This window comes from Pseudomonas sp. HMWF032 (assembly GCF_003060885.1).
GTDB lineage: Bacteria > Pseudomonadota > Gammaproteobacteria > Pseudomonadales > Pseudomonadaceae > Aquipseudomonas.
Genome location: NZ_QAIG01000008.1, coordinates 323,600 through 381,270, shown reverse-complemented (window position 1 = coordinate 381,270; position 57,671 = coordinate 323,600). Strand labels below are relative to the sequence as shown.

The window sequence follows — 57,671 nt, the reverse complement described above, 5'->3', positions numbered from 1 at the left end:
ATGCGACGAAACGGGGAAGTCGCGATCTTATAAGCAAACGCCGATCAGGCGCAAATTGCCTGCATGAGCCCGTTGAGCGGGGCAGTCGCCGAGACGTAGCTATCGGTCGACCTGATGCTGTGCAATTCACGCAGCGAACCCTGCTGGTGCAGTCTCCGAACTGTCGCCATAGTCATGCTTTGCGGTGCTGCGTACATCGAATCAAAACAAGAGGCTCGGCCATGACCAAAACCCTTCATCATCGTGCATGCCATTTGTGCGAAGCCATCTGTGGCCTGAGCATTGAAACCGAAGTGCAGGACGACGGTTCCACGCAGATCCGTTCGATCAAGGGCGATGCTCTGGACAGTTTCAGTCGCGGCCATATATGTCCCAAGGCCGTAGCCTTACAGGACATTCAGAATGATCCTGACCGCTTGCGTCAGCCGATGCGCCGGGTGGGGGATGAATGGCAGGCCATTGGCTGGGAGGACGCTTTCGTGCTGGTGGCCGAGCGTTTGAGTGCGATTCAGGCCGAGCATGGGCAGAACGCCGTAGCGGTGTATCAGGGCAACCCCAGTGTGCACAACTACGGCCTGATGACCCACAGCAACTACTTCCTTGGCCTGCTGAAAACCCGTAACCGTTATTCGGCTACCTCGGTTGATCAGCTGCCGCATCACTTGACCAGCCACCTGATGTACGGCCATGGCTTGCTGATTCCGATTCCAGATATCGATCACACCGACTTTATGTTGATCCTCGGCGGCAACCCGCTGGCATCCAACGGCAGCATCATGACCGTGCCGGATGTGGAAAAGCGCCTGAAGGCTATCCAGAAACGCGGTGGCAAACTGGTGGTAGTGGATCCACGGCGCAGCGAAACCGCCGCGATTGCCGACCAGCATGTGTTCGTTCGTCCGGGGCAGGACGCTGCCCTGCTGTTTGGCCTGCTCAATACCCTGTTCGAAGAAAACCTCGGCCGCGCCAGTCACCTGGCCGTTGATGGCCTGGATGACGTGCGTCAGGCGATTGCCGGTTTCACCGCCGAAAGCATGAGCGCCCAATGCGGCGTGCCGGCGCCAACGATTCGCCAGTTGGCGCGCGACTTTGCCGCTGCCGAATCGGCGGTGTGTTACGGGCGCATGGGTGTCTCCACTCAGGCGTTTGGTACGCTGTGTCAGTGGCTGGTGCAGCTGATCAATCTGGTCACCGGCAATCTGGATCGCGTCGGCGGTGTGCTCTGCACCGAACCCGCATTGGACCTGGTGGCTTCAACCTCTGGCGGGCACTTCAATCGCTGGCAGAGCCGGGTGTCCGGCTTGCCGGAGTACGGCGGTGAGTTGCCGGTGTCGGCCCTGGCCGAGGAGATGCTCACGGCCGGCGAAGGGCAGGTACGCGCGCTGGTGACGGTAGCCGGTAACCCGGTGCTGTCCACGCCCAATGGCCGGCAGCTGGAGCAGGCGCTCGATGGTCTGGAATTCATGCTCAGCATCGACTTCTACATCAATGAAACCACCCGTTATGCCGACCTGATCCTGCCGCCGACTGGGCCGCTGGAGCATGATCACTACGACACCACGTTTAATATGTTCGCGGTGCGCAATGTCACTCGCTTCAATGAAGCTGTGCTGGCCAAACCTGTAGGCGCGCTGCATGACTGGGAACTCTTCGTCGGTCTGGCCAAAGCCTTTGCCGCCAAAACGGGCGTGGAGCTGAAACCGACCATGGCCCCCGAGCAGATGATCGACATGGGGCTGCGGTTTGGTAGTTACGGCGACAAGTCAGAACATAAACTGTCGTTGGTTGCACTGCGTGAGCACCCGCATGGGCTCGACCTAGGGGCGCTTAAACCCAACCTGAGCGGTCGTCTGAAAACCGCCAATAAGCAGATTCAAGCGGCACCTGCGGTGATCATGGCTGATCTGCAGCGCTTTGCCGCGCAGCCAGCTGCCAAGGCGGATGAGCTGCTGCTAATTGGTCGCCGGCATGTGCGCAGTAATAATTCCTGGATGCATAACTACCACCGCTTGGTTAAAGGTAAGCCGCGCCATCAGCTGCTGATGCACCCAGCGGACTTGAGTCAGCGCGGGCTCACCGATGGCCAATTGGTGCGCGTGCGTTCGCGGATCGGGGTCATCGAAGTGGAAGTGGCTGCCAGTGAGGACATGATGGCCGGTGTGGTCAGCCTGCCACATGGTTGGGGGCATGCCCGGCCAGGCGTAAAGATGGCGATTGCCAGCGAGCAACCGGGGGCCAGCGCCAATGACCTGACTGATGAGCGGCAGCTCGATGCCCTGTCCGGCAATGCGGCGTTGAACGGCGTTCCGGTACAGGTTGAGGCTGCTTGACCGGCTGACATTCGGCGCAAGGAATGTGGCAGGGAAGGCCGAGCATTGCGCTCGGCTTTTCGCTACAATGCCGCCACCGTGCCGACCCGTGAGTCGGGAAGTTAAGTCCTGAGGTGCCCAATGGATATCATCGAAACTATCAAAGAACAGATCGGTAATAACACCGTTCTGCTGTACATGAAAGGCTCGCCGAACGCTCCGCAGTGCGGCTTTTCCTCCAAGGCAGCGCAGGTTGTGATGGCCTGTGGCGAAAAATTCGCTTATGTCGACATTCTGCAGAACCCGGAAATTCGCGCCAATCTGCCGAAGTATGCCAACTGGCCAACGTTCCCGCAGCTGTGGGTCGGTGGTGAACTGGTCGGCGGCAGTGACATCCTGGTGGAAATGTTCCAGAAGGGTGAGCTGCAAACCCTGATCAAGGACGCTGTGCAGAAAGCCGACGCCTAAATCGGTCGTGCATAAACAACAAACCCCGCCAAGTGCGGGGTTTGTTGTTTATGGCGTAAGCGTTTGGCTTATTCGTCCATCTGCGACTGCAGGTAGTTCTGCAGGCCCACGGCTTCAATCAGGCTGAGCTGGGTTTCCAGCCAGTCGATGTGGTCTTCCTCGGAGCAGAGGATTTCTTCAAGCAGTTCGCGGCTGGCGTAGTCGCCGATGCTTTCGCAGTAGGCAATCGCTGCTTTCAGATCAATGTGCGCCTTGTGTTCGATCTTCAGGTCGCACTCAAGCATTTCCTTGGTGTTTTCACCGATCAGGATTTTGCCGAGGTCTTGCAGGTTGGGCAGGCCTTCAAGGAACAGGATGCGCTTAATCAGCTTGTCCGCGTGCTTCATCTCATCGATGGACTCGTGATACTCGTGCTCGCCGAGTTTTTTCAGGCCCCAGTCTTCGTACATGCGCGCGTGCAGGAAGTACTGGTTGATCGCGACCAGCTCGTTACCGAGGATCTTGTTCAGATGCTGGATGACTTTCTTGTCGCCTTTCATGTCTGCGTCTGCCTTGCAAGGGAGTTGGCTTTAAATTCTGGGCTGATGATTTTCGACTGTCAAACCTAAGTATTTGAATTCAAAGCGAAAATTAATATAAATACGAATGTTTAAGTTATGCATTTGGGCGCTAAGGTATTGAATTTAAGGCATAAAAAAACCGGACACGTGGTCCGGCTCTCTTTGTGCGCGATGTGCTAGTCAATCATGCCGCAACAAAATTTGCTGGGTAAGCACGTGCTGCCTGACTGCTCTGGACTTCGCTGAGGGTTTCACGCACTACCTGTTTGGCCAGGCAAGCACACTTGCCGCACTGGCTGGCGACACCCAGGGTGGCCCGCACGTCACGGTAGCTGCAGCAGCCTTCGTAAATGGCTTCGCGAATCTGACCGTCAGTTACACCTTCACAGAGACAGACGTACATGATTGATGCTCGTGGCTGGGTGGTGAGATGCGAAAGATACTAATGTTAATGAGAATGCTTGTCAAAGCTGAATGTGATTGTCTGATGAATGGTGTCTGTGTACGTGAGGGGCGTTGGGGTTGCTGAACTGTTCTGAGTCGTGTGACTGATCCTCGCTTAGCGGTTTATCTGTGGCGCTTGCATCTCCCATGCGCACGGTTCGGCGTGATGGCGGCAGGCTGAAGGTTGCCGCTCTGTTTGCCAGTAGGCGGAAAGGCTTTGCCGCTTTCCCTCGGATTTACCTGCAGTATCCGATTAAGTGATTGAAATATTTGAATAAAATTTAGTGGCACAAGCTTTGCTTATGGTCTTGCACGGAAAACAGCAACGCCATCAGGCAAAGGTTTCTGACCATGAGCATCAGTTTTGACCGGGCACTCGGCATTCATGAACAGGCTCTCGGCTTTCGCGCCCAGCGTGCCGAAGTGCTGGCCAACAACATCGCCAACGCGGATACGCCGCATTACAAGGCGCGCGATCTTGAGTTCGCCAGTGTGCTGGCTGAGCAAAGCGCCAAAAGTCAGCGTGGTCAGATCAGCTTGAACCGTACCAACAGCCAGCATATTCCTGCTGAGGGGCTGGTGTCGGCCGATGCCAGTCTGGCTTACCGCACGCCGCTGCATCCTTCAATTGACCAGAACACGGTCGACCTGCAACTGGAACAATCCAATTACGCTGAAAACTCGGTGCAGTTCCAGGCCAGCTTTACCTTCCTCAACAGTAAGTTCAAAGGGCTGGTCAATGCCCTTCGCGGCGAATAACAGGAGCCTGATGCCATGTCACTTGCCAGTGTTTTCAATATCGCCGGGATGGGAATGAGCGCGCAGAGCACTCGTCTCAATACCATTTCCAGCAACATTGCCAATGCCGAGACGGTCTCCTCAAGCATTGATCAGACCTATCGCGCCCGCCATCCGGTATTTGCCACGGTTTTTGAGTCTGCCCAGGGCGGCGACCGCGGCTCGCTGTTTGCTGATCAGGATAATGCCGGGGTTGGGGTTCAGGTGCTGGGGGTGGTTGAAGATCAGAGCAGCCTGATGCCGCGTTATGAGCCCAATCATCCCTCGGCAGATGAAAAAGGCTACGTGTACTACCCCAATGTCAACGTGGTGGAGGAGATGGCCGACATGATTTCTGCCAGCCGGGCCTTCCAGACCAACACTGAAATGATGAACACCGCCAAGCAGATGATGCAGCGCGTACTGACCCTGGGTCAGTAAGCCCGTGAATAAAAGGAGCACATACCCATGAGTACGGTTGGCGATGTGAGTGCTTCGGCGCTCGATAAGTACCAGATCAAGAATGAAACCAAGACCAACAAGGAGCTGGGCAAGAATGAGTTCCTTAACTTGTTGGTGGCGCAGTTGAACAACCAGAACCCTCTTGAGCCGCAAGGCAATGGTGAGTTTATCGCTCAGCTGGCCCAGTTCAGTCAGGTGGAGGGTATTGAAAAGCTCAATACCAGCATGAGTTCGCTGCTCAGTGGTTATCAGTCTTCGCAGGCCCTGCAGGCGTCATCCCTGGTCGGGCGCAAGGTCATCGTTCCCAGTGAAAAGGCGGTTGTGGATACCAGCCAAAGCTTCAAGGCCAGTCTGGTGCTGCCAGCAACCAGCAGTAACGTCTATGTCAACGTTTATGACAGTGCGGGTGCTGCGGTCAGTCGAGTCAATCTGGGGCAGCAGGCGGCTGGAAATGTCAGCTTTATATGGGATGGCAAGGATGCGAGTGGCAAGGTGTTGCCGCCGGGTACCTACAAATTTGAAGCGCAGGCCACTTACGCCGATGGCACCAAGGGCCTTTACACCATGTTGCCGGCCAACGTTGACAGCGTCACGTTGGGGGGCAAGGAACTGATGCTTAATCTGGCCGGGCTGGGAGCTGTTCCGCTCTCCAAGGTCCAGGTCATCGGCCAGTAATTCAGCGAATTTAATGGCCGGGAGTTCCGGCAAAGGAGATATCCATGTCCTTCAATATCGGTTTGAGTGGGCTGCGTGCGGCAACCAGTGATCTCAATGTGACGGGCAACAATATTGCCAACGCGGGCACGGCGGGCTTCAAACAGTCACGTGCCGAATTTGCCGATGTATATGCGGCCTCTGTATTGGGTACAGGCTCAAACCCGCAGGGTAGCGGCGTTTTGCTGGCTAACGTTTCGCAACTGTTTAACCAGGGCAATATCAACTACACGCAGAACGCCCTGGATCTGGCGATCAACGGCAATGGTTTCTTCCAAACCAGCAACAATGGTGATGTCAGCTACACCCGTGCCGGTTACTTCGGTACGGATCGTGATGGCTTCATGGTCAACAATTTCGGTTACCGCCTGCAGGGCTATACGGTGGATGCGGCCGGTAACCTGCAAAACGGTATTGTCGGCGATTTGCAGATTGAAACAGCGAGCCAGGAACCGCGGGCGACTGAGAGTCTGGAGCAGGTCTACAACCTGAACTCCACCAATTTGGTACCGACCACCGTGCCGTTTAACCCGGCAGACCCCACGTCGTATAACTCGTCGACTTCGACCAATATCTATGACAGTCAGGGTAACGCCCACGTATTCACCCAGTATTTCCTCAAAACGGGGCCTAATACCTGGAACATGAACGTGCTGATTGATGGGCGCAACCCAACCAACCCGACGCTTACGACGCCATCGACAGTGCCTTTGACCTACACCGCGTCGGGTCAACTGAATGTGCCGGCCCTGATTGCCTCTACGCCGACAGGTTTTACCGTGGATGCCAATGGCGTGATCCAGTTGAGCACCTGGGTGCCGGCGGCGCCTAACACGGCTGTACCGCCGGTGTGGGGGCCCAACGGTGCGAGCGCCAGTGCCACTGGTATTGGCATCGATATTCGCAAGTCGACACAGTTTGCCAGCAGTTTTGCGGTTAACCGGGTGAGTCAGGACGGTTATACGACGGGCCAGCTTTCCGGCTTGGAAATTGACGACACCGGGGTGATCTTCGCGCGCTACACCAATGGCCAGTCGAAGGTGCAAGGGCAGGTGGTGTTGGCCAACTTTGCCAACGTGCAAGGATTGACGCCGGTGGGCAAGACCGCCTGGGTGCAGTCATTCGAATCGGGTGAGCCGGTACGAGGCACGCCGCGCAGTGGCACTCTGGGGGCATTGCAATCGGGGGCTCTGGAGGACTCCAACGTGGAGTTGTCGGATCAGTTGGTCAACCTGATCGTTGCTCAGCGTAACTACCAGGCCAACGCCAAGACCATTGAAACCAACAGTGCGGTCACCCAGACCATCATTAACCTGCGCTGATAGGTGTATAGGTCTGTCATGAGCGGCAAAAGCACGCCGCTTTGACGCTGAGAGGGCTCCTGATGGAGCCCTTTCTTTTTTTAAAAGCTTTATTAATCAGTAGCTTGTGGTTTTTTTCGAATGCTGGCACAGCCATTGCTTTATCACCTGCATAGAGCAGCGGGCGGTAAGCCCAACTCGGAGAATAACCATGGACAAGATGCTGTACGTCTCCATGACGGGGGCCCACAACAACACCCTGGCCCAGCGAGCCCACGCCAACAACCTGGCAAACATTTCCACCAGCGGTTTTCGACGGGATTTTGAACAGGCCCGCTCAATGCCGATTTTTGGTGACAGTTATCCGGCACGCGCTTATGCCATGAGCGAGCGTCCGGGGACCGACTTTACGCCAGGCTCCTTGCAGGAGACGGGGCGTGATCTCGATGTGGCTGTGGGTGGTAAAGGCTGGCTGGCGGTTCAGGCACCCGATGGCGGTGAAGCCTACGTCCGCACTGCCAGTCTGAATGTCGATGCATTGGGCATGTTGCGCACCGGCAATGGTTTGCCGGTGATGGGCAATGCCGGGCCGATTGCCGTGCCGCCTGAGCAGAAAATCGAGATTGGCAAGGATGGCACCATCAGTATTCGTGCGCTTGGTGAGGCGCCCAGTGTACTGGCCGAGGTGGACCGTCTGAAGCTGGTGAACCCGGATTTGAAGCAGATGGAGAAGGGCACCGATGGCCTGATTCGCTTCAAGGGGCAAGAGCCGGTGCTGGCTGATGCGACCATGGAAATCACCTCTGGATTTCTTGAATCGAGCAACGTCAATGCGGTGGAAGAGATGACTGCGATTCTCTCCCTGTCCCGTCAATTCGAACTGCAAGTCAAGATGATGCGCACCGCCGAAGACAATTCGGCGGCTATGGCTCGCGTCTTGCAAATGACCTAATTATCAGCACGCGGCGCCGTTAAAACGACGCCCGAGGAGAATCGATATGCTTCCGGCACTGTGGGTCAGCAAGACCGGTCTGTCCGCTCAGGACATGAACCTGACCACCATTTCCAACAACCTGGCCAACGTTTCGACCACCGGCTTCAAACGCGATCGCGCCGAATTCGAAGATCTGCTGTACCAGATCCGTCGCCAGCCGGGCGGTCAGTCCAGTCAGGACAGTCAGCTGCCATCGGGTCTGCAGTTGGGTACCGGGGTGCGCGTGGTCGGCACGCAGAAGATTTTCACCGCTGGCAGCTTACAGACCACCGAGCAGCCTCTGGACCTGGCCATCAACGGACGTGGTTTCTTCCAGATTCTGTTGCCTGACGGCACGGTGTCCTACACCCGCGATGGTAGTTTCCACCTCAATTCCGATGGCCAGATGGTGACCTCCAATGGCTACGCCCTGGAGCCGGCCATTGTCCTGCCCAATGAGGTGCGTAGCTTTACCGTTGGTGAAGACGGCACCGTTTCGGTGACCACCACCGGTAACCCGCAGCCTCAGGTGGTGGGCAACTTGCAGACGGCGGACTTTATCAACCCGGCGGGTCTGGAAGCGATCGGCAACAACCTGTTTCTGGAAACCGCATCCAGCGGTGCGCCGCAAGTCGGCACCCCAGGCCTCAACGGTTTGGGTACCACGCTGCAGAACACCCTGGAAAACTCCAACGTCAGTGTTGTCGAAGAGTTGGTGAACATGATCACCACGCAGCGCGCCTACGAGATGAACTCCAAGGTCATTTCTACCGCTGACCAGATGCTCGGCTTTATTTCGCAAAATCTTTGATAGGTAAAGCGGGTTAGTCGCTCAGCGACAGGCTCGGCTTTGGATACGGCAAGGAATCGCTTGAACGGGTACTGGTGGCTCAGGTTGTACACCATCCCAGGCAACGCATGAGGTAATAGAGATGAACCGGCTGATAATCATAAGTGCACTGCTTGGCCCACTGGCCTTGAGCGGCTGTATGGCACCTGCAGCCAAGCCGGATGATCCCTATTACGCTCCGGTGATGCCGCGTACGCCGCTTCCGGCTGCGCAGAACAACGGTTCGATCTACCAGGCTGGTTTCGAAAACGGCCTGTTCGGTGATCGCAAGGCCTATCGGGTGGGCGACATCATCACCATCACCCTGAACGAGCGCACCCAGGCGAGCAAGAACACCAGCAGTAAGATCAGCAAGGACAGTTCTGCCAACCTGGGCGTGCCTAATCTGTTTGGCATGACGGTAGCGCCAAAGAATCCGCTGGCCTCTATTGGTGCTCTGGGTATGACCAACGACACCCTGGGCCTGGATGCCAGTTTTGATGCGACCCGCTCAGCGGATGGTTCCGGTCAGGCCGGACAGAGCAACAGCCTGAATGGTTCGATTACCGTATCGGTGGCCGAGGTCATGCCCAACGGCATTCTGCTGGTGCGTGGCGAGAAGTGGATGACCCTCAATACCGGCGATGAGCTGGTGCGGATTGCCGGCCTGGTGCGGGCCGATGACATCGCCACCGACAACACGGTGTCTTCGACCCGGATTGCCGATGCGCGTATCACCTACTCGGGTACCGGCGCATTTGCCGATGCCTCACAGCCGGGCTGGATGAGCCGGTTCTTTCTTAGCCCAATGTGGCCATTCTGAAGGTGGTCAACATGATGCTTAACAAATACCTGTGCGCCGCTTTTGCCTTGTTGCTGGCCACTGTTGCCCAGGCCGAGCGGCTCAAGGACCTGGCCAGCATTCAGGGCGTGCGCAGTAACCAACTGATCGGTTACGGCCTGGTGGTGGGGCTCAATGGCAGTGGTGACCAGACCACGCAGACGCCGTTCACCGTACAAACCTTCAACAACATGATGGCGCAGTTCGGCATCAAGGTGCCGCAGGGCGGCAACGTACAGCTGAAGAACGTGGCAGCCGTCTCGGTGCATGCGGACCTGCCACCCTTCGCCAAACCCGGACAAACCATCGATATCACCATTTCCTCGATTGGTAACGCCAAGAGCCTGCGTGGCGGCAGCTTGCTGATGACCCCGCTCAAGGGCATTGATGGCAATGTCTACGCCATTGCCCAGGGCAATCTGGTGGTGGGTGGTTTTGATGCCGGCGGTGCGGACGGTTCGCGGATCACGGTCAACGTGCCTTCGGCAGGTCGTATTCCGGGCGGGGCAACCGTTGAACGACCGGTGCCAAGTGGTTTCGATCAAGGCAACAGCCTGACCCTCAATCTCAATCGGCCAGACTTCACCACCGCCAAGAACATCGTCGATCACATTAATGAGTTGCTCGGCCCAGGCGTTGCGCAGGCTCTTGATGGCGGTTCGGTCCGGGTGAGTGCCCCGCTCGATCCGGGGCAGCGTGTTGATTACCTGTCGATTCTGGAAAATCTTGAAGTCGAGATCGGCCAGGCCGTTGCCAAGGTCATCATCAACTCGCGCACCGGCACCATTGTCATTGGCCAGAACGTGCGTGTGCAACCAGCTGCGGTTACCCACGGCAGTCTGACGGTGACCATTACCGAAGACCCCATCGTCAGCCAGCCAGACCCCTTGTCGGGTGGGCAAACCGCTGTTGTTCCGCGCTCGAAGGTCAATGCGGATGAAGAAGCCAAGCCGATGTTCAAGTTTGGTCCTGGGACCACGCTGGATGAAATCGTGCGTGCGGTAAATCAGGTGGGCGCATCGCCTTCCGACCTTATGGCCATCCTGGAGGCGCTGAAACAAGCTGGCGCGCTGCAGGCTGATTTGATCGTGATTTAAGGGAGCGCACGCTATGGACTCTCGTCTTTCAGCCGGTTTGCTCGGCGGCACCGCCAACGTCGACACGGGCGCGTACAACGATCTCAATCGCCTTAATCAGTTCAAGGTCGGCGGCGACAGCGAAAAGAACATCAAGAAGGTGGCTCAGGAGTTCGAGTCACTGTTTCTCAATGAAATGCTCAAGGCCATGCGCTCGGCCAACGAAGTGTTCGGTGAAGGCAACTTCATGAACAGCAACGAGAGCAAAACCTACCAGGACATGCACGACCAGCAACTGTCGGTTACCCTGTCCAATCACCAGAATGGCCTCGGCCTTGCCGATGTGCTGGTGCGGCAGATGTCGAAGATGAAGGATGCCAGCAGCCGACCGAATCCTTTTGCTCAGGTCAATGAACCCGTGCCGAGTGCTCCTAGCAAGCCCATGGCCAAGCTTGAGAGTGGCCGTGATGATGTGGCGCTGATCAATCAGCGCCGTCTGGCCTTGCCCGGCAAACTGACGGATCGCCTGCTGGCGGGCATTGTGCCTTCCGCCACGGCCGCCGAAGGGCAGGCGCTGGCGCAGAATGACTGGATTCCTGCCAAGTCCTTTGCGGCACCCACAGACAGCGCGCTGGCGCTCAATGGCGCGGATGCCATCACCGGTCGGCGTATTGCTCAGCCACCGCTGGCCCCGGGCAAGGCGGCTTTTGGCTCCAAGGATGAGTTTATTGCGGCCATGTTGCCGATGGCCGAGAAGGCCGCCGACAAGATTGGCGTCGACCCTCGTTATCTGGTGGCCCAGGCCGCACTGGAAACGGGCTGGGGCAAGTCGATCATTCGTCAGCAGGATGGCAGCAGCAGTCACAACCTGTTTGGTATCAAAACCCATGACAGCTGGGACGGTGAGTCGGCGCGTGTCTTGACCACAGAGTTCCAGGGCGGCAAGGCGGTTAAAGAAGCCGCGTCCTTTCGCGCCTATGAGTCCTATGCGCACAGCTTCGAAGACTATGTGAGTTTCCTGCAGGGCAATGGCCGCTACGAGAAAGCCCTGGCCGTGACGGATAAGCCCGAGCAGTTCGCGCGTGAGCTGCAGAAAGCCGGTTATGCCACCGATCCGCAGTATGCCCGCAAGATTGCTCAAATCGCGCGGCAGATGCAGACCTATCAAACAGTTGCGGCAGTCAGTACGCCGTCCATCAGCGGATGATGAATCATGGCTGACTTACTCAATATTGGCCTTTCGGGTCTGGCTGCCAACAAGACGGCACTGTCGGTTACCGGTCACAACATCACCAACGTCAACACCCCCGGCTTTTCACGGCAAGAGTCGGTGCAGGCTACGCGCACTCCGCAATTCAGTGGCGCAGGCTACATTGGCTCGGGCACCACGTTGGTGGATGTGCGGCGTATCTATAACGAGTTTCTGACGACGCAGGTGCGCAGCAGCACGGCGCTCAACAGTGATGTGCAGTCTTACCTGAGTCAGATTAACCAGCTCGACTCCTTGCTGGCAGGCAGTACCACGGGTGTCAGCCCGGCGCTGAAAAAGGTCTTTGCTGCCCTGCAGACGGCCGCCGAAGACCCCGCCAATATTCCAGCCCGGCAACTGGCATTGTCCGAGGCCGAAGGGTTGGCCAAACGCTTTAATACGGTCTATGACCGTCTCTACGAGCAGAACGCTTTTATCAACAAGCAGTTGTCGGCGGTGACTGACCAGGTCAATCAGCTGGCGACCTCGATTGCCGGTTACAACGATGCGATTGCCGTGGCTGCAGCGAACGGCAAAGAGCCCAATGACCTGCTTGATGCCCGTGAGGAAGCGGTACGCAAGCTGGCAACTTTTATTGGCGTGACAGTGGTTGAGCAGGATAACAACAGTTACAACCTGTTCATCGGTTCCGGCCAGCCGCTGGTTGTGGGTAGTCAGGCCTCGCGGCTGGACGTGGTGCCGGGCTTGTCGGACCCGCTACGCAGCGAAGTTGAGTTTGTCAGTGGTAACTCACGCCAGGGCATCACCTCGCTGATCACCGGTGGTGAGATGGGTGGTCTGATTCGTTACCGCGAAGATGTACTGGATACCACGCTCAACGCGGTTGGGCGTCTGGCGCTGTCCGTGACTGACCAGGTCAACCGCCAGTTGGGGCAGGGGCTGGACCTTAACGGGCAATTCGGCAATGGCCTGTTTCGTGATCTGAACGACACTACGCTGATCGGGCAGCGCAGCCTGGCCCGGCTGGGCAACAGCAACAGTACAGCCAACCTCAATGTTTTTATCCGAGACACCACTCAGCTGACCACCAGTGACTATGAGGTGGAGTTCACCAGCGCGACGAATTACACCGTACGCCGGATCAGTGACGGCACCGGTTTCGGTCCGTTCGATATCACGGTCGTTCCGGCGCCCGAGTTTGATGGTGTGTCGCTGAGTGTGGCCAGCGGGACCTTCGCGGCCGGCGACCGCTTTCGTATTATGCCTACCCGCAATGCCGGTCAGGATATTCGTGCCGACATGAAACGGCCTGAAGAGCTGGCGTTTGCTGCACCCCTCAAGGCTCAGACCAGCCCGGCCAACAAGGGCACCGGGGTGATCACTCAGCCGACGTTGGTCACTGCAATAAACATCTATGACCCTGTCGCGCAAAGCAATCTGGAAACCAGCCTGCGCAATGCGCCGCCGCTGCGCATTGTGATGGGTGCCGGTGGCGGTGCGACGCAGAACTACAGTGTGGTCGATATCAACGGCAACACCATTGATACCGGTGTCATCGTGCCGGGACAAAACAACAAGCTGACCATCACCGTGCCCGCGACTGCCGGGCCGCCCGCCGTACCTGTGCCGTTTGACTATGAAGTGTCGATCAGTGGTCGGCCGCAGGCCGGTGACAACTTCTCGGTGTCGTTTAACACCAACGGCGTTTCGGATAACCGCAACGCCCTGAAGTTGATCGATCTGCAGAATCGCACCACGATTGGTATCAACCCGTTGGCGCCAACCACCACCGGCTCCAGTTTTACCGATGCCTATGGTGACCTGGTTGAGCGTGTGGGCACCTTGACCAGTCAGTCCCGTGTTGATGGCGAAGCCACCAACGCTATTCTCAAGCAGGCCACCGATAACCGCGACTCGGTTTCGGCGGTCAACCTGGATGAAGAGGCGGCCAAGCTGATTCAGTTCGAGCAGTACTACCAGGCCTCGGCGCAGATCATTCAAGTTGCCCGTAACCTGTTCGATACTCTGATTAATGCGTTCTGAGGCGCGGTTTGGCGTGCTGAGAGAACCTTGAGGTTAGCTTTATGGTCATGCGCATTTCTTCGATCCAGGCGTTCAATAACGGTGTTAATGGTCTTGGGCGCAACTATTCCAATGTGATCCGCACGCAAGAGCAGATCAGCAGCGGTAATCGCATCCTGACGCCGGCCGACGATCCGGTGGCCTCCGTGCGCCTGCTGCAGCTTGAGCAGCAGCAAGCCGTGCTGGGGCAGTACAAGGAAAACCTCACTGCCGCGAAAAATAGCCTGACCCAGGAGGAAACCACGATCAACTCAGTGGTGACCGTGCTGCAACGGATCCGTGAGTTGGCCGTTCAATCCGGGGGCGGCGCGCTGTCGGCCGAAGACCGTAAATCCCTGGCCAAGGAGTTGAGCGAGCGTGAAGGCGAATTGCTGAACCTGATGAACAGTCGCAACGCCCGTGGCGAGTACCTGTTCAGTGGTTTTATCGGCAAGACCGAGCCGTTCCTGCGTAACCCCGACGGCACTTACTCCTACCAGGGTGACGAAGGGCAGCGCAGCTTGCAGGTGGCGACATCCAGTAATGTGGCCATCAACGACAACGGCAAGCGCCTGTTCGAGGATGTCAGCAATGCCAACCGGGTGTTGAAAACCCTGGGCATCAATAACCCAGCGCTGCCGACACCGCCGTTGCCAGCCACCAACATTCCGGCCCTGCCTGCGGCAGATCAGCGGATGTTCATGTCACCCGGACTGGTGCAGGACAGTCAGGCGTTCAATGCCAGCTTCCGCACGGGCGAGCCGTATTCGATGGCGTTTGTCAGCGGCAAGGAATTTCGCATCTATGACAACACCGGTGCTGATGTCACCTCAGAGGTGCCAGGCGGTGGTTTGATTGATCCGCTGGTCAATAGCGGCAATACCATCAACTTTCGCGGTATGCGGTTTCAGCTGGATGTGGTGCTGAAGCCCGGCGACAACCCCCTGGATCTCGATAATCTGCTGGCCGATACCGCAACCCCGGGTGCGCCGGGGATCAACACCCACACCTTTACCCTGCGGTCGTCACCGACCGAGTTTGCCGTAAATCGCTCATCGACCAACAATTCGGCGGCGATTGTTGCGCCGTCTGGTATCAGCAACCAGGCGACTTTTGACAGCCAGTTTCCGACCTCGGGGGTTGTCCTGCGGTTTACCAACGCCACCAACTACGAGGTTTATGCGCAGCCTGTCGGCCCTGGAAGCCCCGTGCTTGCAACCGGCACAGCTGCGGGTCCTTACCCCTCTACCTTTACTGTCTTCGGTGCTGACTTCACGGTCTCTGCGCCGGCTGCGGCGGGTGGCGGCGATGAATTTGGCGTGCAGCCGCAGTTTCAGGAACAACGCAGTATTCTGAACACGATCAGCCGCCTGCGTCAGGCGCTTGAGTCGGCCCCTTCTTCTGCGGCCGGCAATCTGGGTGTGCGCGATGAAGTCGCCATTGCCTTGACCAACCTCGACAATGGTTTGGGCAAGGTCCTGGAGGTGCAGACCGAGATTGGCGCCCGGATGAACCTGATCGAAACCACCCAGATCGATAACGAGGACGTCACGTTGGTAAACAAGTCTGTCCAGGCCGATCTGCGCGAGCTGGACTACGCCGAGGCGCTTTCGCGTCTGTCCTTCCAGACGGTGGTGCTGGAGGCGGCACAGCAGAGCTATGTGAAGATTGCCGGGCTGAATTTGTTTAACCGTCTGTAATCAGGTCAGCCGCCGCGCTCTGGACGGAATGTTCTGCCGCTGTACTACCCTGCATGAATGCTTGGCTGGTTATTTGCATTAGCCGGAGAAGCGTGGACATTCGCGTCAGAATCCATTTCTCCTGGTAACAGTAAGGCTAGGCATGAATAAGGGCACAGAGCGCCGCGTGGCGTTTTCCAGCAAGGCACGAACGCTTGATGGCCTTAGAGGCCTTCTGAGCTGTGCCAGTCTGTTGTCTCAGCATGTGTTCTCGGTGGGTGAATGGCGACAGGCGCCGGATAGTTGCCTTAGACGGATTATTGACGCGGGCTGGGCCTCTATGGCGGTGCGGAGCTCAAGCGTGCGTGAAGACGCCGCTAATGCGTCAGCAGCCGGTCAGTTCGAGTCCTGTTTGGCTGTGGCGCCTGCCGGCTTGCAGGACGCCATCTATGCGGTCATTGCCTCCATGGGAGGCGAGCACGCCAGCGCTGCCGACGAAGTTTTCGTCCAGCCCATGCTTGAAAATGTCAGGACTGCCGGTGTGGCGTTCGGTGTGGAGCCGAGTTCGGCCGCGCCGTATTTCGTCATTAATTACGACTCCAGCAGTGGCCGTACTGACAGCGTGACGTCAGGCGATTCCAATGAGCTGCATAACTTTTATGCACACCACAGTGCCGAGCAAATTCCGCAACCGCTGCAGCCGGTAGTGGCCATGTTGCGTGAGCTTCAGTGCCTGTTCGGGAGCACTGCGCTGGATGTTGAGTTCGCTGTCGATGCACAGGGCATCTTGTATTTGCTGCAAGTGCGTCCGCTCGTGCTTCAGGTGCCTGAAGTCGATGTGGCGACGCACACCCAGCTAGTGTCGCTGATCCGTGAGCGAATCCGTATCGGCCAGCGGCCACAGCTGTTTCTGCATGGCGAGCGTACGGTCTACGGCGTGATGCCGGATTGGAATCCTGCGGAAATTATTGGTGTACGTCCTAAGCCGCTGGCGCTGTCGCTGTACCGTGAATTGGTCACGGACATGATTTGGGCTTACCAGCGCAATAATTACGGTTACCGTAATTTGCGCAGCTTTCCGTTGATGCTGCATTTTCACGGGCTGCCTTATATCGATGTTCGTGTGAGCTTCAACTCGTTCGTGCCGCGCGATCTGGATGGAGCCTTGGCCGACAAGCTGGTCAATTACTACATCGAGCGGCTGGTGTCGGCGCCCAGCCTGCATGACAAGGTTGAGTTTGAAATCGTTTTCTCCTGCTACACGCTCGATCTGCCGCAGCGCCTTGAGCGCCTACGGGAGGCCGGGTTCAGTGAGGCGGAGTGCGCACAGCTGGCCGCTAGCCTGCGTGAGTTGACCAATCGCATCGTTGATAACAACACCGGGCTGTGGCGTTCTGACGAGGCCAAGCTGAAGGTCTTGCTGGCGCGCCGGGAAGAAATCCTCAGCGCCGACACTGATCCGGTGTCTCGCATCTACTGGCTGCTGGAAGATTGCAGTCGCTATGGCACCCTGCCATTCGCGGGTTTGGCCCGGGCAGGCTTTATTGCGGTGCAGCTGCTGCGCTCACTGGTTGCGGTGGGGGTGCTGGATGTTGAGGATTACAACGCTTTCCTCAATGGGCTGAATACGGTCAGTGGGCAGATGACGCGGGACTGGCAACAACTGGATCGCACCACATTCCTCAGTCGATACGGGCATTTGCGTCCGGGCACTTACGACATCCTCTCGCCGCGTTACGACGAGGCGCCTGAGCTCTATTTCGATTGGCAATCAAGCGGCCAGGAAACGGCGCATCAGAGTACGCCACGTTTTGCACTGTCGCTGGAGCAGATGCGTTCAATCAGTCGTCTGCTGGCTGAGCACGGGCTTGCCCATGACGTGGTTGGACTGTTCGACTTTCTCCAGGCCGGGATCGAGTTGCGTGAGTACGCCAAGTTCGTGTTCACCCGCAACCTTTCCGATGCACTGTCCCTATTTCGCGACTTTGGACGCAGCCTCGGCTTCAGTGAGGATGACATGGCATTCGCCAATATTCAGGTGATCAAGGAATTGCACGCTGCCAGTGCAGATCCTCACGAGTTGCTGGCAAGCAGCATTGCTGATGGTCGTCGCCGTTACGCGGAGACCTGCCAATTGATGCTGCCGCCGCTGATCACTGCGCCTGAGGATGCCTTGGTCTTTCACCTGCCGCAGAGTGAGCCTAATTTCATTACCCATGGCCAGGCCACTGGCAACGTAGTTTCGCATCATCAGCGTGATGAGCTCGTTGGTGCCATTGTCATGATTCCCAGTGCCGATCCGGGGTTTGATTGGCTGTTTTCGCACCGCATTGCCGGTTTTGTTACGGCCTATGGTGGTGTCAATTCGCACATGGCCATCCGTGCCAACGAGCTAGGTCTTCCGGCCGTGATCGGCGCCGGTGAGGCGCTCTACAACCGATGGGTGGTCGCGCGCGTCTTGAAGCTCGATTGTGCTGCGCGCCGTGTGGACATTCTGCGATGAAACCGGTGCTGCTCAGCCAGCGAGTTGAGTGCTTGCCTGCGCGTGGCGAGCGTCGTGACGCGCTTGACCAGCGGTTGGTGCACTGGTTGGCCGAGATGGGTGTGTTGGCAGTGCCTGTACCCAATAATCCTGCGCTGGTGGCGCACTATTGGGCGCAGGTTAAACCGGTGGCTGTTGTACTGTCCGGAGGCAATGATCTGGCCTGTTTGGGAGGCGATGCCCCCGAGCGCGATGCGACCGAGCTTGCACTGGTCAATCAGGCCCTGGCAGAGGGCTTACCGCTTTTGGGGCTGTGCCGGGGTATGCAGTTTCTGATCCGTTATTTCGGCGGCGAGCTGCAAGCGATTGAGGGGCATGTGGGTACGCGTCATCAGCTACAGATCGGCAACGCCTGGCATGATGTGAACAGTTACCATGGCTGGGGGGCTTATGCATTGCCTGATCCCCTGTGCGCCCTGGCGTATGCCGAAGATGGCTGTGTGGAAGCCATGCGTCACTCGAGCCTGCCGGTGCTTGGCCTGATGTGGCATCCGGAGCGTGAAACACCTTACAACCCGCAGGATGTCGCCCGGGTAAGCGATTTTCTGATGCAGCGCAGGTATATGGAATGAGAGGGCGCGGTTAAATGCGAGGTTTGATCCTGGCTGCTGGTCGAGGCAGTCGAATGAAAGCGCTGACCGACCATCAGCCCAAGTGTTTTGCCGTCCTGCATGGCCGGCGTTTGCTTGATTGGCAAGTGTCAGCATTACACGGCGCGGGTATTGAACACGTCGCTCTGGTGCGTGGGTATTGTGGTGAGGCTTTTGACCTTGATCTGCACTATCTGGAGAACCCGTTGTGGGCTAGCAGCAACATGGTGCGCACGCTGCTGGCGGCTGACGAATGGCTGTCTGGCGACGATTGCATCGTCAGTTACAGCGATATTGTCTACACCGCCAATACGGTGATGTCGCTCGCCGCTAACCCTGCGGCGCTGGCCATCGCCTATGACCCCAACTGGTTAACCTTATGGTCGCAGCGCTTCACTGATCCGCTGGCCGATGCGGAAAGTTTTTCCCTTGATCAGCAAGGTGACTTGGCGACGATTGGGGAGCGTTGCACATCCGTCGCGCAGATACAGGGCCAGTACATGGGCTTGCTGAAATTTACTCCGGCCGCCTGGGCACGCATCAGGCAATGGTTGTTGAGCCTGGAGGCGAGCGACGTTGATCGGCTGGATATGACGACTCTGCTGCGGCGGCTGTTGGCCACGGGCGAGCGTATAGCCGTGTCGCCAGTGGTGGGCCCCTGGGGCGAAGTGGACGCCTGTGAGGACCTTGAGCTCTATCACCGCCTGCTATCAGCCCAGGCCCTGGCCGGTGGCCCCCAATGAGCCGCGTGATCTGGATTACCGGATTGTCCGGTGCCGGCAAAAGTACGCTGGCGCGCGCGCTGACTGAACACCTGCGTGAGGGCGGGGATGCCGTCGTATTGCTGGACGGAGATGAGCTGCGCGAAGTGTTTGGGGCTGTAGCCAATAGTCAGGCCAATCACGGTCGTGAAGGGCGTCTTGGCTTGGCCATGCAATATGCGCATTTATGCCAGGTACTGGCCCGGCAGGGGCTCACTGTAGTCATCGCGACCATTTCGCTGTTCCGTGAAGTGCATGCCTGGAACCGTGAGCATCTGCCCGGTTATCGCGAGGTCTACTTGAAGGTACCGCTTGATGAGCTTCGTCGTCGCGATCCTAAAGGCCTTTACCAACGTTTCGATGCAGGTGAGATTCGGCATGTGGCCGGTCTGGATCTGCCTATCGATGAACCGCTGAGCGCAGATCTGATACTGGATTATCAGCCCGGCCTGTCGGTTGATCTCATGCTCCAAGCCCTTGTGAAACTAGCCGAACAAGAGATGCCAAGATGAAAACAGAATGGGACTATACCTCGCTCGCTGATGCCTATCTCAAGCGACCGGACTACGCGGATGCGGCAATTGATGCCATGTTGGCAATCGCCGGTTTAACGCAGGGGCGCATCTGCGATGTGGGTGCCGGTGTCGCGCATTTGACGCTGATGCTTGCCGCCCGCCAGTTTCAGGTGACGGCCGTTGAACCCAACGATGCGATGCGTGCCAATGGCATCAAACGCACCGCCAGCTTTGCCAACGTCAATTGGTTTGAAGGCACCGGCGAGCAGACCGGACAGCAGGATGGCCAGTTTGACATGGTCACTTTCGGTAGCTCGTTCAATGTGTGCGACCGCCCCAAGGCACTGCTGGAAACCGTGCGCATCCTCAAACCTGCTGGCTGGTTCGCGTGCATGTGGAACCATCGTCGTCTGGACGATCCGATCCAGAACGAAATCGAAAACATCATCAAGGCCGAGGTGTCAGGCTACGGCTATGGCACCCGCCGTGAAGACCAGACGGCCATCATCGATGGCAGCGGTCTGTTCGGCCCGGTGGTGCATCTGGATGCCAATGTGATGCATGAACAGTCCATCGAAGAGTGCGTTGAGGCATGGCGCTCTCACGCCACCCTGCAGCGTCAGGCTGGCGATCGTTTCTTGGCGGTGGTTGATGCCATTGAGCACTACCTTGCCAGCCTCAAGACTTCGCATATCCAGATCCCGTATTCGACTAACGTGTGGGTGGCTCAGCGTCGCTGAGCTACCAGTAGGTAACCCTATGCTGCCGATCAACGACCTGCACCGTCACAACCAGCCGTTGCTTGATGACTTGCAACGCGCAATGGAACGAGTCTTGCGGCGTGGTTACTACATCCTGGGGCCGGAAGGTCAGGCCTTTGAGCATGCGTTTGCCAACTATCTCGAGGTCGTGGATGCCGTGGCTGTGGGTAACGGTACCGATGCCCTGGAGTTGGCACTGCGCGCCCTGAAAGTTGGCCCTGGCGATGAGGTGATTACGGTCGCGAACGCTGGTATGTATGCCAGCAGTGCTATTCGGGCCGTGGGGGCAGAGCCGCGTTATGTGGACATCGAACCGGTGCACCTATTGATGGATGTCTCATTGGTTGCGCAGCTGATCGGGCCGCGTACGCGTGCAGTCATTGCCACTCACCTTTATGGTCGAATGGCGGATGTAGGGCGTTTGCGTGCGTTGTGTGATGGTGCCGGTATCGCGCTGATCGAAGATTGTGCTCAGGCCCATGGCGCTCGGCGTGATGGGCGAGCAGCCGGTGCCTGGGGGCACCTTTCAACGTTCAGTTTCTATCCAACCAAAAACCTGGGTGCGCTCGGCGATGGTGGCCTTGTTTCCGGTACGGATCATGAGGCCTTGGGCCGCGTGCGTCAGCTGCGTCAGTATGGCTGGGGCAGCAAGTATCAGGTGGTTGTTGGCGGCGGCCGCAATAGTCGTCTTGATGAGTTGCAAGCGGCCGTTCTCCTGGAGAAGTTGCCTCATCTAGACCGCTGGAATGAGCAGCGCAGGGACGTTGCCCGGGCATACCGCGCAGGGCTATCCAATCTCGGTTGGGTGTTGCCGGGTGAGCCTCATGACGATGATGTGTGCCATCTCTTTGTCGTGCAGCTGACGGCGCGTGATGAGGTACGCAAACGCCTCGCCGAGGCTGGTGTCGGCAGTGATGTTCATTACCCCATTGCGGATCATCTGCAGGGCGGTGGACAGGCTGAGGCCGTGTCTTTGCCTGTAACCGTAGCTGTTACGCCGCGCTTGATGAGCCTGCCATGTTTCCCCGAGCTGACTGAAACCGAGATATCGACAGTCATTGCTGCATGTCAGCAGGCTGTAAAAGGAGTCGCCTAATGAGTGGCTTTATGGTGCATCCTCAAGGGCTTTGTGAAACCGCTCATGTGGGCGAGGGAACTCGGATATGGGCGTTTTCCCATGTGTTACCGGGCGCCAGCCTGGGGCGTGACTGCAATATCTGTGACCATGTGTTCATCGAAAATGATGTTGTCCTTGGTGATCGCGTCACGGTTAAGTGTGGCGTACAGCTGTGGGACGGTTTGCGTATCGAGGACGATGTATTTATCGGTCCGAATGCCACTTTCACCAACGATCGCTTTCCTCGCAGCAAGCAATATCCCGAGCGGTTTTTGGCGACTAAGGTCGAACGAGGGGCGTCGATCGGGGCAAACGCCACCGTCCTTCCGGGGTTGACCATTGGCCGCTATGCCATGGTGGGTGCTGGCGCTGTGGTGACTCATTCAGTGCCGCCCTATGCAATTGTGGTAGGTAATCCTGCCCGCATCGTGGGGTATTCCACTACGGTTCCAGCGCAGGCGGATGCTGTGGCACCGACTCAGACTGATCAGCGATACGCGTCGCGCGTGAGTGGGGTCGTGCTCCAGCATTTCGCTCTTCATGAGGACATGCGTGGTGCATTAACCGTGGGTAGTTTTTCCAGTGAGATTCCTTTCGAACCGAAGCGCTACTTCATGGTGTTCAACGTTCCCAGCAAAGATGTACGAGGCGAACATGCACATAAAGTGTGTGAGCAGTTCTTGATTTGTACTCAGGGCACTGTTCGCGTGATGGCGGATGACGGCCATGCGCGAGAGGAGTTCCTCTTGGATAAAAACAATAAAGGGTTGTATCTGCCTGCCGGTATTTGGGCCAGCCAATATGCATATAGTGCGGACGCTGTTTTGCTGGTTTTTGCATCACACGATTACGACTCGCAGGACTACCTGCGCGATTACAGCGAGTTTCTGAACTGGATCGGTTCGCAGGGAGTGGGTGAATGAATCGAGAAGTTATCTGCTATTGCCTCCATACCTCGCACGTTCTCAACCTGGGGGGCATTCCAGAGCTGTTAGCCAAGCAGGGTTGGCGAGTGCGCTGTTACAACGCGTTTGCCCAAGCCGCGTTCCCTGGCGAGCTGCAAAAAGGCGTCGAATATCATTTTGAAACGTCCCAGCAGCAACTTGCTGCTGAGCAGGCAGATTTGTATTTGACGCCTCTTGTTGGGCAGTCCAGTCATTTCCCGCGTGGCGCCAAGCGGGTGCACTTTCTGGTGTCTCTTACCAGTTTGGAAGGTGTGTACGACGAGTCCATGTTCGATCACTTCGATGCGATTGTCTGTGCGGGTCGCCACCACATGGAAGAGTTTGCTGCGTTAGGTCAGCGCCGCGGCTGGGGTGGCAAGGTGCTGTTGCCAGTGGGGTATCCCAAGCTGGATGGCCAGCGTTGTGCCTTGGCGGCATCCAGCGATCATCCGCGCGAGGGGGCTACTACGGTGGTGTTTGCACCTACGCATGCCTATTACGTGAATCAGAGCTATTCGGTGCTGGGGCGCTATGGCGAACAGCTGATTGAAAAGGTCCTGGGCGCAGGCATGAGGCTGATTTTCAGGCCGCATATGGAATCCTGGCGGGATCAGGATAAACCGGTGGTCGAGCATATTGTGGCGCGTTTCTCAGGCGTTGAAGGGTTTGAGCTGGACCGTTCGGCCAACTACTTCTCCAGCTATGCACGCAGCGACATGATGTTGACTGATGTTTCGGGTACTGGCTTCACCTTTGCTTTCACATTTGGCCGTCCTGCTCTGTTTTTTGCGCCGCAGGCTGAGGTGGAAGAGGGCAAAAGCGGTATCCAGTTCGAATGCCGGGACAACATTGGTTTAGTCGTGCGCGACGTTGATCATTTGGTTGAACGACTCCAGTTGACCAAGCGCCATGAGCAGTTTTTGCAAGTGCGAATTGAAGAGTTGCGGGATTACCTGTTGTTCAATCCAATGACCAGCGAGCGCTATTTCGTTGAGCATGTCGACGCCCTGGTGAATGGGCGTTATCCATCCGATTGGCGGGTGGTCTGATGCGAGGGGGCTGTGTGACCAATATTCGACCCGATGTCACGGTCGCCGTGATGTCCTACAACAACAGTGCCTACATCGCGCAGACGATAGAGTCAGTGCTGGCCCAAGAGGGTGTCAGCCTGGAGCTGTTTGTATTTGATGACTGTTCGACAGATCAGACTCTCGATGTGCTGCAACGCTACACGAGTGATGCGCGTTTTTCATATGAGGTTAATCCGAACAACCTCGGCATGATGGGTAACTACAACCGCTGTTTGCGAGCGGGTACAGGGCGTTTCGTCGTTGTCCTGGGTTCGGATGATCTTCTTTACCCTGGTCATTTAGCAAACCAGGTGGCGGCTTTGGAGTTACATCCGGAGTCCGACCTGGTCTACACCCAGTGCCAGTGGATTGATGAAACAGGTGCGGCGACTCAACAGCCAGTCCACCCCGGGCATCGCCTTTGTTCGTATTTTGGTCGACGTGATGAAGTTGTCGACCTGCTGAGTTTCGATAACTACATCACCCCATCTGCCGTTATGTTCCGACGTGCTGTTTTTGCGCATGTGCAACTTGTTGATGGGAATGTGCACCGCCCTGATCTGGTGGCGGGGGATTGGGAACTCTGGACGCGGATCGCTCGGCATAATCCAGACTTTGTATTTCTGCGCCAGCGCACTGTCGGCTACCGCGTGCACGGCGGGCAAATTTCCCAGAGTTTCTACTCGTCCTCAAAACCGTTGTTAGAACATACGGAGATTCTGGAGCTCAACCTGGCTTGCCCTGAGGTTTTGCCGCGTTTACGGGCAAAAGCCAGTCTGATATGGGATCTCTATCAGCGCCGGCAGAGCCAGTATTCTCAAGAGGTGAGGGCGCAGATTGCTGATCGCGTCGCAGCTATTCACCGCGCGTTGTTTGCCTCTGAGCGTGCAGAAGATACATCGGCGCCCATGTTTTCGATCATTCTCACGACCTACAACCGCCCTGGGTTGTTGATCGATGCCTTACGCAGTGTTCAGAACCAGGCGTGGCAGGACTACGAGCTGATCGTGATCAATGACGCAGGCGAGCCTGTGGAGCACGTGCTGGCTCAGGTTGATATGCCGGTGACCTACGTGCGTCAGGGGCGTAACCAGGGGTTGTCGGCTGCGCGAAATGCCGGTTTGAAATTGGCGCGGGGACGTTACATCGTCTATCTGGACGACGATGACATCTATCTGCCTAATCATCTTGCTGTATTGGCCGAAGCCTTCGTGCGCCATCCAGGCAGCGTTATCTACACCGGTGTCGAATACGTCAGTGAGCGGCTTGAAGGCGAACAGCGAATTGAGTTGGCGCGCAGCCAACCCTACTGCCATGAGGTTTTTGATCGGGATCGGCTGTTCACCCAGAATTACATACCGGTCAATACCTGGGCGCACCCGCGCGAGATGTTGAATGTGGTGGGTGAATTCGACACTGGATTGGCGGCGTTTGAAGACTGGGACATGCTCCTGCGTCTCGCCACGCATTATCCCTTTGTCCATGTGCCGCTGGTGACGACCGAAGTCCACACTCGTCAACAGAGTGCTGCGGGCGAACATATGCTGGGGCGAGAGAGAAAGAATTTTCCCGCGCTCTATCAGATGCTTTATCAACGTTACCCAGGATCGCAAGCGGGGCCGCTACAGCGCGCCCGCGAAGACATGCTGCAACGTCTGGGTGTGTCGTCGGGAGCCTCGCGCGAGGCCTACACCTTGCAGCATTGGTTGGCGCAGCGTTTACCCACCCAAGCCGAAAATCGTCTGATTAACCAGCACCTGCAGGAGCAGGGTGGTGGTCCGTTAATCGGCATCATGGTGCTGGATGTTGAGGGGCAGTCAGCCCCCTTGATGAAAACGCTAAAGAGCTTGATTGGTGAGCATTGTTTGTATGCCACCCTGAAAATTGTCGTGCTGACAAGCAGCCGTGATACGCCAGCCACGTCGGCGCAAGACAAGCTGCACTTTGTCCATATGACGGATGAAGATTTGGCATCGCAGCTCAATCGGCTGTTGGCTGACAGTGAGGTCTCCTGGTTTATGTTGGCCCGAGCGGGGGATGAATTTACTTCCAGCGGCTTGATGATTGCGGGGCTTGAGTTGGCGGCGAACCCGGGTTGCCGTGCGGTATACGGTGATCAGTTGCAGCGTCTTCCAGATGGTGCTTTGGGGGGGGCATTTCTCCCGGCATTCAACCTGGATATGTTGCTCAGTTTTCCCTTGGTTATGGCGCGTTACTGGTTGTTTCGTCGTGACATTGTGCTGGATCTGGGTGGTTTTGATGCGCAGTTTTCCGATGCGCTTGAATTTGACCTGATCGCTCGACTCATTGAAGCCCAGGGCTTGGTGGGGCTGGGGCATATTGATGAGCCGCTGGTCATCATTGATGCACCGGTATTGCGTGATAACCCCGATGAGTGCCGCGTGATTGAGCGTCATTTGTTGCAGCGTGGTTATCAGGCGCAGGTTATTCCCGGATTACCGGCGCGCTACCGCATCAATTACGGCCAGATGGACACACCTATGGTGTCCATTGTTATTGCGCTAGAGGCATCCCTGGCCAGCCTGCAGCGCTGTGTGGACAGCCTGCTTGAGAAGACTCGCTATACGAATTACGAAGTTCTCCTGGCAGCACATGATCAGCTGGATGCTTCGACCCAGGCTTGGTTACAGGGCATTAGTGGTTTGGCGGATCCCAAGCTGCAAGTGATTTCAGCCGATACAGCTATGCAGGCGCAGAACACGGCTGCTCTGCATGCGCAGGGTGACTACCTGCTGCTCTTGTCCGCTGAATCAGTTGTGGTCTCTGAAATATGGCTGGATGAGTTGCTGAACCATGCACAACGACCTGAAGTCGGGGTGGTGGGGGGCAAACTGCTGCGCAGTGATGGGCATGTCGATCAGGCTGGTTTGTTGTTGGGGCTTCGCGGACCTGCGTCGCGCGCTTTTGCCGGTGAGGCAATTGACAGCGCAGGGTATATGCAGCGGCTGCAGGTTGATCAGAATTACACGGCTGTCGGCGAGGCTTGCCTGATGGTACGCACCGACATCTTCCGCCAATTGGGCGGATTGGATGTCACGTTGAGTGCATATCGCGATGTGGATTTCTGTTTGCGCGTGCGTGCCGCCGGTTATCTGACTGTATGGGCGGCCCATGCGCTGCTTATGCACGAGCAAGAGTACAGAGAGCCGGATGTTGCTGAGCAGGATGCATTTTATGAGCGTCACTTGTCAGCGATTGCGCATGATCCGGCTTATAACCGAAACCTGGCATTGAGCGGGCGTGGTTTTGATCTGGAAGTCGATGCCGGTCTGACCTGGCGCCCTCTTACGTGGCGGCCTCTGCCAGTGGTGCTGACTCACCCTGCTGATCCTTATGGTTGTGGGCACTATCGTGTAATCAAGCCATTTTCAGCGCTGAAAGATGCTGGGCTGGTCGATGGCATGATGTCCTTTGGGTTGCTTCAGGTGCCTGATCTGGAACGCTTGAAGCCCGATGTGATTGTGTTGCAGCGCCAGATCGGCGATGACCGACTGGAGGCGATGCGCAGGATCAAGAAGTTCTCCCGAGCATTCACCATTTATGAACTGGATGACTACCTGCCTAATCTGCCAATCAAGAGTGTTCACCGAGCGCAAATGCCTAAAGATGTTTTCAAGTCTTTGCGCCGAGGGCTGAGCTTTGTGGATCGCTTTACGGTGTCTACCGAGCCGCTGGCGGAAGCTTTTTCCGGTTTACATGATGATATTCGAGTCATAGAGAACCGCTTGCCGCTCGATTGGTGGAGCGATCTCTCTGCGGCTCGGCGTCGTGGGGCCAAACCTCGCGTTGGTTGGGCTGGTGGTATCAGTCACACCGGTGACCTGGAATTGATTTTCGATGTGGTCAGAGAGCTGGCTGGAGAGGTTGAGTGGGTATTTATGGGTATGTGCCCGGACAAAATCCGCCCTTATGTGCATGAGGTGCATGCGGGGGTTGATATCGACCGTTACCCGGCGGCTTTGGCCAAGCTGGATTTGGATCTGGCGTTGGCTCCGGTTGAGCAGAACCTGTTCAACGAGTGCAAAAGCAACCTGCGTCTTCTGGAATACGGTGCCTGTGGTTTTCCGGTGATTTGCAGTGATCTGGTTTGTTACCGGGGGGCTTTGCCTGTTACCCGAGTCAAGAATCGATTCAAGGATTGGGTCGACGCCATCCGTATGCACATCAATGATCTGGATGCGAGTGCCAGCATGGGCGACGAGCTGCGCAGGCAGGTGCGTGAGGGCTGGATGCTGGAAGGCGCTAACCTTGATGCCTGGCGCGCCTCATGGTTGCCCAACTGATGCCGATACAGTGACGGGCATCGGGGTAGTGGCTTGTTCAGGAACCTGGTAATAGCTGTCGAATTATCGGCAGATGCCAGGTTTCTCCTGCCTTTGATGCATAAGTACTTGTTCTGCTGGCGGAAAAAAAAACAGAGTCAGATGCTAAAGCTACTCTTTAAACCGCCGATACAAAGATCGAATGCGAACTTTATGGGGCGTCTGAGCAAAGCAGGCCCAGAGCTCGCAGGCTCAGACAAACTCAGTAGCACGGTCCTTTGGAGGCAAACACCATGGCCCTTACAGTCAACACAAACGTAGCGTCGCTCAATACTCAGCGTAACCTCAATACCTCATCCAAAGGCCTGGACACCTCGCTGCAGCGCCTGTCCACCGGCTTCCGTATCAACAGTGCCAAGGATGATGCCGCAGGCCTGCAGATCTCCAACCGTCTGACCAGTCAGATCAACGGTTTGAACGTTGCGACCCGTAACTCCAACGACGGTATCTCCCTGGCGCAAACCGCTGAAGGTGCCCTGCAGCAGTCGACTGGTATTCTCCAGCGCATGCGCGACTTGGCTCTGCAGTCTGCCAACGGTTCCAACGGTGCTTCTGAGCGCGCGGCCCTACAGGGTGAAGTGTCCCAGCTCCAGCAAGAGCTGAACCGTATTGCCGATACCACAAGCTTTGGTGGTCGCAAGATTCTTGACGGTTCTTTCGGTTCGCAAAGCTTCCAGGTAGGCGCCAACGCCTATGAAAATATCAACGTATCCATCGGTTCTGCTGCGACTGACCGCATTGGTGTGAACCGTTACACCACCTCTGGCGGTGGTGCGTTCGCCACCAGTGGTGCATTCAGCGCAACCAGCGGCAGCGTCTACAGCTCCTCCGGCTTCAGCATTGACTCCAAGCTGAACAGCTCTGCCACTGCAGTAACTTTTGCTGCCAGTGGTTCGGCCGGTGAGATTGCCTCGGCGGTCAACTCGAAGAGCGACGAAACCGGCGTAACTGCAAACGCCCGTACTGTTGCGCGTCTGGGTACCGTTTCTGCTTCTGGTTCCATCGCGTTCTCTCTGTATGGCGCTAACAGCAAAACAACCTCTACCGAGAACGCGAATATCTCGGCACTGGTCACCGATACTGCTGACCTCTCTTCTCTGGCTGAGGCGATCAACAAGGAAAGCGGTAAGACCGGTATTTCTGCTGTATCGAAAGGCAGCTTCATTGAGTTGGTCAGTGATCGCGGCGATGCGATCAAGATCGAGAACTTCTCCATCAGTGGTACCGCAACCGCATCGTTGGAAGCACGTAACTTTGACGGTTCGGCAATTGTTGGCGCGGCTGTCAGCCTTACCAGCGGTACAACCAACGATGCCCGCGTGGATGGCCAGGTTATCTTTGAAGCACCTGATGCCTTCCAGGTAACCGGTATGGGTGCCGGTGTGGCCAGCGCAGCAGGTGCCAGCAGCTTCAGTACTCTGGACTCGGTGAAGGACATCGATATCAGCACTTCTACTGGCGCTCAGGATGCTCTTGGGATCATCAACGGTGCGATATCCAACATTGACAGTCAGCGTGCCCAGCTCGGTGCTGTGCAGAACCGCTTCGAGAACACCATCTCGAACCTGCAGAACATCTCTGAGAACGCCTCGGCTGCACGTAGCCGGATTCGTGACACCGACTTTGCTGCTGAAACCTCGGAACTGACCAAGAACCAGATCCTGCAACAGGCCGGTACTGCGATCTTGGCCCAGGCCAATCAGCTGCCACAGGCTGTGCTCAGCCTGCTCGGCTAAGGGTAAAGGCGCTAGACTACGGGGAGAAGGGCTTAGCTCTTCTCCCCGTTCCCTCATTCTGAGGAGAGAGTTATGGACATTAGTTCGATTCAGGTTACGTCCGCCCCGAACGTTGTTGCTTCGAAAGCAGAGCGAGCGCCAAGCTCATCTGCAAAAGTTACGACTGATGCTGTTGAGCGTAAGCAGGCTGAAGAGGCTGCAGTGGCCACCGCCACTAAAGCTGAGAGCAGTCCTGCAGCTTCTCGCGAAGAAGTTGAAGCCGCTGTTGCGACAATTCAGGATTTCGTTCAATCGGTCCGGCGCAGTCTCAATTTCTCCCTGGAGGAGGGGAGTGGTCGAGTTGTAGTCAAGGTGACGGATGCAGGTTCGGGTGATGTGATTCGGCAAATTCCTTCAGAAGAAGCGCTGCAGCTTGCAGAAAATCTTTCGGAGGTTCGTAGTCTGTTATTCAAAGCCGAGGCCTGATTCCATTCAATTGGCACGGCTTTTGACTACTTACACCGGTCAGGTGTTTATAGTCATTTTATTGGCGAGGTGAAGCATGGCCGGGATTACGGGCATTGGCTCAGGGATCAAGATCGACGAAATTGTCGCGGCGATGGTCAATGCCGAAAAGGCACCCAAGACCAATCAGCTGGATCGTCTTGAAAAAACCACGGTCTCGCGCATCTCGGCAATGGGTTCGCTAACCAGTGCGCTCAATACATTTAAAACCGCTGTCGATTCGTTGAATAAAACGGCTCTGTTTGAGTCGAGAACAGCCAGTTCATCGAACACCAGTGCGCTCAAGGTAACCGCCACCACAACGGCGCCTGCCGGCAACTACAATGTTCAGGTCAAACAGCTGGCGACCAGTAGCAAGGTTGCATTGCAGTCTGTGTCCGGCGGCAGTGCGGCCACCTTCAATAGCGGTACGCTGAATATTTCCACCGGTAGTTCTAGTTTCGGCGTGGCTATCACGGCGAGCAATAACACCTTGGCCGGTATGCGCGATGCAATCAATGAAGCTGGTAAAGCAACGGGTGTAAGCGCCACCATCATTACCGATGACTCTGGTTCACGTTTGGTATTGAACTCCACCAAGAACGGTGCGGGTAACGATATTCAGGTGGCTGTAACCGAAAACGGTGTGACCACAGGAGCTAATACGCTGACATCCCAGGCGTTTACTCCCACGGTCGCTCCTGGCAACCCCAATGCATTCGTTCCACCAAACTCTACGACGGGTGCTGGTGGTGTCATCACCAAAGCTCAGTCATCGAAAATATCAGTCGATGGCCTGGAGTTGGTGCGTAATACCAACAGTATTACTGATGCGCTTGAGGGGGTGACGCTTGATCTGAGCGCAGCGCAGAGCGCCACTGATCTTGCCGATGGCAAGACTATTAGCGTGACTGTTGGGGTCGACAAAAGCAGTGTGAAGAACAACCTGCAAAAGTTTGTCGATGCTTACAACGCATTGATCAGTACAACATCCCAATTGACCGCCGTGGTTCCTGTCGACGGTGGCAATCCCGTGACCGGCCCTCTACTGGGTGATTCGTCGATCCGCAACGTATTGTCTGGTTTACGCAATGAAATGGTGAAGATGTCGGGCGAAGGCGGTGTGCGTGCATTGGCCGAGCTGGGGATTGCCACTGAAAAGGACGGCAAGCTCAAACTTGATGACACCAAGTTGACCAAGGCACTCAACAATAACTTCGACCAGGTTGCCGGGTATCTGGCGGGTGAGGGTGGCCTGATGGGGCGCTTGTCGAAATCGGTCGGTGCCTACGTTGGCACAGAAGGTGTACTCAAGCAGCGAACTGATGCCCTGCAGGCTACCAAAGTCAGTGTCGATGAGCAGCGCAAAGCCTTGGCCATAAGGGTTGAGAGCTTGAAGACACGGCTCTATGCCCAATACAACGCGATGGATTCCTTGGTAGGACGCTTGCAGAAAACCAGTGAAAGCCTGGCCAATCAGCTTGCCAAGCTGCCAGGTGTTGTGAAAAAGGATTAGTAATGAGCAAGAAGCCGATAGATACCTATAAACAGGTCAATACGAGTCACGATGTCTCGCCTTATCGTACGGTGCAACTGCTGCTTGAGGGCGCGGTACAGCGAGTGATGTTGGCTAAGCATGCGCAGGCTGAAGGGGATGCAGAGGTTCGTGGTTTGGCTGTTGGCAGCACCATCACCATCCTGGGTGTGCTCCAAGCCAGTCTCGACAAGAGTCTGGGAGGGGAAATTGCCGAGAATCTTGATGCTTTGTATGACTACATGACCCGTCGTCTTGCCGGTGTAGCGCTTGACTCTACACCGCGTACGCTGGATGAAGTTCAAGTTCTACTTGAGCAGATCAAAAGTGCCTGGGACGCAATTGGTCCCGAAGTAGAGCCTGCTGCAGTTAGTTGATTTGATTGTTAAAGCTTTGCGCTGGAAAGCCGATATCCAAGGTATCAGGTCAGCAAGAAGCGAGAACAACGATGAACGCTATGGCGGCTCTCAAGCAGTATCAAACCGTCAATACCCAGGCGCAAGCTGTAGAAGCCAGCCCGCATCGCCTGATACAGATGCTGATGGAAGGTGGGCTTACGCGTTTGGCACAAGCGCGCGGGGCAATGGAGCGCGGCCAGGTAGCCCTCAAAGGTGAATTGATCGGGAAGGCGATCGGCATTATCGGTGGCCTGCGTGAAGGGCTTAATCTCGAACAGGGCGGTGAAGTAGCCGAAAATCTGGATCGTTTGTATGAGTACATGACGATGCGCCTGTTAGATGCCAATGTGCAAAACGAAATCGCGCCTCTTGATGAAGTCACTCACCTGTTGCGCAATGTCAAAGCTGGCTGGGACGCCATTGCCGAATGAGGCGTTCCCATCCGAGGAAGTGTTTATGAGTTCATCCGTGAAGCGACTTGAAGAAACCGGTAGTGCCTTGCGGGTAGCCCTGGCGACTCAAGATTGGGCCGCAATCGGTGAGCTGGACCTGCAGTGTCGTCAAGCTGTTGACGAGGCAATGGTTGATTCTGCCGGTGATGAGGACACCCTGCGTGCGCGAATGCAGGAGTTGCTTGATTTGTATCGTGAGCTGGTTCTTGTTTGTCAGAGGGAGCAGCAGCGCTTGTCCCATGAGTTGGTGCAGCTTAACCAGTCTCAGCACGGTGCAAGGGTCTATCAGCTGTTCGGTTGATTGCCTCTCTCTTGCCGATTTCAATCGATGTCGGCCCTGTTACCCCTCTTCTTTTTTGTTACAGCGGCTTAGCTGGCTTTTTGAGCAGCATAAAAGTCACGCCATAAAATTGACTGCGAACAGAAAATTGACTTAACTAGTGCCAATTGTCGGCACTGGCCTGGGCCTTGGGCAGCAGACCGTACTCTCTTCACTCCAGGATCAGTAAATACATATGTGGCGTGAAACCAAGATTCTTCTGATTGACGACAACAGTGAGCGTCGGCGTGACCTGACGGTGATCCTGAACTTTTTGGGTGAAGAGCATCTGGCCTGCGACAGTCAGAGCTGGCGACAGTGTGTGGCTGAACTGTCGTCGAACCGTGAGGTGCTCAGTGTTCTGTTGGGCGAAGTGAGCGCCAAAGGTGGTGTTTTGGAATTGCTCAAGCAACTGGCTGCCTGGGATGAATTTCTGCCGACCTTGCTGATCAATGAGCAGGTGGCGGCGGAGTGGCCGGAAGAACAGCGTCGCAGTGTGCTGGCCTGCTTGGAAATGCCTTTGAGCTACAACAAACTGCTCGACTCGCTGCACCGTGCGCAGGTCTATCGAGAAATGTACGACCAGGCTCGCGAGCGTGGTCGGCAGCGTGAAACCAACCTGTTCCGCAGCCTGGTGGGCACCAGTCGGGCCATTCAGCAGGTGCGGCAGATGATGCAGCAGGTGGCCGATACCGAGGCCAGCGTGCTGATCCTTGGTGAGTCGGGCACGGGTAAGGAAGTGGTCGCGCGTAACTTGCATTACCACTCCAAGCGTCGGGAAGCGCCTTTTGTTCCGGTCAACTGCGGTGCGATTCCTGCCGAGTTGCTTGAGAGCGAGCTGTTCGGCCACGAGAAGGGTGCCTTTACCGGTGCGATCACCAGCCGGGCTGGGCGTTTTGAACTGGCCAATGGCGGCACCCTGTTCCTCGATGAAATCGGCGACATGCCGCTACCGATGCAGGTGAAATTGCTACGCGTACTGCAGGAACGCACCTTCGAACGGGTGGGCAGCAACAAGACCCAGAGCGCTGATGTGCGGATCATTGCTGCAACGCACAAGAACCTCGAAAAGATGATCGAAGACGGCAGCTTCCGCGAGGATCTGTATTACCGTCTCAACGTTTTCCCGATCGAGATGGCCCCGCTGCGTGAGCGCATCGAGGATATTCCGCTGTTAATGAATGAGCTGATCTCGCGCATGGAGTTTGAAAAGCGTGGCTCCATTCGTTTCAACTCGGCTGCGATCATGTCGCTGTGCCAGCATGACTGGGCAGGCAACGTGCGTGAATTGGCCAACCTGGTCGAGCGTATGGCGATCATGCATCCCTATGGTGTGATTGGTGTCGGTGAGCTGCCGAAGAAATTTCGCCATGTCGATGACGAAGACGAGCACATGGTGGCGACTCTGCGTGATGAGTTGGATGAGCGTGCCACCATCATGGCCGGTTTGCCTGGCGTGGATTCGATGGCCATGCTGCCGCCGGAAGGTTTGGATCTGAAGGACTATCTGGGCAATCTTGAGCAGGGCTTGATCCAGCAGGCACTCGACGATGCTAGTGGCGTCGTCGCGCGTGCCGCCGAACGGCTGCGAATTCGCCGCACCACCCTGGTTGAAAAAATGCGTAAGTACGGTATGAATCGGCGTGATGATGAGGAGCTGGACGACTGATCTTTGTTTGTCAGGCAATCGTCAGTGACTTGGCGCTTGCTCCTTCAATAAAGCCGAAGGTTTGACGAAGCCTTCGGCTTTATTTTTATGGCTTTGATTTTAAAAGGATATTTTTTCAGGCACGGGTATTGCTAACTCTCTCGCAACTGACTGTCTTATGACGGCTCGCTGCGCGAGAGAGAACCATGAACGCTAACGTCCAACGCCCTGAAGAATCCGAAGCGCCCGCTCCCGTAGAGCAGGCCAGCCGTGCCGGGCTCGAACAGGCCTTTGCCCTCTTCAACCAGATGTCGACCCAGCTCAGTGCCTCATACAGCATGCTGGAGGCCCGAGTGACTGAACTCAAGGGCCAGTTGGCGTTGGTCAGTGCCCAGCGTATGCAGGAGCTGGCCGAGAAGGAGCGCTTGGCTCACCGTCTGCAGAGTCTGCTGGATCTGCTGCCGGGCGGAGTGATCGTGATTGATGGCCAGGGCGTGGTGCGCGAGGCCAACCCGGTGGCGCGTAATCTGCTGGGCTTACCTCTGGTGGGTATGCTCTGGCGTCAGGTGATTGCCCGTAATTTTGCGCCACGTGAAGACGATGGCCATGAAATCTCCTTGAAGGACGGTCGGCGTTTGTCGATTGCCACTCGTTCTTTACACGCCGAACCAGGCCAGCTGGTGCTGTTGACCGATCTGACAGAAACCCGGCGCTTGCAGGATCAATTGTCCCGGCATGAACGCTTGTCGGCTCTCGGGCGTATGGTGGCGTCTCTGGCTCATCAGATCCGCACACCGCTTTCCGCTGCTCTTTTGTATGCCAGTCATCTGACGGAGCAGGTACTGCCGGCTGAGCAGCAGCAGCGCTTTGCGGGGCGTCTGAAAGAGCGCCTGCATGAGCTGGAGCATCAGGTGCGTGACATGCTGATCTTTGCTCGCGGTGAACTGCCACTGCCAGATCGTCTGGCTCCAGCCGCTTTGTTTGATGCGCTACGCGGTGCTGCCGAGCCGCACGTTCTAGGGATGCAGGTGCGCTGGCAATGCGATAGCCGGATGGGCGAGTTGCTGTGCAACCGCGACACCCTGGTAGGCAGCGTACTCAATCTGGTTAACAACGCGATTCAGGCCGGTGGCCGCGAGGCGCGCCTGAAAATTCATCTGTATCAGCGCGGTGAAACAGTGCGCCTGTGTATCAGCGATAACGGCCCGGGCATCGACAGCGTGACGCTGGCGCGGCTTGGCGAGCCTTTCTTTACCACCAAAACCACCGGCACCGGGCTTGGCCTGGCCGTGGTCAAGGCAGTGGCGCGCGCCCATCAGGGGGATGTGCAACTGCGTTCGCGGCCGGGACGTGGCACATGCGCCATTCTCACCTTGCCGCTGCTTGGTGCTTCGCACCCTTTGATTCAGGAGTAACCAGCCATGACGAGCAAAATTCTTTTGGTCGAAGATGATCGCGCGCTGCGCGAGGCGCTGGGCGATACCCTGGCGCTGGGTGGGCATGATTACCGGGCGGTGGAGTGCGCCGAAGCGGCGCTGTTGGCGATTGCCGAAGAGCCGTTTGGCCTGGTGGTCAGTGACGTGAACATGCCTGGCATGGATGGCCATCAGTTACTGGCGCAGATTCGCCAGCGTCAGCCGCAATTGCCGGTGCTGCTTATGACGGCTTTCGGTGCCGTGGAACGGGCGGTGGATGCCATGCGCCAGGGCGCGGCGGATTACCTGGTCAAGCCATTTGAACCGAAGGCCTTGCTGACGCTGGTTGATCGGCATGCATTGGGTCGGGTTTCTGTTAGCGAGCAGGACGGCCCGGTTGCCGAAGAACCCGCCAGCGTGCAGCTGTTGGCTTTGGCCACGCGGGTGGCGCAGAGCGATTCCACGGTATTGATTACGGGCGAGTCTGGTACCGGTAAAGAGGTGCTGGCGCGCTTTATCCACCAGCAGTCGCCGCGTGGCAGCAAACCCTTTATCGCCATCAACTGTGCGGCGATTCCGGACAACATGCTCGAGGCCACGCTGTTCGGCCACGAGAAGGGCGCATTCACCGGGGCAATTGCCAGTGCGCCGGGCAAATTCGAGCTGGCCGAAGGCGGCACCATTCTGCTCGACGAAATTTCTGAAATGCCACTGGGGTTGCAGGCCAAGCTGCTGCGCGTACTGCAAGAGCGTGAGGTGGAGCGGGTTGGCGCGCGCAAGCCGATTATTCTAGATATCCGCGTGCTGGCCACCAGTAACCGTGACTTGGCCGCAGAAGTGGCGGCGGGGCGCTTCCGTGAAGACCTTTACTATCGTCTGTCGGTGTTCCCACTGGCCTGGCGACCGCTTCGTGAGCGCCCGGCGGACATCGTGCCGTTGGCCGAACGCTTGTTGGCCAAATATGTGAAAAAAATGAATCACGCGCCGATTCGGCTTTCCCCGCAGGCGCAGATGAGCCTGATGAGCCATAGCTGGCCGGGCAATGTGCGCGAGCTGGATAACGCTATTCAGCGCGCATTGATCCTGCAGCAGGGCGGGCTGATTCAGCCCCAGGATCTTTGCCTGCTGGCACCTATTGGTTCGGCGGTTACGCCGCCTGCGCCGTCGCCGCTGTTGGCGGTGGTGGTCAATAGCACGCCTGCGCCGCAGGACGCCTCGCCGGCTGAAGCTGGTGCGTTGGGCGATGATCTGCGTCGGCATGAGTTCCAGATGATCATCGATACCCTGCGCGCCGAGCGTGGTCGTCGCAAGGAAGCCGCCGAGCGCCTGGGTATTAGCCCGCGCACCTTGCGCTACAAGCTGGCGCAGATGCGTGATGCCGGGATGGATGTGGAAGGTTATCTGTTTGCCAGCTGAACCACTGTGGATGGGCTCTAAGCGCTGTACTTGAATCGGGGTAGGCTGTACAGCGGACTACCCCGTTTGCGTTGGCGGATCAGTCTTTCCACGGTTCTGGCGCGCCCAGTAGGCGGCCCATTGCACCATATAGCCCCAGCTCCTTGAGCACTGCCAGCTCGCCCTCGGTTTCCACCATTTCCGCAATCAATGGCAGGTCGATGCTATTGGTGGCGCGGAACACTGCCTCGATAAACATGCGCTTGTCGCCTTCCTGGTCGATGGCGCGGATATAGGTGCCGTCGAGTTTCAGGTAGGCCAGGCCCAGGTGGGTCAGGTTGCCGATCAGGCTGAAACGTCCACCAAAGTGTTGCAGGCCCAGGCTGAAACCGGTATCGCGGATGCTCTGGCTAAGGGCTTCCAGCTCCGCGGCCGGTGGCAGGTGGCGTTCGTCCACTTCCAGCGTCAGCAGGTTGGCCTGCTGTGGGTGCTGGCGAAGAATGTCGAACATGCGTTTGAGCGTTTCGCTGTCGCGCAGGGTGGCCGCCGATAAGCTGAGTGCCAGCGGCGCCGCATGCTGGCTGAGATGGGCCAGGCAGTGTTCGAGCATGGCCAGGTCAAAGCGCGCAGTCCAGCCCAGGCGCTCAATCCAGGGCAGGAAGCGGCCGGCAGCAATGGCTTCGCCCTGTGGATCAAGCAGGCGCGCCAGCACTTTGAGGTGGAGTGTCTGTTGACGATCAGCACACCGCGTGACCGGTTGGAAATACAGTTGCAGCTTGCGCTTGTTCAGCGCGTCGTCGATCCAGGTACGCCATTCGTGCAGGCCCTGAGCCGGTTGTGTGTGGTAATCATCCAGACGTACCCAGTCGCGGCTCGGATCATTCTGCGCTTGTGCCAGGGCCTGATCCGCGCGGCTGATAACGTGGCCGGGTTCTTCGCCTGGACGGAAGGCGGCAATGCCCATATGGGCGACTGGCGTACAATCGCTGGCGCCCGTCTGGCGTAGACTTTCCAGGCCGCTGTGCAACTCACCGGCAAGCAGGTCAGCTTCTTCGCTGCCAATCCCAGGGGCCAGCAGGCTAAATTCGCCGCCGCGGCTGCGTGATGCCAACCAGCTGGCGCGCTGGGTTTTATTGAGCAGGCGCTTGAGCAGTTCGCCAATAGCGGCAATCAAGGCGTCGGTCTGTTGGCCGCCCAGGCGCTGGTTCAGCCCGCCGAGATCGTTAACCCTTAATAGAATCAGGTAGCCATCGGCATTTTGTTCGTTGATAACCAGTTGGTGAGCCAGGCGAATATCGAACAAGCGGCGGTTGGCCAAACCTGTGATGCTGTCCTGATAGGCCTCTTCGCGCAGTTTTTCGCTGCGCGCGGCCTCTTCAGCGAACAGGGTTTTCAGCTTTTCCACCATCTGGTTCATGGCGGTTACCACGCGCTTGAGTTCAGGGGTGCGCGGCACTTTGGGCAGGGTAAGAAACTCACGGCGAGAAATGGCCTGGGCCTGCTGCACCATGTTATCCAGGGGGCGCAGTTGGGTGCGCAGCAGCCAGCCGCCGAGTACGGCGCTGACCAGCCCGCAGAGCAGCAGCCAGAGCAGACTGCCGATGGCGCTGTCCCAGAGTTTGGCCAGGGCGAATTGCGGGTGGCTGAGCACCTCGACCCGCGCGGCCTGTTCCCAGCCGCGCATGATCAGCGCATCGCCGCCCTGGGGCTGCAGGTTCACCAACTCGCTGAACCAGGCGGGGACGGTTTCGGCGCTGGCATCGTCGCTGCGTCGTTCGACTATCACTTGGTCATTGGGGATGTGCACCACACGGATGCTGGTGAAATAGCCGCTGTCGAAGATCGAGCTGACCATCAGTTCGATCATTGCCGGATCATCCACGTGCGGTGTCATCGACAGGCCCAGTGCGGTTGCGGCGTCCTGCGCGTGGGAGCGCAGCTGGCTGAGCAGTTGTTCGCGGGAGCTTTCCACTCCGGCGATAAAACTCCCAGTAAAGGCCACGACCAGGAACAGGCAGATGGCGAGAAATAGCTGCTTGAGTAGAGACATAGGTTCCTCCTAGCCTTCGCCGATGGCGAAGCCCTCCGTGCGCATTTTTTTCAAGATGTCCTGCCAGCGCGAGAGCTTTTTGGAATCGCTCTTTTTGCTATTGGAGCCTGCGAGATAGAGCCCTTCGGCATTGAATGCATAGACCGGCAGCAGGTCTTTGCGCTGCGAGGCGGGTTTTATTTCATTGATCAGGTTGTCCAGCACCAGTGGTTCGGCACCGGGGCTGGCGTAGTAGGTCAGCACCATATGCGCCTGGTTGTAATTGAGTGCCTTGACGTAAGTGATGCGCAGCTTGTCGCTGGGAATGCCGAGGCGGCGCAGGGTGAAATACTTGGCGATGGAATAGTCTTCGCAGTCGCCGGCACCCTTGACCAGCATCTCGATGGGGGTGGCCCAGTAGTCGTTCTGTTTCCACAGACGAATATCATCGGTGAAGCGTATTTGCCGGTTGAAGAAGCGATTGACCTCGCTGAGTTTGTCTCTTTCGCTGCTGCTGCCACTGGCCTTGATTTGTGCTTCCCAGGCCAGGATGCGCTGTTTGGCGGCGCCGAGGCTGCCGTAGCGGCTTTCGGCATTTTTCAGGATCACGCCGAAGTCCCAGTTGGCCAGCGCGCTGGCCAGACCCAGCAGGAGTGCACTGCAGCCCAACGCGGCGCGCTTGAGCGATATTGAATTAAGGCTGCAGTACTGACGGGCTGGCATTTAAAACGCCTCGACCAGAGATCGAGCAAGTCTAGGTGCTGCCTATGCATTTTGCCGTATTTCGGCTGTGAATCCGCACCGGCCACACCCCCGACGAGGGCGGCGTGCGCCGCTAGGATTTGATCAGGGTCTTCTGCCTGAGGATATACAGGCTGACCAGCACCGCGCTGGTCAACATAAAGGCTCGTGCCCAGAACAGTGGCACCAGGTAGCACGACAGGCCGATGCTCAGCCACATCAGGCTGATGGCGTAGACCTTGCCCTTGAGCGGAATGCCCTGGCCTTCGAGGTAGTCGACGATCCACGGGCCAAGCTGGCGGTGATTGACCAGCCACAGGTAGAAGCGCTTCGAGCTGCGCATAAAACAGGCGGCCGCCAGCAGTAGAAAAGGCGTGGTAGGCAGGACTGGGAGGAAAATACCAACCACTCCCAGCGCCACGCTCAGCCAGCCGATGGCCAGCAGAGCATAGCGAAGGGCAGGGTTACGCTGCTCCTGAATCTCACGCGCCATGGCGCGTGCTTAGTGGTGGCGCGGTTTCAGAAGGGCCGGTTTTTCTTCCGGCGCATTGCACAGCAGGAACAGGGCGGTCAGCAGCTCGGGAATCTGATCAATCATGCTGTCGACCAGATCGCGGTCGCGGGCGATTTCAGCGAACTCGGGTTGCTCGTCGAACAGGCCGGAGCCGACCATGATCGGCAGCAGCAACTCGCTGACTTCATCTTCGGCATCGTCGAACCACACCGCCTCACGCAGAAACACGCCTTCCATGAAACCGATGCACCAGCCGCGCAGGTCGGAGTCGTCGGGCTCATCACCCAAGTCGAGCTCACACGGTACTTCCGGCTCATCATCGCTGGCCAGTTGGCGGGCGATATGGTTTTGCAGCTGAATCAGGGTCGCTTCGATCTCTTCACGTTCGGCATGACTGCGGTAATGCGGCGGTTCGGAGAACAGCGCGTCGATCCACTCGCGCTCGGGGACCTTTTCCGGGCAGATCGACAGGGCTGTCAGGTAGCCATGGGCGGCGATGTAGTCCAGTGCCTCTTCATGCAGCTCATCGGCATCGAGGAAGGCTTGCAGGCGGGAGAGTTGCTCGGCGAAGGACATCGGGGGCTACCTTGAGGGAGTAAACGAGGCTGAATTCTAGTCTAGAGCGGCCACAGCGGCCATAGCCGCAGGCCATGGTGGGTGAAATTCGGATCAAACTCCACCAGGCCTGCGCGTGCTCAAGTGGCACTTGCGTATAATGCGCGGCTTGTTTCGGAGACCTTTCATGCTCGAACACGCGCAACGCATCCTCAAAGACGTCTTCGGCTACGACAGCTTTCGTGGCCGTCAGGGGGCGATTATCGAGCGTGTGGCCAGTGGTGGCGATGCCCTGGTGCTGATGCCCACTGGCGGTGGCAAATCGCTGTGCTTTCAGGTGCCAGCGCTGCTGCGTGATGGCCTGGCCGTGGTGGTATCGCCGCTGATTGCGCTGATGGATGATCAGGTCGCCACCCTTGATGAGCTGGGCGTGGCCGCGGTGGCGCTGAACTCGACCTTGAGCGCCGATGAGCAGCGCGAGATCGCCGAGCGAATAAAGCGCGGCGAAATCAAGATGCTCTACCTGGCCCCTGAACGGCTGGTGCAGCCGCGCATGCTGGCGTTTCTGGAGAATCTGCAGATTGCCCTGTTCGCCATTGACGAGGCGCACTGCGTGTCGCAGTGGGGGCATGATTTCCGCCCGGAGTATTTGCAGCTGGGGCAACTGGCCGAGCTGTTCCCCAATGTGCCGCGTATTGCCCTGACTGCCACGGCGGACATGCGCACCCGCGAGGAAATCGTCCAGCGCCTGCATCTGCAGAATGCCGAGCGTTTTCTGTCGAGCTTCGATCGACCAAACATCTTCTACCGCATCGTGCCCAAGGAACAGCCGCGCAAGCAGTTGCTGAGCTTCCTCACGGCACGCAAGGGCGATGCTGGCATCGTCTACTGCCTGTCGCGCAAGAAGGTCGAGGAGGTCGCTTCCTTCCTGTCCGAGCAGGGTTTCCCGGCTTTGCCCTATCACGCTGGCCTGGCCAATGAGCTGCGTGCTTATCACCAGAGGCGCTTTCTCAACGAGGAAGGGCTGATCATGGTGGCGACCATTGCCTTCGGTATGGGCATCGACAAGCCCAACGTGCGGTTTGTCGCCCATCTCGATCTGCCGAAATCCCTGGAAGCCTATTACCAGGAAACCGGACGTGCCGGGCGCGATGGTCTGCCGGCGGACGCCTGGATGGCCTACGGCCTGCAGGATGTGATTTTCCTCAAACAGATGCTCAATAACTCCGAGGGTGACGAGCGGCACAAGCGCGTTGAGCAGCACAAACTCGATGCCATGCTGGCGCTCTGTGAGGAGACCCGCTGCCGACGCCAGGCGTTGCTTGCCTACTTCGACGAAGACATGCCGCAGCCCTGCGGGCATTGCGACAACTGCATCGATGGCGTGCAGACCTGGGATGCCACCGAGCCGGCGCGTCAGGCGCTGTCGGCGATTTACCGGACCGGCCAGCGCTATGGGGTGGGGCATCTGGTTGATGTCCTGCTCGGGCGCGATAACGAGAAAATCCGCGCTGTGGGGCATCAACACCTGGCGGTGTTCGGCATTGGCAAGGCACTGGTCGAAGGGGAGTGGCGCTCGTTATTCCGTCAGCTGGTGGCGCGTGGCTTGGCGGATGTTGATCTGGAAGGCTTTGGGGGGCTGCGTCTCTCTGACAGTTGCCGGCCTTTGCTCAAAGGTGAGGTCAGCCTGCAGCTGCGTCGGGATCTGAAACCGCAACAAAGTGCCAAGGCCTCCAGCAGTGCCGCCAGCCAACTGGTGCGTGGAGAGGAGCGTGGTCAGTGGGAAGCGCTGCGTGCCTTGCGGCGCAAACTGGCGGAAGAGCATGGTGTGCCGCCTTATGTAATCTTCCCCGATGCCACCTTGCTGGAGATGTTGCGCAGCCAGCCCAGTACCCTGGCTGAGATGGCGCGGGTCAGTGGGGTTGGTGCGCGCAAGCTTGAGCGCTATGGCGAGGCATTCCTTGAGGTGCTCGGCGCGGCTGATGAGGCGCCGCGCGCGGTGCTTGATCTGCGTCACGAACTGGTCAGTCTGGCCCGTGCCGGTATGACCCCGGCGCAGATTGCCGGACAGCTCAACTGCAGTGAAAAGAATGTCTACGGTCTGCTGGCCGAAGCCATCGCGAGGCAGCAGTTGTCGCTGGAGCAGGCGCTGGATGTGCCCGAGGCTTTACTGGGTGAAATACAGGACGCTTTCCTCGATGGCGAGGGTGAGCTGCCGCCGGTGGCGGCGATCAGCGAGCAGTTTGCCGGACGGGTTGAGCTGGGCATCCTGCACTGCGTGCGTGCGGCCTTGCAGGCGGAATTTGAGGCCTGATTGTTGCCTGCTGCGTCACCCGGCATCAAAGAGGCTCGCGCTTGTGGGCCTGGGTTTGAGCGGCTAAGGTGGGGTTAGGCATCCTGCTGCAGAGGTTCCGGTGTCACTCCCCCATGCCTGGCTAGATGATGTCCGCCCCAACCCATATGCCGATCAATTGGCATCGGGGTTTCGTTTGTTGCGTTTTTCTCGACCGCTTGAGCAGGAGTATCGCGATTACCTGCGCGATGACACTTATGAGCTCAAGCGCATTGCGCTGACGGTAGGCATTCTGGTCTGGCTGGCTTTCGCGGCATTTGACTTTGCCCTGATCAAAACGTCCGAAGTCTGGTGGATGCTGGCCATCCGCATGTCGGTATTCCTGCTGCTCTGTGTCTTTGGCGGATTATTGATTCAGCGCAAGTACATTCATTTGCTGCAACCGCTGAGTCTGGTCTGTGTGCTGGCACTCGGGGTCTCCGCGGCGCTGGTGGTGGGGATTGCGCACCGTGTGGATCCGGATTACCCCTACGAGGGGCTGCTGCTGATCTGTATGGCCGCCTATTTTCTGGTTGGCCTACGCCTGGCCGAAGCTCTGTATTGTTCATTGCTGGTGATGCTGATCTATGTGCTGGTGGAGGTGGTCATGGATGGCATTGACCTGCCCCGGTTGATCAACAACACCTTGTTTCTGGTGTTCGGCAACTTGATTGGTGCGGTGGGTTGCTACCTGCTGGAGTTCAAGTCGCGTGAGCATTTCCTGATTAGTCGGCTGATGCGGGTGTGGGCTGATCATGACAGCCTGACCGGCTTGCACAATCGGCGTAGCTTTAATCGTCAGTTCGAGCGGCTGTGGCGGCAGGCCAAGCGTGAGGAGCGCTGTCTGGCATTGCTGCTGTGTGATGTCGACCATTTCAAAGCGTATAACGATCGCTATGGCCACCAGGCCGGCGACAACGTGCTGCAGCGCATCGGCAGTCTCTTGCAGGACGCTGCACGGCGGCCCTTGGACATGGCCGTGCGCCTGGGCGGTGAAGAGTTCGCCGTGTTGCTGTATGACATCAGCGAGGCCGAGGCACGTAATCACGCCGAGGCTTTGCGTCTGACCCTGCAGGCCCTGAGCATCGAGCACACGGCTTCCGACACGGCGAATGTGTTGACCATGTCGATTGGTATTGCCTGCATTCAACCGGGCGAAGGTGGGGCGCTGGCGCAGTTGTATGAGCATGCCGATCGCGCGCTGTATGAAGCCAAGGCGTTTGGCCGCAATCAGGTGGTGGCCTGAGGCCGTGCTGCGTTGCGTGCCGGGTGGCCGATTTTGCCGCTGTGCTTGGCGCGTGCGGTGAATGCTGGCGTATGAGTCCCGGTGCTAGCATCCACGGCAGTTTCCTTTAGTGAAGTGCATCCATGGACCGACTGATTCAAGCCAACGGCCAGCCGCATTACGGCATTTTCCCCGCCGCTCCAGCGCTGATCAATTACCGTGATTTCGACTTCCGCTCGCCCATGGGGCGCAAGCTGGGTGCGCTAGCTAAATGGCGGCGTTTTCATCAGTTTCAGTATTTTGGCCTGATCAGTGACGAGCTGATTGGTGGCTGTGCTCTGGCCAATCTCAGCCTGCTGGGCGTGGGGTTTGTCTATCTGTTCCACCCGGCAAGTGGGCGCATGATTGAGCGGCAGTTCAAGCTGCCGCTGGGCTTTGGCAGTCAGTTCTCCCAGACCCCGAATCAGGGCGTGTGCGAGGTGCATTTTGGGCGTAACGTGCTGCGTTTGGAAAACAGCGCCTCTTCGCGGGAAAAGCGTTTGCTGGTGGAGCTGGATGATGGCACGCGTATCGATGCCTGTTTCTCCGAGGCAGAGCCTGCTTTTCAGCCGATGTGCATCAACACGCCTACGGCAGTCAATGGGTGGGTCTATGCGCAGAAAGTCGCGGGAGTCCGTTGCTCGGGCCAGGTACGCAGTGCGTTGGGGGATTTCGATCTGGCGCAAATCGGCGCCTTTGCTCACCACGACTGGTCGGCCGGCTACATGCGCCCCGAAACGCATTGGAACTGGGCGTGTCTGTCCGGTCTGGCGGGCGAGCAGCGGGTGGGACTGAACCTGTCCTGCGGAGTCAATGAAACCAGCTTTACCGAGAACTGCTTCTGGCTGGATGGTGAGCTGCTCAAGGTGGATACGGTACGCTTTGTCTTCGACCGTGATCTGCCACTGCAGCCCTGGACGATCACCTCCCATGATGGCCAGGTAGAGTTGCAGTTTGAGGGCCGTGGTCTGCACAAGGAGCGGCTGAATGTCGGGCTGTTGGCGAGTAATTTCAAACAGATTTTCGGTCAATTCAACGGCGTGTTGCGTCCATTCGGCCGGCCTTCGGTGCCGATCGACAACCTCTGGGGGTTTGTCGAAGACCAGTATGTAAAGTGGTGAAACACGTGTTAGAGGTGGTTCTAGTCCTTTGCAGGCTTGCCTCGGTAAAGGGGTTATGGTTAGCTGGCTAATAATTAGTTTTTTATAGTTAAGAGCCGTTGTCCATGTCGCACACCGATCAACACCGTTTTGCCATGCAAGTCGCCCAATTGTCACGCGCCTGGCGCGCCGAACTGGACCGTCGCCTGGTCGGCCTGGGCTTGTCGCAGGCGCGCTGGCTGGTGCTGTTGCACCTGGGGCGTTTTGCTGAACTGCCAACCCAGCGTGAACTGGCGCAGAGTGTTGGCGTCGAGGGCCCGACCTTGGCGCGTCTGCTCGACAGTCTGGAGGCCCAGGGGCTGGTCAGCCGTCAGGCTGTACCGGAAGACCGCCGCGCCAAGAAGATCGCCCTTAGCCCGCAGGCACGTCCGCTGATTGAAAAGATCGAAGCGATCTCCGCACAGCTGCGTAAGGAGGTCTTCGCGGGCATCGACGAAGACGAGCTACGGCGTTGCCAGAAGGTCCATGCCCAGGTGTTGAGTAACCTGGAAAAACACTGATGGGCGATGACCTGCAGACGCTGCAACAGCGCTTCGGTCCGCGTTATCCGCAGTGGCTGCTGGCGTTGTTGATGGTCGGCAGCATGGCCATGGTGCTGGCCTCTACCAGCATCAATGTCGCCTTGCCGGCGATCATGGCGGACTTTGCCATCGGTCGGCCGCTGGCGCAGTGGTTGTCCACCGGTTTTCTCGCGTCCATGACGGCGGGTCTGTTATTGGCCGCTTGGGCCCATGCGCGTTTTGGTGCGCGGCGTACGGCGCAGTTCGGCCTGTTGCTGTTTATCCTCAGTTCACTGCTGGCGCTGTTAAGCCATGCGGCCTGGCAACTGATCACGCTGCGTATCGTGCAGGGGCTGTGTGCCGGGATTGTTCAGCCACTGGCCATGGTGCTGATTTTCCGTGTATTTGCTGAAGGTGGCCGCGGTATGGCGCTCGGCCTGTATGGCCTGGGCGTGATGCTGGCCCCGTCCTTGGGGCCGGCCATTGGCGGCTATCTGGTCGATCATTTCGGCTGGGCTGCAATATTCTGGATGCCTTTGCCGATGTGCCTGCTGGCGCTGCTGGCCGGACAATGGCTGTTGCCGAGTGCCCGAGCGCGCAGCGCCCAGCGCCTCGATCTGCTGGCCTTTATCTGCTTGTGCGTATTCATCTTTGCGGCCTTGGGTTTTTTGGCTGAAGCCCAGCGTTTTACCTGGAGTGCACCGCGTGTTTGGCTACCGGGTGCGCTAGCGCTGATGGCCGTGCTGCTGTTTGTGCAGCGCAGTCGAGGGGCTTCACAGCCGCTCTTGCCTCTGGCGTTGTGGCGGCATCCCGGGTTTCGCAGTGCCAGCTGGGTGGCTCTGACCCTGGGATTGGGCCTGTACGGTTCGACTTACCTGATTCCGCTTTACCTGCAGACCGTGGACGGTTTCAGTGCCGGACAGGCTGGCATGCTGTTGTTGCCAGCTGGTTTGCTGATGGGGATGGCGTCCTTTCTCGGCGGCTGGCTCAGTGATCGGCTCTCGGCGGCTGTGCTGCTGAGCACCGGGCTGCTGATTTTTGCGCTGTCGGCTGCCGGGTTGGCCTGGGTCGAGCAGGGTGCGTCCTTTCTGCTGCTGTGCTTCTGGACTTGTGTCGGGCGCATCGGTCTGGGCATCCTGCTGCCGGCCTTGAGCACGGGTTCGCTGGATATTCTCAGTGCCGATGAGCTGGCTCAGGGGGCCGGAGCCATCACCTTCGTACGCCAGTTGGGCGGTGCTTTTGGGGTCAATCTGCTGACCTTCTTTCTGGAGTGGCGGCACAGCGCCGAGGGCGGTGATCAGTGGGCTGAACTGCTGGCTTTCAAGCAGAGTTTCTGGCTGGTAGCGGGCGTGTTCGTACTGACTGTTTTTGCCGCCTGGGGGGTAAGGTCAAAGCAACGCTGATTGTCTGGGGTGTCACTCTAGGTGTTTGTGCGCCGCGACTCGTCGAGACTCAGCCGGAGGGTGGCGAGTCTGTCCATCCGAGGCTGTTATATCGCTCATGCTCTGCAATGAGTGTGCAGTCGCACCCCTTGCAAGGTTTAGCGTCCCGGCGTTGAAGTATCGTGCGTACTGTGGCGTATGATCGTCCCACCTGTTCTGAGAAGTGCCCATGTCCAGCCATAAAGTCGAAGTGATCATCACCTATTGCACTCAGTGCCAGTGGCTGCTGCGCGCCGCTTGGCTGGCTCAGGAACTGCTCTCGACGTTCACCGATGACCTGGCCCGAGTCAGCCTGGAGCCCGGCACCGGTGGTGTGTTTCGTATCACCTGCGATGGGGTGCAGCTCTGGGAACGCAAGGTCGATGGTGGCTTTCCGGAAGCCAAAGTACTGAAACAGCGCTTGCGCGATCAGATCGATCCGGCGCGGGATCTGGGTCACAACGACCGCAGCCATTGATCACTTGGCCATTCGCGCCGACAGAAAGATCGCGCTGACAATCAGCAGCCCGCCCGCCAGCATGCGCAGGGTTGGCACCTCACTGAACAGCAGCCAGGCGAAGGCAATACCATAGATCGGCTCCAGGGCGAAAATCACTGCTGTGGTGCGTGCTGTGAGTACCCGCAGGCTGGCGACGAACAGGCTGTGCGCCAGGCCCGTGCAGAAGATCCCAAGCATGGCCATCCACAACCAGTCCTGAGCCTGCACGCTGGGCAGCGTCGGCCAGGCCAGCGGCAGGAATACCAGCAGCACGGTGAGGTTCTGGTACAGCGCCGCCTGGACTGGATCTATACCACGGGTGCTGGCGCGGTTGAGCAGCGACAGCAGGGCGAATAGCAGGCCGGAAAGTACTGCCCAGAGCAGGCCGTTGGTGGCCTGGCTGCTCAGGTCGAAATGCGGGGTGACCAGCACCAGACCCAGACAGACCAGCGCCACCATGGCGTATTCGACTGGTCGCGTGCGTTCTTTGAACAGCAAACCCTCCAGCAGCACGGTAAAGGCTGGAAAACTGGCAAAGCCGAGGGTGGCGATGGCCACGCCAGAGATATGCACAGACTCGAAAAAACTCCACCAGTGACCGCCAAGCAGTAAGCCGCCGAGGGCCAGTAGGCTGGCCTGGCGCAGACCAAGGCGGACCAGGCGCGCGTTACTGATCAGCTTGGCGAACAGCAGCAAAGCGGCCACGGCGAATACTGCGCGGCCGGCGGAGATCATCTGCGGGGTGGTGCTGGCCAGTTTGCCGAAGATGCCGGACAGGCCAAACAGCAGGGCGCCCAGATGGATCGCCCACAGTGCATTTCGTTGCTTCATGCCAGGCGTGCACCGTTCGGAACAGGATGCTCAAAGCTCGCCAGCACCACCTTGTTGTCGGCGTCGTACACGCCGGTTACCAGTATTTCCGAGCGCACCCCGGCCACCCGCTTGACCGCAAAATTGCACACGCAAAGGACCTGACGGCCGACCAGATGGGCGCATGGGTAGTGGGCCGTAAGCTGTGCGCTGGACTGCTTGATGCCCAGCTGGCCAAGATCGACTTGCAGCACGTAGGCCGGTTTATTGGCGTTCACATTGACCTCGGCCGACAGCACGGTGCCAACGCGCAGCTCGACCCGTTGAAAGTCTTCCCATTGGATTTGTTGCATTGCAGCGCTCCTCGGACTGATGGCAGCAGTCTAGGGCGCGATCAGGCAGAAGTCTGTCGCAGGACTTGCGGCGTTTGTCGCGTTACTCGCGGTGCAGGCGCAAGGCACGGGCGGAGCAGCCGAACTGCCGGGTCAACGCTGCGGTAAAGGCGCTTTGCGAGCTGTAGCCCACGCGTGCGGCGATTTCGCCAATCGCCAGGTTGCTGTTCTGCAGCAGTTGCCGCGCCAGCTGCAGGCGACGGCGGCGGACATAGTCCATGGGGGTTTGCCCGGTTTCGCTGAGGAAGTGCACATGAAAGCGTGCTGCTGACAGTCCGGCCAGGCGCGCTAAATCGTCGACCTGCAGCGGATGAGCCGCGTGCTGATCGATATGTACATCCAGCGCTGCCAGCGGCAGGCGATTGACTGTCTGGGCTGGCGTCTCGCCATTGGCCAGGCTGGCTAAAAGCAAAGCAGCGCCTTGTTGGGCAATCACCGGGTCATTGATTGGGCTGGCGGCCAGCCAACTGACCAACTGGCTCTGCGCAGGGGTGAGGCTGACGGCGGTGGGTTTATCCAACAGGCGGCGAGTGGCATCCAGATGCCGGCCCAGCTGTTGCTGCAGCCAGCGATCGTCCGGTACATCGAGCACCAGGCAATGGCTGCCGTCTTTGCTGCCGCAGGCGTGCTGAGCATCACTGGGCACCACGGCCAGGGTCTGACGGGTGATCTGGCTGCCCTGACCGGCCACTTCAAACTCCAGCAAGCCGCTCAGGCCGAAGACCAGCTGCGCATGGTCATGGCTGTGGCTGAGCAGTTCATGGCTGTAGTGACGCAGCGAAAACAGCGAGTGCATGGTGGGCTCCTTGATCGGTTGGCCAGTTTATACCCTTTGATGCATGTCACCGAATTGCCACGGCCTTGTCATGGGCGCTTCACCACGCCTGCGCAGACTCGAGCAAACCCAGCCGGAGGTCGTCCATGACCAGCGCCCAGCTCGCCAAGCCCAGCCGCAAGCAACGTGTCCGTACCCTGTGGATTTCCGATGTGCACCTGGGCACCCGGGATTGTCAGGCCGAGCATCTGGCGGCGTTTCTCAAACGCTACCAGACCGACAAGATCTACCTGGTCGGTGACATCATCGACGGCTGGAAGCTGCGCAGCGGGGTGTACTGGCCGCAGTCACACAGTAACGTGATCCGCCGCCTGCTGACCATGAGTAAGCGCGGCACTGAGGTGATCTACGTCACCGGCAACCATGATGAATTTCTGCGCCGCTATTCCAGCCTGATGCTCGGCAATATCCAGTTGGTCGACGAGGCGGAGCATTTCACTGCCGATGGCCGCCGACTGTTGGTGATTCATGGTGATCAGTTTGATGTGATCACCCGTTATCACCGCTGGCTGGCCTTTCTTGGCGACTCGGCCTACGAGTTCACCCTGACACTCAACCGTTGGCTGAATTACTGGCGTAGCCGCTATGGCTATGGCTACTGGTCGCTGTCGGCCTACCTCAAGCACAAGGTCAAGACGGCGGTGAACTTTATCAGCGACTTTGAAGAGGCCATCGTCCACGAATGCGCCAAGCGCGGTTTCAACGGCGTGGTCTGCGGACATATCCACCACGCCGAGATTCGTCCGATGGGCGAGGTCGAGTACATGAATTGCGGCGACTGGGTGGAATCCTGTACGGCGCTGATTGAGCACCTGGATGGCAGCATCGAACTGTATCGCCTGGCTGATGATCAGGTGCGCCAACTGCAAGCTGCTCCCGTTGCCGCTGCCGAGCCGGCCCTGTGAGGATTCTCATCGTCTCCGACGCCTGGTCGCCGCAGGTCAATGGTGTGGTCACCAGCCTGCAGGCGCTGATCAGCGAGCTGCGCGGCCTCGGCCATCAGGTCAAGTTGCTGTCGCCGGCGGACTTTCGCGCGTTGCCATGTCCCAGTTACCCGGAAATTCCCCTGGTATGGAACCTCTGGCGGGTTGGTGCGGCGATTCGCGGGTTTCGCCCGGACTGCGTACACCTGGCCACCGAGGGGCCTTTGGGCTGGGCTGCGCGGCGTTGGCTGAGTAAGCGTGGCCTGGCATTTTCCAGCGCGATTCATACGCGCTTTCCCGAATACGTGCACACCCGCTGGCCCTGGATTGCATTGCGTTGGGGTTATGCCTTTCTGCGCGCCTTTCATCGGCCGAGTCAGGCGGTACTGGTGACCACCGAACGCATGCGCGAGGAGTTTGCCGGCTGGGGTTTCAAGCGTTTGGTGCTGTGGCGCAAGGGCGTCGATACGCGCCTGTTCCGTCCGCCGGTGACGCCGACAACTCTGGCTGAGCCGGTGTTTCTGTATGTCGGGCGCATCGCGCCGGAGAAGAATATCGAAGCGTTTCTTGCCCTCGATCTGCCGGGGCAGAAGCAGGTGGTCGGTGATGGCCCGCAGCGCGAGGCATTGCAGGCCGCGTATCCGCAGGTGCGCTTTCTCGGCTATCAGCATGGTCCGGCACTGGTCGAGTCGTTTCAGAGTGCCAGTGTGCTGGTCTTCCCCTCGCGCACCGATACCTATGGTCTGGTGATGCTCGAAGCTCTGGCCTGTGGTACGCCAGTGGCGGCGTTTCCGGTAGCCGGGCCGCTGGATGTGCTGCAGGCGGACGTTAGCGGGGTTATGCATGAGGATCTGCGCACGGCTTGCCTGGAAGCGCTGAAACTGGATCGCCAGCGCTGTGCCGAGTTGGCCGCGCGGCAATCCTGGCGGACGTCGGCGTTGGAGTTTCTGGCGCAGCAGCCGCTGCTCGATGGTGAGCTGTGCATGCCGGCGCCCCCGCCGCTACCTACGTCCGAGTCCGTTCAGCTGCTTACATGATGATTTTGTCACGCAGCTTGTCGGCGGCCTGATTGAGGGCCTGGATGACTTTTTCCTTGTCGAAGTTCTGGATGCCGTTGGTATCCAGGTACATGGAGAAGCCCGGCAGTTCGTGTTCGACATAGCTCGAGGTGGCGCCCAGGTCGCGGCGGAAATCCACCACCTGGTAGATCTGCACCGGGCGGGTGAAGCCCTTGACGGTGATCTGCCCTTTGTCGCGGCACATGATCACGTCCTTGATCAGCGAATAGGTTTCGTGGGAAATCAGGATTTCCCCTGACTCGGCAGCGCTTTCCAGGCGACTGGCGAGGTTCACGTCGCGGCCGATGATGGTGTAATCCATGCGCGTGTCGGCCCCGAAGTTGCCCACTGTGCAGTAACCAGTGTTCAGCCCCATGCGGATTTCCAGCGGCTTGGTGATGCCTTGGGCACGCCATTGCTGGCGTAGCACCTTCATGTGTTTGCGCATGGCGATGGCCATGGACACGGCATTTACGGCATCCTTTTTGGCGCCTTTGCTGCTGGGGTCGCCGAAAAACACCATCACGCAATCGCCGACGAACTTGTCGATGGTGCCGCCATATTTCAGGCAAATTTTCGACATTTCGTTGAGGTAGGTGTTGAGCAGGTCGGTCAGGGCTTCGGCTTCCAGTTCCTCGGACAGCTCGGTAAAGCCCTTGATGTCGGAGAAGAACACCGTGAGTTTTTTGCGCTGCGTTTCCAGGCGCACGCTCTTCTTGCCGGTGAAGATCGATTCCCACACTTGCGGCGACAGGTATTTGGCCAGGTTGCGCGCCAGGCGTGCGGCTTTTTCCTGTTCACGGCTGATTTCACTGCGCACCTGGGCCAGGCGCAGACCCTGCTGGTGTACGAAGTAGGCTGTGATGCAGATATACAGGGTGGTAAAGGCAATGCTGACCAGTGCCACCAGCGCGGGTGTGTGTACGTTGGGTTTCACTTCGATCAGAGCGAGCATAAAAACGGCGCCGCTCAGGGCAATCAGAGCGGACAGCCCCAAGTAGCGCAGGCCGCCGATGACCAGCGCGCTGAACGCCATGATCAGCAGCGCCATCAGGCTTGGGACTACCGAAAAGCCTAATAGGGCGATGGCGCCGCCGCAGTGCACGGCATCAATAAACAACAGGCTGAGGGCGGTGCGCTGGGGGTGTTCACGCTTGAAGCGCAGGCTCAGATGATGTGCCAAGTGTGGATAGAGCAGGGCGTAGGGCACCATCCAGAGAATGTCATAGCTGAAATGTTTGGTGTAGGTGCCAGCGGCGATGCTGGCGGCGATGGCAATGTAGGCCAGGGTGCGGGAGTAATACTCGCGCAGCGGCGGCGCCGGCAATGCAGGAAGTCGGGGGGCGCTTTTGACATTCATCCGTTGGGGCTATCCCTACTGCGTTCTCATGCACCTCTACCGGGTGCCTGGGTTGCACGCCATGGCTGGCGTGCAAAATAGCAAGGGATCATAACCAAGCCCACCACGGCCGCCAAGCGTTGCAGCCGAACGGCAGTGTGGCCTGGCTGCGTTGCAGCATTGGGCTCTAGAATTTGATGCGGCCGGTAAAGGCATCCTTGAGCATCACCCAGTCGCCCATCAGCGAGTAAAGCGGGTAGTCGAAGGTGGCCGGACGGTTCTTTTCGAAGACGAAATGACCGATCCAGGCAAAGCCGTAGCCAATCAACGGGATGCTCAGCAGCCACAGCCACTGCTGCGTCCCCAGGGCGTAGGCCAGCATACAGAGCACCAGCAGGCTGCCGACATAATGCAGGCGTCGGCAGGTGGCGTTACTGTGCTCCTGCAGGTAGTAGGGGTAGAACTCGGCGAAGCTGCTGTAGCGTTCGCGGGTTTCGCTGCTCATCTGGGCCTCCTCTTATTGTTTTGCACGCCGCCAGGGTTGCAGCCGCGGCGGCTTACTTGCAGTCTAGGTCGACTGACGCACTGGGCCACTGACATTCAGTGCCAGTTTAGTATCCTTCTGTCGCCCTTCAGAATAAGAACAGAACACGTCATGAGCGAACGTACCACTTCATCCAGTTGGGCCTCGGGGATTGTCGCGGCACTGGAGTTGGGCGGAGTTGATTGCCGCCGTTTGTTTGTCCAGCTGGGCCTCGACTATGCCGCATTGACCAATCCCGATGCACGCTTCGCCCAGGATGCCATGACTCGGCTCTGGCATCTGGCAGTGGAAGCCTCTGGTAACCCGGCCATTGGTTTGAATATGGCAAAAATCCTGCGGCCATCCTCATTCAATGTTGTGGGATATGCGGTGATGAGCAGCCGCAACCTGCAGGAGGGTTTTGCTCGTCTGGTGCGTTATCAGCGGATTATTGGGGAGGGCGCCGACCTCAGTTTCCACCCCACAGCCGACGGCTATGAAATGCTCCTGGCGATTCACGGTGATCGCCTGCCCTCGGCGCGGCAAAGTGCCGAGGCATCGTTGGCGTACTCGCTGGCATTCTGCCGCTGGCTGACCAGCAAACCGCTGCGCCCACGCCTGGTCAGTCTGATGGGGCCTGCGCCGGACGACCTGGCCCCGTATGAGGCGGTATTCCAGTGCCCGCTGAAATTCAATGCCGAGCACTATGCTCTGTTGTTCGAACGCACTGACCTGGATGCACCGTTACCGTCGGCGAATGAGGCGTTGGCGCAGTTGCATGACCGTTTTGCCGGTGACTACCTGGCGCGGTTTTCTGGCTCACGGGTGACCCATCAGGTGCGTCAGGTGCTTTGTCGTTTGCTGCCCCAGGGTGAGCCCAAACGTGAAGTTGTGGCGCAGACGCTGTTGTTGTCCGAGCGCACCTTGCAGCGACGTCTGCAGGATGAAGGGACCAGCTATCAGCAGTTACTCGATGACACCCGCCGTGAGCTGGCAGGGCAGTACCTGGGCCAGGCTAACCTCACACTGCTGGAAATTTCCTACCTGTTGGGGTTTTCCGATCCGAGCAATTTCTTCCGCGCTTTCCGCCGCTGGTTTGACAGCACACCGGGTGAGTACCGCGCGCGTCTGTAGCTATGCATCGTGGTGTTCAGAATCTGTTTACGATCTTGCGAGCTAGAGCCGGGCGAGGCGCTACAGTAATAACCGCCTCTGGCTGGTCAAAACGGCGAGGAAGCGGAGTGTGTTCTTGGACATGAGCATTTCGAGACGCCACATCCCGCTCTGTTTTTAACGCGGCAGGGCCGGCGCGCAGCAGATCGTAAATAGATTCTTAGTGTCGCCAGAAAGCCGGCAGCATAAGCACCAGCACGGTAAGAATTTCCAGGCGACCGAGCAGCATGCCGAATGTCAGCAGCCATTTTGCAGTGTCGGGCAAGCTGGAAAAGTTACCCGCCGGGCCAATGATCGGACCCATGCCGGGGCCGACGCCGGAGACGGTGCTGGCGGCTCCGCTGAGCGCGGTGATCCAGTCCAGACCGCAGAGGGTCAGAGCCAGGGCCAGTAGGGCAATGGTGATGGTGAAGAAGAATGAGAAGGTCAGAATCGAACGAACGATGTCTTCATCCAGGTTATGCCGGTTGTACTGCTGCTTGATCACCGCACGCGGGTGGACCAACTGCATCAGGTTGGCCTTGAGCAACACATAAGCCACTTGGAAGCGGAAGATTTTCAACCCCCCCGCCGTTGAACCCGAGCAGCCGCCGATAAAGCCCAGGTAGAAGAACAGCATGCCGGCAAAACCGCCCCATAGGGTGTAATCGCCCAGGGCAAAGCCGGTGGTGGTCATGATCGAGGTGGTGTTGAAGGCCACATGGCGGATGGCTTCCAGCCAGTGCAGCTCGGTGCTCAGGCAGTACCAGGTGCCCAAGACCAGCCAAATACTCAACAGAATCGCCAGAAAGCCCCGCACTTGCTGGTCCCTGATCAGGGCCATGTAGTTGCCGCGCAGCATGGACGCCAACAGCACAAAGGGTACGCTGCCGAGGATCATCAGCACGATGATGACCCAGTGCACGGCCGGCTCGGCCCACTTGCCCACCGATTGATCTGACGTGGAAAACCCGCCCGTGGAGATGGCCGACATGGTGTGGTTGATCGCATCAAAGCCACCCATGCCGGCGCTCCACAGGGCCAGGAAGCCGATGATGCTAATGCCGACGTAGGCCGCGACCATGTATTTGGCGACCATGTGCGAGCGCGGCATGATCTTCTCGGAGCGGTCCGAGGATTCGGTCTGGAACAGGCGCATGCCGCCGATGCGCAGCATCGGCAGAATGGCCACGGCCATGGCGATAAAGCCAATACCGCCCAGCCAATGCAGCAATGAACGCCAGATCAAAATGCCCGGCGACATGCTGTCCAGCCCCACCAGCACGGTGGCGCCTGTTGCAGTGATGCCAGATATGCTCTCAAACACAGCGTCGGTCAGCCCCAGGTGCTGGGAGAACATAAACGGCAGGGCGGCGAACAGCCCCACCAATATCCAGCTCGATACCGTCAGCAGGTACATGTCGCGCGGACGCAGCTGTAGATCCTTGGGTCGGCCCTGAACAATCATCGCCATGCCGGCGATAAAGGTGATCAGGCTTGACCAGAGAAAGGCGTTGAGCTCATGCGCTCGGCCAAACAGCACCAGGGTCAGCATCGGGATGGTCATGCTGATGGCCAGCGTCAGCAGAAAGATGCCGTTGATGAACGTGATGATCCGTAAGGTCGGCCAAGCCATCTACGTGGTTCCATGTCTGTAGACCAGAGGTCTAGGTACGAGTCAGGGCATGCCGTTTGCCCTAGCGTTCAGTGAGCATCAATGCCGCCAGAATGCGCGGGTGAACAGTACCAGTACGGTGAGAATCTCCAAGCGGCCCAGCAGCATGCCGACTGTCAGCAGCCACTTGGCAGAGTCAGGCAGCGTCGAGAAGTTACCCGCAGGGCCAATGATCGGACCCAGCCCCGGGCCCACGTTACACACCGCTGTCGCTGCACCGGT

Annotated in this window: 53 protein-coding genes (1 of these 53 cut by a window edge); 40 read left to right on the top strand and 13 right to left on the bottom strand. The window is 58.1% G+C overall.

All coding sequences use genetic code 11. The features are described from left to right. Positions 1-221 precede the first annotated feature (221 nt). The gene (locus DBR00_RS14195) at positions 222-2,330 is read left to right on the top strand and encodes a molybdopterin oxidoreductase family protein (RefSeq protein ID WP_108538071.1); all 2,109 of its coding nucleotides are present in this window, start codon (positions 222-224) and stop codon (positions 2,328-2,330) included. 120 nt (positions 2,331-2,450) lie between these two features. Then, a complete protein-coding gene (gene grxD / locus DBR00_RS14190; RefSeq protein WP_108487303.1) occupies positions 2,451-2,777 on the top strand; it encodes a Grx4 family monothiol glutaredoxin in 327 nt (108 codons plus the stop codon). A 68-nt stretch (positions 2,778-2,845) separates the two neighbouring features. On the opposite strand, the gene bfr is transcribed toward grxD, so the two are convergent. Continuing rightward, positions 2,846-3,316: a bacterioferritin gene (gene bfr, locus DBR00_RS14185; protein ID WP_090248283.1), complete on the bottom strand. Its 471-nt coding sequence runs from the start codon at positions 3,314-3,316 to the stop codon at positions 2,846-2,848. Positions 3,317-3,521: 205 nt separating this feature from the next. Continuing rightward, entirely contained in the window at positions 3,522-3,740 is a 219-nt protein-coding gene (locus DBR00_RS14180; protein ID WP_108487304.1) for a bacterioferritin-associated ferredoxin, read from the bottom strand. Between the two features lie 392 nt (positions 3,741-4,132). Here DBR00_RS14180 and flgB point away from each other — a divergent pair, with 392 nt between their 5' ends. From flgB to DBR00_RS14035, 29 genes are all read left to right on the top strand, one after another. After that, positions 4,133-4,540, top strand: coding sequence for a flagellar basal body rod protein FlgB (flgB, locus tag DBR00_RS14175; protein ID WP_108487305.1), 408 nt, complete (start codon positions 4,133-4,135; stop codon positions 4,538-4,540). 15 nt (positions 4,541-4,555) lie between these two features. Continuing rightward, positions 4,556-4,999 carry a flagellar basal body rod protein FlgC gene (gene flgC, locus DBR00_RS14170; RefSeq protein WP_108487306.1) on the top strand — a complete coding sequence of 148 codons (444 nt, stop codon included), beginning with the start codon at positions 4,556-4,558 and terminating at the stop codon, positions 4,997-4,999. Positions 5,000-5,026: 27 nt separating this feature from the next. Then, complete coding sequence (gene flgD / locus DBR00_RS14165) at positions 5,027-5,695, top strand: flagellar hook assembly protein FlgD (RefSeq protein ID WP_108487307.1); 669 nt, start codon at positions 5,027-5,029, stop codon at positions 5,693-5,695. 44 nt (positions 5,696-5,739) lie between these two features. Next, positions 5,740-7,056, top strand: coding sequence for a flagellar hook protein FlgE (flgE, locus tag DBR00_RS14160; protein ID WP_108487308.1), 1,317 nt, complete (start codon positions 5,740-5,742; stop codon positions 7,054-7,056). 190 nt (positions 7,057-7,246) lie between these two features. Beyond that, entirely contained in the window at positions 7,247-7,987 is a 741-nt protein-coding gene (locus DBR00_RS14155) for a flagellar basal body rod protein FlgF (protein ID WP_108487309.1), read from the top strand. Positions 7,988-8,033: 46 nt separating this feature from the next. Next, positions 8,034-8,819 carry a flagellar basal-body rod protein FlgG gene (gene flgG, locus DBR00_RS14150; RefSeq protein ID WP_108487310.1) on the top strand — a complete coding sequence of 262 codons (786 nt, stop codon included), beginning with the start codon at positions 8,034-8,036 and terminating at the stop codon, positions 8,817-8,819. A 121-nt stretch (positions 8,820-8,940) separates the two neighbouring features. Then, positions 8,941-9,660, top strand: a complete 720-nt coding sequence (flgH, locus tag DBR00_RS14145; RefSeq protein WP_108487311.1) for a flagellar basal body L-ring protein FlgH — start codon at positions 8,941-8,943, stop codon at positions 9,658-9,660. A gap of 11 nt (positions 9,661-9,671) precedes the next feature. After that, the gene (locus DBR00_RS14140) at positions 9,672-10,775 is read left to right on the top strand and encodes a flagellar basal body P-ring protein FlgI (RefSeq protein WP_177479994.1); all 1,104 of its coding nucleotides are present in this window, start codon (positions 9,672-9,674) and stop codon (positions 10,773-10,775) included. A gap of 13 nt (positions 10,776-10,788) precedes the next feature. Then, positions 10,789-11,961, top strand: a complete 1,173-nt coding sequence (gene flgJ / locus DBR00_RS14135; RefSeq protein ID WP_108487312.1) for a flagellar assembly peptidoglycan hydrolase FlgJ — start codon at positions 10,789-10,791, stop codon at positions 11,959-11,961. Between the two features lie 6 nt (positions 11,962-11,967). Beyond that, complete coding sequence (flgK, locus tag DBR00_RS14130) at positions 11,968-14,007, top strand: flagellar hook-associated protein FlgK (RefSeq protein ID WP_108487313.1); 2,040 nt, start codon at positions 11,968-11,970, stop codon at positions 14,005-14,007. Positions 14,008-14,048: 41 nt separating this feature from the next. Beyond that, positions 14,049-15,725, top strand: a complete 1,677-nt coding sequence (locus tag DBR00_RS14125) for a flagellar hook-associated protein 3 (protein ID WP_108487314.1) — start codon at positions 14,049-14,051, stop codon at positions 15,723-15,725. Positions 15,726-15,867: 142 nt separating this feature from the next. Further along, positions 15,868-18,207, top strand: a complete 2,340-nt coding sequence (locus tag DBR00_RS14120; protein WP_108487315.1) for a PEP-utilizing enzyme — start codon at positions 15,868-15,870, stop codon at positions 18,205-18,207. Then, a complete protein-coding gene (locus DBR00_RS14115) occupies positions 18,204-18,818 on the top strand; it encodes a gamma-glutamyl-gamma-aminobutyrate hydrolase family protein (protein WP_108487316.1) in 615 nt (204 codons plus the stop codon). The genes DBR00_RS14120 and DBR00_RS14115 overlap by 4 nt, the downstream gene beginning before the upstream one ends. A gap of 14 nt (positions 18,819-18,832) precedes the next feature. Then, on the top strand, positions 18,833-19,579 hold the full coding sequence (locus DBR00_RS14110; protein WP_108487317.1) for a phosphocholine cytidylyltransferase family protein: 747 nt from the start codon (positions 18,833-18,835) through the stop codon (positions 19,577-19,579). After that, entirely contained in the window at positions 19,576-20,109 is a 534-nt protein-coding gene (locus DBR00_RS14105; RefSeq protein ID WP_108487318.1) for an adenylyl-sulfate kinase, read from the top strand. Before DBR00_RS14110 ends, DBR00_RS14105 begins: the two co-directional genes overlap by 4 nt. Continuing rightward, complete coding sequence (locus tag DBR00_RS14100) at positions 20,106-20,852, top strand: class I SAM-dependent methyltransferase (RefSeq protein WP_108487319.1); 747 nt, start codon at positions 20,106-20,108, stop codon at positions 20,850-20,852. The genes DBR00_RS14105 and DBR00_RS14100 overlap by 4 nt, the downstream gene beginning before the upstream one ends. A 19-nt stretch (positions 20,853-20,871) precedes the next feature. Further along, positions 20,872-21,969 (top strand): DegT/DnrJ/EryC1/StrS aminotransferase family protein, encoded by a 1,098-nt coding sequence (locus DBR00_RS14095; RefSeq protein ID WP_108487320.1) that lies wholly within the window; start codon positions 20,872-20,874, stop codon positions 21,967-21,969. Further along, positions 21,969-22,913: a WxcM-like domain-containing protein gene (locus DBR00_RS21285; RefSeq protein WP_108487321.1), complete on the top strand. Its 945-nt coding sequence runs from the start codon at positions 21,969-21,971 to the stop codon at positions 22,911-22,913. Before DBR00_RS14095 ends, DBR00_RS21285 begins: the two co-directional genes overlap by 1 nt. Then, positions 22,910-23,983 (top strand): CDP-glycerol glycerophosphotransferase family protein, encoded by a 1,074-nt coding sequence (locus tag DBR00_RS14085; RefSeq protein ID WP_108487322.1) that lies wholly within the window; start codon positions 22,910-22,912, stop codon positions 23,981-23,983. The genes DBR00_RS21285 and DBR00_RS14085 overlap by 4 nt, the downstream gene beginning before the upstream one ends. Positions 23,984-23,997: 14 nt before the next feature. After that, a complete protein-coding gene (locus DBR00_RS14080) occupies positions 23,998-28,308 on the top strand; it encodes a glycosyltransferase (protein WP_256583018.1) in 4,311 nt (1,436 codons plus the stop codon). Between the two features lie 272 nt (positions 28,309-28,580). Further along, on the top strand, positions 28,581-30,083 hold the full coding sequence (locus DBR00_RS14075; RefSeq protein ID WP_108487324.1) for a flagellin: 1,503 nt from the start codon (positions 28,581-28,583) through the stop codon (positions 30,081-30,083). A 72-nt stretch (positions 30,084-30,155) separates the two neighbouring features. After that, a complete protein-coding gene (locus tag DBR00_RS14070; protein WP_108487325.1) occupies positions 30,156-30,548 on the top strand; it encodes a flagellar protein FlaG in 393 nt (130 codons plus the stop codon). A 76-nt stretch (positions 30,549-30,624) separates the two neighbouring features. Then, complete coding sequence (gene fliD, locus DBR00_RS14065) at positions 30,625-32,082, top strand: flagellar filament capping protein FliD (RefSeq protein ID WP_108487326.1); 1,458 nt, start codon at positions 30,625-30,627, stop codon at positions 32,080-32,082. Between the two features lie 2 nt (positions 32,083-32,084). Next, positions 32,085-32,477: a flagellar export chaperone FliS gene (fliS, locus tag DBR00_RS14060; protein WP_108487327.1), complete on the top strand. Its 393-nt coding sequence runs from the start codon at positions 32,085-32,087 to the stop codon at positions 32,475-32,477. A 71-nt stretch (positions 32,478-32,548) separates the two neighbouring features. Further along, positions 32,549-32,929, top strand: a complete 381-nt coding sequence (gene fliS, locus DBR00_RS14055) for a flagellar export chaperone FliS (RefSeq protein WP_108487328.1) — start codon at positions 32,549-32,551, stop codon at positions 32,927-32,929. Positions 32,930-32,954: 25 nt separating this feature from the next. Beyond that, on the top strand, positions 32,955-33,251 hold the full coding sequence (locus DBR00_RS14050; protein ID WP_108487329.1) for a flagellar protein FliT: 297 nt from the start codon (positions 32,955-32,957) through the stop codon (positions 33,249-33,251). A gap of 214 nt (positions 33,252-33,465) precedes the next feature. Then, on the top strand, positions 33,466-34,938 hold the full coding sequence (locus DBR00_RS14045) for a sigma-54 dependent transcriptional regulator (RefSeq protein WP_108487330.1): 1,473 nt from the start codon (positions 33,466-33,468) through the stop codon (positions 34,936-34,938). A 185-nt stretch (positions 34,939-35,123) separates the two neighbouring features. Continuing rightward, positions 35,124-36,332, top strand: a complete 1,209-nt coding sequence (locus DBR00_RS14040) for a PAS domain-containing sensor histidine kinase (RefSeq protein ID WP_108487331.1) — start codon at positions 35,124-35,126, stop codon at positions 36,330-36,332. A gap of 6 nt (positions 36,333-36,338) precedes the next feature. Then, on the top strand, positions 36,339-37,748 hold the full coding sequence (locus DBR00_RS14035; protein WP_108487332.1) for a sigma-54 dependent transcriptional regulator: 1,410 nt from the start codon (positions 36,339-36,341) through the stop codon (positions 37,746-37,748). 79 nt (positions 37,749-37,827) lie between these two features. Here DBR00_RS14035 and lapD read toward each other — a convergent pair whose 3' ends face one another. The 4 genes from lapD to DBR00_RS14015 form a co-directional block, all read right to left on the bottom strand. Continuing rightward, positions 37,828-39,777 carry a cyclic di-GMP receptor LapD gene (lapD, locus tag DBR00_RS14030; protein WP_108487333.1) on the bottom strand — a complete coding sequence of 650 codons (1,950 nt, stop codon included), beginning with the start codon at positions 39,775-39,777 and terminating at the stop codon, positions 37,828-37,830. 9 nt (positions 39,778-39,786) lie between these two features. After that, positions 39,787-40,479, bottom strand: coding sequence for a cysteine protease LapG (gene lapG, locus DBR00_RS14025; protein ID WP_108487334.1), 693 nt, complete (start codon positions 40,477-40,479; stop codon positions 39,787-39,789). A gap of 112 nt (positions 40,480-40,591) precedes the next feature. After that, positions 40,592-40,990, bottom strand: coding sequence for a YbaN family protein (locus DBR00_RS14020; protein WP_108487335.1), 399 nt, complete (start codon positions 40,988-40,990; stop codon positions 40,592-40,594). A 9-nt stretch (positions 40,991-40,999) separates the two neighbouring features. After that, positions 41,000-41,587 (bottom strand): YecA family protein, encoded by a 588-nt coding sequence (locus tag DBR00_RS14015; protein WP_108487336.1) that lies wholly within the window; start codon positions 41,585-41,587, stop codon positions 41,000-41,002. Positions 41,588-41,753: 166 nt separating this feature from the next. On the opposite strand from DBR00_RS14015, the gene recQ reads away from it, so the two are divergent. From recQ to DBR00_RS13985, 6 genes are all read left to right on the top strand, one after another. Continuing rightward, on the top strand, positions 41,754-43,880 hold the full coding sequence (recQ, locus tag DBR00_RS14010) for a DNA helicase RecQ (RefSeq protein ID WP_108487337.1): 2,127 nt from the start codon (positions 41,754-41,756) through the stop codon (positions 43,878-43,880). Between the two features lie 100 nt (positions 43,881-43,980). Continuing rightward, positions 43,981-45,144 (top strand): diguanylate cyclase, encoded by a 1,164-nt coding sequence (locus DBR00_RS14005; RefSeq protein WP_108487338.1) that lies wholly within the window; start codon positions 43,981-43,983, stop codon positions 45,142-45,144. A 122-nt stretch (positions 45,145-45,266) separates the two neighbouring features. Continuing rightward, positions 45,267-46,283, top strand: coding sequence for a DUF2804 domain-containing protein (locus DBR00_RS14000; protein ID WP_108487339.1), 1,017 nt, complete (start codon positions 45,267-45,269; stop codon positions 46,281-46,283). Between the two features lie 104 nt (positions 46,284-46,387). Continuing rightward, on the top strand, positions 46,388-46,822 hold the full coding sequence (locus DBR00_RS13995; RefSeq protein ID WP_108487340.1) for a MarR family transcriptional regulator: 435 nt from the start codon (positions 46,388-46,390) through the stop codon (positions 46,820-46,822). Next, the gene (locus tag DBR00_RS13990) at positions 46,822-48,225 is read left to right on the top strand and encodes a DHA2 family efflux MFS transporter permease subunit (protein ID WP_108487341.1); all 1,404 of its coding nucleotides are present in this window, start codon (positions 46,822-46,824) and stop codon (positions 48,223-48,225) included. Before DBR00_RS13995 ends, DBR00_RS13990 begins: the two co-directional genes overlap by 1 nt. A gap of 208 nt (positions 48,226-48,433) precedes the next feature. Further along, positions 48,434-48,721 (top strand): SelT/SelW/SelH family protein, encoded by a 288-nt coding sequence (locus DBR00_RS13985; protein WP_108487342.1) that lies wholly within the window; start codon positions 48,434-48,436, stop codon positions 48,719-48,721. Here the strand turns inward: DBR00_RS13985 and DBR00_RS13980 are convergent, their stop codons facing one another. The 3 genes from DBR00_RS13980 to DBR00_RS13970 form a co-directional block, all read right to left on the bottom strand. After that, the gene (locus DBR00_RS13980; RefSeq protein WP_108487343.1) at positions 48,722-49,573 is read right to left on the bottom strand and encodes a DMT family transporter; all 852 of its coding nucleotides are present in this window, start codon (positions 49,571-49,573) and stop codon (positions 48,722-48,724) included. Further along, positions 49,570-49,905: a tRNA-binding protein gene (locus DBR00_RS13975; protein ID WP_108487344.1), complete on the bottom strand. Its 336-nt coding sequence runs from the start codon at positions 49,903-49,905 to the stop codon at positions 49,570-49,572. The genes DBR00_RS13980 and DBR00_RS13975 overlap by 4 nt, the downstream gene beginning before the upstream one ends. A gap of 82 nt (positions 49,906-49,987) precedes the next feature. After that, positions 49,988-50,740, bottom strand: a complete 753-nt coding sequence (locus tag DBR00_RS13970) for an AraC family transcriptional regulator (protein ID WP_108487345.1) — start codon at positions 50,738-50,740, stop codon at positions 49,988-49,990. A gap of 125 nt (positions 50,741-50,865) precedes the next feature. Here DBR00_RS13970 and DBR00_RS13965 point away from each other — a divergent pair, with 125 nt between their 5' ends. After that, positions 50,866-51,684, top strand: a complete 819-nt coding sequence (locus DBR00_RS13965; protein WP_108487346.1) for a UDP-2,3-diacylglucosamine diphosphatase — start codon at positions 50,866-50,868, stop codon at positions 51,682-51,684. Beyond that, positions 51,681-52,739 (top strand): glycosyltransferase family 1 protein, encoded by a 1,059-nt coding sequence (locus DBR00_RS13960; RefSeq protein ID WP_108487347.1) that lies wholly within the window; start codon positions 51,681-51,683, stop codon positions 52,737-52,739. The genes DBR00_RS13965 and DBR00_RS13960 overlap by 4 nt, the downstream gene beginning before the upstream one ends. On the opposite strand, the gene DBR00_RS13955 is transcribed toward DBR00_RS13960, so the two are convergent. Together DBR00_RS13955 and DBR00_RS13950 are read right to left on the bottom strand one after the other, a co-directional pair. Next, on the bottom strand, positions 52,732-54,120 hold the full coding sequence (locus DBR00_RS13955; RefSeq protein ID WP_108487348.1) for an adenylate/guanylate cyclase domain-containing protein: 1,389 nt from the start codon (positions 54,118-54,120) through the stop codon (positions 52,732-52,734). The genes DBR00_RS13960 and DBR00_RS13955 overlap by 8 nt on opposite strands. Before the next feature lie 166 nt (positions 54,121-54,286). Beyond that, positions 54,287-54,604 carry an Mpo1-like protein gene (locus DBR00_RS13950; protein ID WP_108487349.1) on the bottom strand — a complete coding sequence of 106 codons (318 nt, stop codon included), beginning with the start codon at positions 54,602-54,604 and terminating at the stop codon, positions 54,287-54,289. Between the two features lie 150 nt (positions 54,605-54,754). Here DBR00_RS13950 and DBR00_RS13945 point away from each other — a divergent pair, with 150 nt between their 5' ends. Further along, positions 54,755-55,756, top strand: a complete 1,002-nt coding sequence (locus DBR00_RS13945) for an AraC family transcriptional regulator (protein WP_108487350.1) — start codon at positions 54,755-54,757, stop codon at positions 55,754-55,756. Between the two features lie 199 nt (positions 55,757-55,955). On the opposite strand, the gene DBR00_RS13940 is transcribed toward DBR00_RS13945, so the two are convergent. Then, entirely contained in the window at positions 55,956-57,410 is a 1,455-nt protein-coding gene (locus tag DBR00_RS13940) for a TrkH family potassium uptake protein (RefSeq protein ID WP_108487351.1), read from the bottom strand. Positions 57,411-57,488: 78 nt separating this feature from the next. Further along, positions 57,489-57,671, bottom strand: partial view of a TrkH family potassium uptake protein gene (locus DBR00_RS13935; RefSeq protein ID WP_108487352.1) — the end only. It continues 1,272 nt past the right edge of the window; 183 of the gene's 1,455 nt are visible here — the last part of the coding sequence; the start codon falls outside the window, past its right edge — the gene reads right to left on this strand; it ends in the stop codon at positions 57,489-57,491.

Coding starts and splice junctions, on each gene's coding strand:
- DBR00_RS14195 (WP_108538071.1), top strand. CDS start 222: ATGACCAAAACCCTTCATCATCGTGCATGCCATTTGTGCGAAGCCATC.
- grxD (WP_108487303.1), top strand. CDS start 2,451: ATGGATATCATCGAAACTATCAAAGAACAGATCGGTAATAACACCGTT.
- bfr (WP_090248283.1), bottom strand. CDS start 3,316: ATGAAAGGCGACAAGAAAGTCATCCAGCATCTGAACAAGATCCTCGGT.
- DBR00_RS14180 (WP_108487304.1), bottom strand. CDS start 3,740: ATGTACGTCTGTCTCTGTGAAGGTGTAACTGACGGTCAGATTCGCGAA.
- flgB (WP_108487305.1), top strand. CDS start 4,133: ATGAGCATCAGTTTTGACCGGGCACTCGGCATTCATGAACAGGCTCTC.
- flgC (WP_108487306.1), top strand. CDS start 4,556: ATGTCACTTGCCAGTGTTTTCAATATCGCCGGGATGGGAATGAGCGCG.
- flgD (WP_108487307.1), top strand. CDS start 5,027: ATGAGTACGGTTGGCGATGTGAGTGCTTCGGCGCTCGATAAGTACCAG.
- flgE (WP_108487308.1), top strand. CDS start 5,740: ATGTCCTTCAATATCGGTTTGAGTGGGCTGCGTGCGGCAACCAGTGAT.
- DBR00_RS14155 (WP_108487309.1), top strand. CDS start 7,247: ATGGACAAGATGCTGTACGTCTCCATGACGGGGGCCCACAACAACACC.
- flgG (WP_108487310.1), top strand. CDS start 8,034: ATGCTTCCGGCACTGTGGGTCAGCAAGACCGGTCTGTCCGCTCAGGAC.
- flgH (WP_108487311.1), top strand. CDS start 8,941: ATGAACCGGCTGATAATCATAAGTGCACTGCTTGGCCCACTGGCCTTG.
- DBR00_RS14140 (WP_177479994.1), top strand. CDS start 9,672: ATGATGCTTAACAAATACCTGTGCGCCGCTTTTGCCTTGTTGCTGGCC.
- flgJ (WP_108487312.1), top strand. CDS start 10,789: ATGGACTCTCGTCTTTCAGCCGGTTTGCTCGGCGGCACCGCCAACGTC.
- flgK (WP_108487313.1), top strand. CDS start 11,968: ATGGCTGACTTACTCAATATTGGCCTTTCGGGTCTGGCTGCCAACAAG.
- DBR00_RS14125 (WP_108487314.1), top strand. CDS start 14,049: ATGGTCATGCGCATTTCTTCGATCCAGGCGTTCAATAACGGTGTTAAT.
- DBR00_RS14120 (WP_108487315.1), top strand. CDS start 15,868: ATGAATAAGGGCACAGAGCGCCGCGTGGCGTTTTCCAGCAAGGCACGA.
- DBR00_RS14115 (WP_108487316.1), top strand. CDS start 18,204: ATGAAACCGGTGCTGCTCAGCCAGCGAGTTGAGTGCTTGCCTGCGCGT.
- DBR00_RS14110 (WP_108487317.1), top strand. CDS start 18,833: ATGCGAGGTTTGATCCTGGCTGCTGGTCGAGGCAGTCGAATGAAAGCG.
- DBR00_RS14105 (WP_108487318.1), top strand. CDS start 19,576: ATGAGCCGCGTGATCTGGATTACCGGATTGTCCGGTGCCGGCAAAAGT.
- DBR00_RS14100 (WP_108487319.1), top strand. CDS start 20,106: ATGAAAACAGAATGGGACTATACCTCGCTCGCTGATGCCTATCTCAAG.
- DBR00_RS14095 (WP_108487320.1), top strand. CDS start 20,872: ATGCTGCCGATCAACGACCTGCACCGTCACAACCAGCCGTTGCTTGAT.
- DBR00_RS21285 (WP_108487321.1), top strand. CDS start 21,969: ATGAGTGGCTTTATGGTGCATCCTCAAGGGCTTTGTGAAACCGCTCAT.
- DBR00_RS14085 (WP_108487322.1), top strand. CDS start 22,910: ATGAATCGAGAAGTTATCTGCTATTGCCTCCATACCTCGCACGTTCTC.
- DBR00_RS14075 (WP_108487324.1), top strand. CDS start 28,581: ATGGCCCTTACAGTCAACACAAACGTAGCGTCGCTCAATACTCAGCGT.
- DBR00_RS14070 (WP_108487325.1), top strand. CDS start 30,156: ATGGACATTAGTTCGATTCAGGTTACGTCCGCCCCGAACGTTGTTGCT.
- fliD (WP_108487326.1), top strand. CDS start 30,625: ATGGCCGGGATTACGGGCATTGGCTCAGGGATCAAGATCGACGAAATT.
- fliS (WP_108487327.1), top strand. CDS start 32,085: ATGAGCAAGAAGCCGATAGATACCTATAAACAGGTCAATACGAGTCAC.
- fliS (WP_108487328.1), top strand. CDS start 32,549: ATGAACGCTATGGCGGCTCTCAAGCAGTATCAAACCGTCAATACCCAG.
- DBR00_RS14050 (WP_108487329.1), top strand. CDS start 32,955: ATGAGTTCATCCGTGAAGCGACTTGAAGAAACCGGTAGTGCCTTGCGG.
- DBR00_RS14045 (WP_108487330.1), top strand. CDS start 33,466: ATGTGGCGTGAAACCAAGATTCTTCTGATTGACGACAACAGTGAGCGT.
- DBR00_RS14040 (WP_108487331.1), top strand. CDS start 35,124: ATGAACGCTAACGTCCAACGCCCTGAAGAATCCGAAGCGCCCGCTCCC.
- DBR00_RS14035 (WP_108487332.1), top strand. CDS start 36,339: ATGACGAGCAAAATTCTTTTGGTCGAAGATGATCGCGCGCTGCGCGAG.
- lapD (WP_108487333.1), bottom strand. CDS start 39,777: ATGTCTCTACTCAAGCAGCTATTTCTCGCCATCTGCCTGTTCCTGGTC.
- lapG (WP_108487334.1), bottom strand. CDS start 40,479: ATGCCAGCCCGTCAGTACTGCAGCCTTAATTCAATATCGCTCAAGCGC.
- DBR00_RS14020 (WP_108487335.1), bottom strand. CDS start 40,990: ATGGCGCGTGAGATTCAGGAGCAGCGTAACCCTGCCCTTCGCTATGCT.
- DBR00_RS14015 (WP_108487336.1), bottom strand. CDS start 41,587: ATGTCCTTCGCCGAGCAACTCTCCCGCCTGCAAGCCTTCCTCGATGCC.
- recQ (WP_108487337.1), top strand. CDS start 41,754: ATGCTCGAACACGCGCAACGCATCCTCAAAGACGTCTTCGGCTACGAC.
- DBR00_RS14000 (WP_108487339.1), top strand. CDS start 45,267: ATGGACCGACTGATTCAAGCCAACGGCCAGCCGCATTACGGCATTTTC.
- DBR00_RS13995 (WP_108487340.1), top strand. CDS start 46,388: ATGTCGCACACCGATCAACACCGTTTTGCCATGCAAGTCGCCCAATTG.
- DBR00_RS13990 (WP_108487341.1), top strand. CDS start 46,822: ATGGGCGATGACCTGCAGACGCTGCAACAGCGCTTCGGTCCGCGTTAT.
- DBR00_RS13985 (WP_108487342.1), top strand. CDS start 48,434: ATGTCCAGCCATAAAGTCGAAGTGATCATCACCTATTGCACTCAGTGC.
- DBR00_RS13980 (WP_108487343.1), bottom strand. CDS start 49,573: ATGAAGCAACGAAATGCACTGTGGGCGATCCATCTGGGCGCCCTGCTG.
- DBR00_RS13975 (WP_108487344.1), bottom strand. CDS start 49,905: ATGCAACAAATCCAATGGGAAGACTTTCAACGGGTCGAGCTGCGCGTT.
- DBR00_RS13970 (WP_108487345.1), bottom strand. CDS start 50,740: ATGCACTCGCTGTTTTCGCTGCGTCACTACAGCCATGAACTGCTCAGC.
- DBR00_RS13965 (WP_108487346.1), top strand. CDS start 50,866: ATGACCAGCGCCCAGCTCGCCAAGCCCAGCCGCAAGCAACGTGTCCGT.
- DBR00_RS13955 (WP_108487348.1), bottom strand. CDS start 54,120: ATGAATGTCAAAAGCGCCCCCCGACTTCCTGCATTGCCGGCGCCGCCG.
- DBR00_RS13950 (WP_108487349.1), bottom strand. CDS start 54,604: ATGAGCAGCGAAACCCGCGAACGCTACAGCAGCTTCGCCGAGTTCTAC.
- DBR00_RS13945 (WP_108487350.1), top strand. CDS start 54,755: ATGAGCGAACGTACCACTTCATCCAGTTGGGCCTCGGGGATTGTCGCG.
- DBR00_RS13940 (WP_108487351.1), bottom strand. CDS start 57,410: ATGGCTTGGCCGACCTTACGGATCATCACGTTCATCAACGGCATCTTT.